Annotated in this window: 53 protein-coding genes and 1 rRNA gene (1 of these 54 running past the window's edge); 27 read left to right on the top strand and 27 right to left on the bottom strand. The window is 62.3% G+C overall.

Translation table 11 applies throughout. The annotated features are described in order from the left end of the window. From B0G75_RS09545 to B0G75_RS09535, 3 genes are all read right to left on the bottom strand, one after another. Positions 1-72, bottom strand: a 16S ribosomal RNA gene (locus tag B0G75_RS09545); the annotation flags it as partial. A gap of 483 nt (positions 73-555) precedes the next feature. Next, on the bottom strand, positions 556-1,824 hold the full coding sequence (locus B0G75_RS09540; protein ID WP_106303594.1) for an SGNH/GDSL hydrolase family protein: 1,269 nt from the start codon (positions 1,822-1,824) through the stop codon (positions 556-558). 88 nt (positions 1,825-1,912) lie between these two features. Further along, positions 1,913-3,535 carry an NAD(P)/FAD-dependent oxidoreductase gene (locus B0G75_RS09535; protein WP_106303590.1) on the bottom strand — a complete coding sequence of 541 codons (1,623 nt, stop codon included), beginning with the start codon at positions 3,533-3,535 and terminating at the stop codon, positions 1,913-1,915. 215 nt (positions 3,536-3,750) lie between these two features. On the opposite strand from B0G75_RS09535, the gene paaA reads away from it, so the two are divergent. From paaA to B0G75_RS09495, 8 genes are all read left to right on the top strand, one after another. Then, entirely contained in the window at positions 3,751-4,749 is a 999-nt protein-coding gene (gene paaA, locus B0G75_RS09530) for a 1,2-phenylacetyl-CoA epoxidase subunit PaaA (RefSeq protein ID WP_106303587.1), read from the top strand. A 39-nt stretch (positions 4,750-4,788) separates the two neighbouring features. After that, the gene (gene paaB / locus B0G75_RS09525; RefSeq protein ID WP_007179854.1) at positions 4,789-5,073 is read left to right on the top strand and encodes a 1,2-phenylacetyl-CoA epoxidase subunit PaaB; all 285 of its coding nucleotides are present in this window, start codon (positions 4,789-4,791) and stop codon (positions 5,071-5,073) included. An 8-nt stretch (positions 5,074-5,081) separates the two neighbouring features. After that, positions 5,082-5,885: a 1,2-phenylacetyl-CoA epoxidase subunit PaaC gene (gene paaC, locus B0G75_RS09520; RefSeq protein WP_106303584.1), complete on the top strand. Its 804-nt coding sequence runs from the start codon at positions 5,082-5,084 to the stop codon at positions 5,883-5,885. 7 nt (positions 5,886-5,892) lie between these two features. After that, positions 5,893-6,453 carry a 1,2-phenylacetyl-CoA epoxidase subunit PaaD gene (gene paaD / locus B0G75_RS09515; RefSeq protein WP_106303581.1) on the top strand — a complete coding sequence of 187 codons (561 nt, stop codon included), beginning with the start codon at positions 5,893-5,895 and terminating at the stop codon, positions 6,451-6,453. A gap of 1 nt (position 6,454) precedes the next feature. Next, positions 6,455-7,543: a 1,2-phenylacetyl-CoA epoxidase subunit PaaE gene (gene paaE, locus B0G75_RS09510; RefSeq protein WP_012434585.1), complete on the top strand. Its 1,089-nt coding sequence runs from the start codon at positions 6,455-6,457 to the stop codon at positions 7,541-7,543. 147 nt (positions 7,544-7,690) lie between these two features. Beyond that, a complete protein-coding gene (locus B0G75_RS09505) occupies positions 7,691-8,503 on the top strand; it encodes a DUF1835 domain-containing protein (RefSeq protein ID WP_106303578.1) in 813 nt (270 codons plus the stop codon). 14 nt (positions 8,504-8,517) lie between these two features. Further along, complete coding sequence (locus B0G75_RS09500; RefSeq protein WP_106303575.1) at positions 8,518-9,126, top strand: TetR/AcrR family transcriptional regulator; 609 nt, start codon at positions 8,518-8,520, stop codon at positions 9,124-9,126. A gap of 242 nt (positions 9,127-9,368) precedes the next feature. Then, complete coding sequence (locus B0G75_RS09495) at positions 9,369-10,037, top strand: GNAT family N-acetyltransferase (RefSeq protein WP_106303572.1); 669 nt, start codon at positions 9,369-9,371, stop codon at positions 10,035-10,037. 83 nt (positions 10,038-10,120) lie between these two features. On the opposite strand, the gene B0G75_RS09490 is transcribed toward B0G75_RS09495, so the two are convergent. After that, positions 10,121-10,618, bottom strand: a complete 498-nt coding sequence (locus tag B0G75_RS09490) for an Lrp/AsnC family transcriptional regulator (protein WP_106303570.1) — start codon at positions 10,616-10,618, stop codon at positions 10,121-10,123. 154 nt (positions 10,619-10,772) lie between these two features. On the opposite strand from B0G75_RS09490, the gene hppD reads away from it, so the two are divergent. Further along, positions 10,773-11,870: a 4-hydroxyphenylpyruvate dioxygenase gene (gene hppD, locus B0G75_RS09485; RefSeq protein ID WP_106303567.1), complete on the top strand. Its 1,098-nt coding sequence runs from the start codon at positions 10,773-10,775 to the stop codon at positions 11,868-11,870. Between the two features lie 156 nt (positions 11,871-12,026). On the opposite strand, the gene B0G75_RS09480 is transcribed toward hppD, so the two are convergent. Then, positions 12,027-12,227, bottom strand: coding sequence for a hypothetical protein (locus B0G75_RS09480; protein ID WP_106303564.1), 201 nt, complete (start codon positions 12,225-12,227; stop codon positions 12,027-12,029). A gap of 358 nt (positions 12,228-12,585) precedes the next feature. On the opposite strand from B0G75_RS09480, the gene B0G75_RS09475 reads away from it, so the two are divergent. Further along, positions 12,586-16,185, top strand: coding sequence for an indolepyruvate ferredoxin oxidoreductase family protein (locus B0G75_RS09475; protein WP_106303561.1), 3,600 nt, complete (start codon positions 12,586-12,588; stop codon positions 16,183-16,185). 220 nt (positions 16,186-16,405) lie between these two features. On the opposite strand, the gene B0G75_RS09470 is transcribed toward B0G75_RS09475, so the two are convergent. Then, the gene (locus B0G75_RS09470) at positions 16,406-18,688 is read right to left on the bottom strand and encodes an NADP-dependent malic enzyme (RefSeq protein WP_106303558.1); all 2,283 of its coding nucleotides are present in this window, start codon (positions 18,686-18,688) and stop codon (positions 16,406-16,408) included. Positions 18,689-19,000: 312 nt separating this feature from the next. Next, complete coding sequence (locus B0G75_RS09465; protein WP_106303555.1) at positions 19,001-20,233, bottom strand: MFS transporter; 1,233 nt, start codon at positions 20,231-20,233, stop codon at positions 19,001-19,003. A 362-nt stretch (positions 20,234-20,595) separates the two neighbouring features. Here B0G75_RS09465 and B0G75_RS09460 point away from each other — a divergent pair, with 362 nt between their 5' ends. Further along, positions 20,596-21,282: an orotate phosphoribosyltransferase gene (locus B0G75_RS09460; protein ID WP_007179868.1), complete on the top strand. Its 687-nt coding sequence runs from the start codon at positions 20,596-20,598 to the stop codon at positions 21,280-21,282. Positions 21,283-21,374: 92 nt separating this feature from the next. Here B0G75_RS09460 and B0G75_RS09455 read toward each other — a convergent pair whose 3' ends face one another. Beyond that, positions 21,375-22,064 (bottom strand): response regulator, encoded by a 690-nt coding sequence (locus tag B0G75_RS09455; protein ID WP_106303552.1) that lies wholly within the window; start codon positions 22,062-22,064, stop codon positions 21,375-21,377. Between the two features lie 265 nt (positions 22,065-22,329). Between B0G75_RS09455 and B0G75_RS09450 the strand changes: the two genes are divergently transcribed. The 6 genes from B0G75_RS09450 (at position 22,330) to B0G75_RS09425 (ending at position 29,145) form a co-directional block, all read left to right on the top strand. Then, a complete protein-coding gene (locus tag B0G75_RS09450; protein WP_106303549.1) occupies positions 22,330-22,932 on the top strand; it encodes a YbhB/YbcL family Raf kinase inhibitor-like protein in 603 nt (200 codons plus the stop codon). A gap of 216 nt (positions 22,933-23,148) precedes the next feature. Further along, complete coding sequence (locus B0G75_RS09445) at positions 23,149-23,721, top strand: flavodoxin family protein (protein ID WP_106303546.1); 573 nt, start codon at positions 23,149-23,151, stop codon at positions 23,719-23,721. A 184-nt stretch (positions 23,722-23,905) separates the two neighbouring features. Then, positions 23,906-24,853 (top strand): N-acetyl-gamma-glutamyl-phosphate reductase, encoded by a 948-nt coding sequence (gene argC, locus B0G75_RS09440; RefSeq protein ID WP_106303543.1) that lies wholly within the window; start codon positions 23,906-23,908, stop codon positions 24,851-24,853. Between the two features lie 493 nt (positions 24,854-25,346). After that, complete coding sequence (locus tag B0G75_RS09435; RefSeq protein ID WP_106303540.1) at positions 25,347-26,777, top strand: DUF2957 domain-containing protein; 1,431 nt, start codon at positions 25,347-25,349, stop codon at positions 26,775-26,777. 124 nt (positions 26,778-26,901) lie between these two features. After that, positions 26,902-28,146 (top strand): DUF2957 domain-containing protein, encoded by a 1,245-nt coding sequence (locus B0G75_RS09430; RefSeq protein WP_106303537.1) that lies wholly within the window; start codon positions 26,902-26,904, stop codon positions 28,144-28,146. A 174-nt stretch (positions 28,147-28,320) separates the two neighbouring features. After that, the gene (locus B0G75_RS09425; protein WP_106303534.1) at positions 28,321-29,145 is read left to right on the top strand and encodes an OmpW family protein; all 825 of its coding nucleotides are present in this window, start codon (positions 28,321-28,323) and stop codon (positions 29,143-29,145) included. Between the two features lie 272 nt (positions 29,146-29,417). Here the strand turns inward: B0G75_RS09425 and B0G75_RS09420 are convergent, their stop codons facing one another. Both B0G75_RS09420 and B0G75_RS09415 read right to left on the bottom strand, forming a co-directional pair. Further along, positions 29,418-30,053 carry a LysE family translocator gene (locus B0G75_RS09420; RefSeq protein ID WP_106303531.1) on the bottom strand — a complete coding sequence of 212 codons (636 nt, stop codon included), beginning with the start codon at positions 30,051-30,053 and terminating at the stop codon, positions 29,418-29,420. Positions 30,054-30,134: 81 nt separating this feature from the next. Continuing rightward, entirely contained in the window at positions 30,135-31,004 is an 870-nt protein-coding gene (locus tag B0G75_RS09415) for an NAD(P)-dependent oxidoreductase (protein ID WP_012434603.1), read from the bottom strand. Positions 31,005-31,098: 94 nt separating this feature from the next. Between B0G75_RS09415 and B0G75_RS09410 the strand changes: the two genes are divergently transcribed. Further along, complete coding sequence (locus B0G75_RS09410; RefSeq protein ID WP_106303528.1) at positions 31,099-31,860, top strand: Mut7-C RNAse domain-containing protein; 762 nt, start codon at positions 31,099-31,101, stop codon at positions 31,858-31,860. A gap of 129 nt (positions 31,861-31,989) precedes the next feature. Further along, a complete protein-coding gene (locus B0G75_RS09405; RefSeq protein WP_012434605.1) occupies positions 31,990-32,268 on the top strand; it encodes a hypothetical protein in 279 nt (92 codons plus the stop codon). 153 nt (positions 32,269-32,421) lie between these two features. On the opposite strand, the gene B0G75_RS09400 is transcribed toward B0G75_RS09405, so the two are convergent. Together B0G75_RS09400 and B0G75_RS09395 are read right to left on the bottom strand one after the other, a co-directional pair. Next, a complete protein-coding gene (locus B0G75_RS09400; RefSeq protein WP_106303524.1) occupies positions 32,422-32,631 on the bottom strand; it encodes a hypothetical protein in 210 nt (69 codons plus the stop codon). Positions 32,632-32,855: 224 nt separating this feature from the next. Then, entirely contained in the window at positions 32,856-33,608 is a 753-nt protein-coding gene (locus B0G75_RS09395) for an IclR family transcriptional regulator C-terminal domain-containing protein (protein ID WP_106303521.1), read from the bottom strand. Positions 33,609-33,816: 208 nt separating this feature from the next. Between B0G75_RS09395 and B0G75_RS09390 the strand changes: the two genes are divergently transcribed. Then, the gene (locus tag B0G75_RS09390; protein ID WP_106303518.1) at positions 33,817-34,749 is read left to right on the top strand and encodes a DMT family transporter; all 933 of its coding nucleotides are present in this window, start codon (positions 33,817-33,819) and stop codon (positions 34,747-34,749) included. A gap of 88 nt (positions 34,750-34,837) precedes the next feature. Here the strand turns inward: B0G75_RS09390 and B0G75_RS09385 are convergent, their stop codons facing one another. From B0G75_RS09385 to B0G75_RS09365, 5 genes are all read right to left on the bottom strand, one after another. Continuing rightward, positions 34,838-35,089, bottom strand: a complete 252-nt coding sequence (locus B0G75_RS09385; RefSeq protein ID WP_106303515.1) for a hypothetical protein — start codon at positions 35,087-35,089, stop codon at positions 34,838-34,840. Continuing rightward, the gene (locus tag B0G75_RS09380; RefSeq protein WP_106303512.1) at positions 35,086-35,292 is read right to left on the bottom strand and encodes a hypothetical protein; all 207 of its coding nucleotides are present in this window, start codon (positions 35,290-35,292) and stop codon (positions 35,086-35,088) included. The genes B0G75_RS09385 and B0G75_RS09380 overlap by 4 nt, the downstream gene beginning before the upstream one ends. 575 nt (positions 35,293-35,867) lie before the next feature. Continuing rightward, positions 35,868-36,554: a DUF2242 domain-containing protein gene (locus tag B0G75_RS09375; protein WP_106303509.1), complete on the bottom strand. Its 687-nt coding sequence runs from the start codon at positions 36,552-36,554 to the stop codon at positions 35,868-35,870. A gap of 156 nt (positions 36,555-36,710) precedes the next feature. Further along, on the bottom strand, positions 36,711-37,364 hold the full coding sequence (locus B0G75_RS09370) for a lytic transglycosylase domain-containing protein (RefSeq protein ID WP_106303506.1): 654 nt from the start codon (positions 37,362-37,364) through the stop codon (positions 36,711-36,713). A 658-nt stretch (positions 37,365-38,022) separates the two neighbouring features. Next, positions 38,023-39,006, bottom strand: coding sequence for a YafY family protein (locus B0G75_RS09365; RefSeq protein WP_258194280.1), 984 nt, complete (start codon positions 39,004-39,006; stop codon positions 38,023-38,025). 115 nt (positions 39,007-39,121) lie between these two features. Here B0G75_RS09365 and B0G75_RS09360 point away from each other — a divergent pair, with 115 nt between their 5' ends. The 3 genes from B0G75_RS09360 (at position 39,122) to B0G75_RS09350 (ending at position 40,886) form a co-directional block, all read left to right on the top strand. Continuing rightward, positions 39,122-39,769 carry a glutathione S-transferase family protein gene (locus tag B0G75_RS09360; RefSeq protein ID WP_106303500.1) on the top strand — a complete coding sequence of 216 codons (648 nt, stop codon included), beginning with the start codon at positions 39,122-39,124 and terminating at the stop codon, positions 39,767-39,769. Positions 39,770-39,948: 179 nt separating this feature from the next. Further along, the gene (locus B0G75_RS09355) at positions 39,949-40,209 is read left to right on the top strand and encodes a DUF6723 family protein (protein WP_106303755.1); all 261 of its coding nucleotides are present in this window, start codon (positions 39,949-39,951) and stop codon (positions 40,207-40,209) included. A gap of 224 nt (positions 40,210-40,433) precedes the next feature. After that, positions 40,434-40,886, top strand: a complete 453-nt coding sequence (locus tag B0G75_RS09350) for a hypothetical protein (protein ID WP_258194279.1) — start codon at positions 40,434-40,436, stop codon at positions 40,884-40,886. Positions 40,887-40,890: 4 nt separating this feature from the next. Here B0G75_RS09350 and B0G75_RS09345 read toward each other — a convergent pair whose 3' ends face one another. Next, positions 40,891-41,268 carry a two-component system response regulator gene (locus B0G75_RS09345; RefSeq protein ID WP_106303752.1) on the bottom strand — a complete coding sequence of 126 codons (378 nt, stop codon included), beginning with the start codon at positions 41,266-41,268 and terminating at the stop codon, positions 40,891-40,893. A gap of 194 nt (positions 41,269-41,462) precedes the next feature. Here B0G75_RS09345 and B0G75_RS09340 point away from each other — a divergent pair, with 194 nt between their 5' ends. After that, entirely contained in the window at positions 41,463-42,113 is a 651-nt protein-coding gene (locus B0G75_RS09340) for a DUF429 domain-containing protein (RefSeq protein ID WP_106303493.1), read from the top strand. 149 nt (positions 42,114-42,262) lie between these two features. Here B0G75_RS09340 and glmS read toward each other — a convergent pair whose 3' ends face one another. The 5 genes from glmS to B0G75_RS09315 all read right to left on the bottom strand — a co-directional run bounded on the left by glmS (position 42,263) and on the right by B0G75_RS09315 (position 47,956). Further along, positions 42,263-44,080, bottom strand: coding sequence for a glutamine--fructose-6-phosphate transaminase (isomerizing) (gene glmS / locus B0G75_RS09335; protein ID WP_106303490.1), 1,818 nt, complete (start codon positions 44,078-44,080; stop codon positions 42,263-42,265). 69 nt (positions 44,081-44,149) lie between these two features. Further along, positions 44,150-45,511, bottom strand: coding sequence for a bifunctional UDP-N-acetylglucosamine diphosphorylase/glucosamine-1-phosphate N-acetyltransferase GlmU (gene glmU, locus B0G75_RS09330; protein WP_106303487.1), 1,362 nt, complete (start codon positions 45,509-45,511; stop codon positions 44,150-44,152). Positions 45,512-45,637: 126 nt separating this feature from the next. Further along, the gene (gene ttcA / locus B0G75_RS09325; protein WP_106303484.1) at positions 45,638-46,648 is read right to left on the bottom strand and encodes a tRNA 2-thiocytidine(32) synthetase TtcA; all 1,011 of its coding nucleotides are present in this window, start codon (positions 46,646-46,648) and stop codon (positions 45,638-45,640) included. A gap of 3 nt (positions 46,649-46,651) precedes the next feature. Next, a complete protein-coding gene (locus B0G75_RS09320) occupies positions 46,652-47,047 on the bottom strand; it encodes a dihydroneopterin aldolase (RefSeq protein ID WP_106303481.1) in 396 nt (131 codons plus the stop codon). A 90-nt stretch (positions 47,048-47,137) separates the two neighbouring features. After that, entirely contained in the window at positions 47,138-47,956 is an 819-nt protein-coding gene (locus B0G75_RS09315; RefSeq protein ID WP_106303478.1) for an SDR family oxidoreductase, read from the bottom strand. Between the two features lie 13 nt (positions 47,957-47,969). On the opposite strand from B0G75_RS09315, the gene B0G75_RS09310 reads away from it, so the two are divergent. Continuing rightward, a complete protein-coding gene (locus B0G75_RS09310) occupies positions 47,970-49,160 on the top strand; it encodes a class I SAM-dependent methyltransferase (protein WP_106303475.1) in 1,191 nt (396 codons plus the stop codon). 22 nt (positions 49,161-49,182) lie between these two features. Further along, a complete protein-coding gene (locus B0G75_RS09305) occupies positions 49,183-49,377 on the top strand; it encodes a DUF2905 domain-containing protein (RefSeq protein ID WP_012434650.1) in 195 nt (64 codons plus the stop codon). A 690-nt stretch (positions 49,378-50,067) separates the two neighbouring features. On the opposite strand, the gene B0G75_RS09300 is transcribed toward B0G75_RS09305, so the two are convergent. From B0G75_RS09300 to B0G75_RS09285, 4 genes are all read right to left on the bottom strand, one after another. Beyond that, positions 50,068-51,300 carry a multifunctional CCA addition/repair protein gene (locus B0G75_RS09300; protein WP_106303472.1) on the bottom strand — a complete coding sequence of 411 codons (1,233 nt, stop codon included), beginning with the start codon at positions 51,298-51,300 and terminating at the stop codon, positions 50,068-50,070. Further along, positions 51,297-51,950 carry a glutathione S-transferase family protein gene (locus B0G75_RS09295; RefSeq protein WP_106303469.1) on the bottom strand — a complete coding sequence of 218 codons (654 nt, stop codon included), beginning with the start codon at positions 51,948-51,950 and terminating at the stop codon, positions 51,297-51,299. Before B0G75_RS09295 ends, B0G75_RS09300 begins: the two co-directional genes overlap by 4 nt. A 26-nt stretch (positions 51,951-51,976) precedes the next feature. Continuing rightward, entirely contained in the window at positions 51,977-52,930 is a 954-nt protein-coding gene (locus B0G75_RS09290) for a complex I NDUFA9 subunit family protein (protein ID WP_106303466.1), read from the bottom strand. Between the two features lie 82 nt (positions 52,931-53,012). Further along, positions 53,013-54,980: a lytic transglycosylase domain-containing protein gene (locus B0G75_RS09285; RefSeq protein ID WP_106303463.1), complete on the bottom strand. Its 1,968-nt coding sequence runs from the start codon at positions 54,978-54,980 to the stop codon at positions 53,013-53,015. A 77-nt stretch (positions 54,981-55,057) separates the two neighbouring features. Between B0G75_RS09285 and B0G75_RS09280 the strand changes: the two genes are divergently transcribed. Beyond that, positions 55,058-55,285 carry the beginning of a 5-formyltetrahydrofolate cyclo-ligase gene (locus tag B0G75_RS09280; protein WP_258194277.1) on the top strand. It continues 315 nt past the right edge of the window, so the window shows 228 of its 543 coding nt (coding positions 1-228); its start codon is at positions 55,058-55,060; its stop codon lies beyond the right edge, outside the window.

Genomic DNA, 55,285 nt, shown 5'->3' with positions numbered 1-55,285 from the left:
CTGCCGTTCGACTTGCATGTGTAAGGCATGCCGCCAGCGTTCAATCTGAGCCAGGATCAAACTCTTCAGTTCAAACCTGTTACTGTTTTTCGGTTGTCGCAGTTACCTGCTCGCAACCGGTCGCTCACTCAACGTACTGACGAATGATCTTTCCATCTTTCAATGAAAAAACCTTCCTTTCATTACTGTGTGAGACTTGATACTTTCGCTTCTCCGGCAGACCCCGAAGGACCCCACCGGCGCGTCGCGCATCAAGCGCCCACACTTATCGGCTGTTAATTTTTAAAGATCGATTCCGCATTCACCACCAAACCGGCACCGCACTTCAGCTACCCCGGCACCGCTTCGTTCTGCGTCGCCGCATCAGCAGCAGAGAAACGAGATTATGAAGGCTCTTTTTCGTTTCGTCAACAACATTTTTTCGCATTCGCTTAAAACCTTGTTGACGCTACGGCCGCTGGTTTCTGCCGCGGCCCTCGTTCTGCAACGAGGAGGCGAATCTTAGGTGAACATCAGCCATATGACAAGGGTTTGACCGAAATCTTTTTTGGCGGCTCACTTGCGGGTCGATTTCACTACCGCGTCCAAGGGGACTGCGTCGGCCATTGCTGCATAACCGGCGTCGCTTGGATGGATGTGATCGCCACTGTCGAAGTTGCGTTGCAGGCGCTCCACCTGCGCCGGGTCACGCAGCGCAGCGTCGAAGTCCACGACACCGTCGAAGGCATGACTAGTCCGAATCCACTGGTTGACGGCGAGCCGAATGCTTTCTCGCTGCGGCGGAAGCGACGCCGGCGTCAGCGTCGCACCGAACACCTTCACACCGGCGTGCCGGGCCATAACGATCAGTCGCTGGTAGCCGGCAATCAGATCGGCGGCCGTCACCGAGGTGTGCGGAAAGTCGCAATCGAGACCATTGCGCGGCGGCATTGCCGCGAAGTTGATGTCGTTGATTCCGATCAGCAGAATCGCCGTCTTGACGCCCGGGCGCCCGAGCACGTCATGCTCGAAGCGCGTCGCGAGCGCGTCGCCGTAGCAAGGAGAGTCGCTCAGCAAGCGGTTACCGCTGATCCCCAGATTGACGATCGCGGTCGACCGGTCGCCGCTAGCGGCAAACCGGCGCACCAACGCGTCAGGCCAGCGGCGATTCTGATTCAGGCTGGAGCGCATGCCGTCGGTGATCGAGTCACCGATCGCGGCAACGGCGGTGGATGCAGGCGCCGCGTCCACCGACAATCCGGTCATCCACACGTATTGTGTAAACCGGCCGCGAAACGCTTCCGCGGAAGCGTCCGCCGTGTGATTACCCGATGCCGAAACGTAGTTCACCTGGTTCGAAACGCGATGCCAGGCAGCGACGCGCTGCTCCGGCCCCATAAACGTGCTGACGGCGTAAGGCGCACCTTCGGCGATATCGATAGCGACTGGATCGCTGTCCAACTCACCACCCGGCGGAATCGAGACCGTGCCGTTGCCGCCGAACGTCACGCGCGTCCCGCCACCAGCTGCCGCCGCGCCGCCCGCCGAGCGCGCGATGCGCAGATCTTCAATAACGAGCGCAGTTTTGCCGTACCGGTTGCTAAGGTGGACCCGCGCCGATTTTCCGGACAACGTCGGATAGACGATCTGGCGCACGGTGCGCCCGGCAACTTCCGGTACGCGATAGAGCGGGGGCAAGTCCGCCCGTTGCGGGATGGGCTGCAGCGCAGTCGCCCATGCGGTGACCCAATGCGCCGGAGTGTCAGCTGCGAAAACGGTCGGGGAAGCGACAAATTGGACAAGCAGCGCCGCGCCGCATGCGGCAGCCAGGTTGCGAATGGTCATTCGGGTGGTCGGTTGGAGGCGAAACGTGCATTGTGCCCGATCGGTCCAGCCGTCGCGGCTCTCCGCAACGGCATTTACACGCGGCGACTCAGGCCGTCTGCGCCCCGGCCATCTTCAACGCGAGCGCTTCGGCGACTTCAATCCCGTCGATGGCCGCAGAGTAGATCCCGCCAGCGTAGCCAGCGCCTTCGCCGGCCGGATACAGGCCTTCGACATTCATGCTCTGATAGTCATCCCGCCGACGCACGCGAATCGGCGACGACGTTCTCGTCTCGACGCCCGTCAGCACGGCATCGTGCATCGCGAACCCGGCGATCTTCTTGTCCATCTGCGGCAAGGCTTCGCGAATGGCCTCGATCACGTAGTCGGGGAGCGCCGTGCTGAGATCGGTCGGATGCACGCCGGGTTTGTACGACGGCACCACCGAACCCAGCGACGTGGACGGCCGCCCGGCGATAAAGTCGCCGACCAGCTGGCCCGGCGCCATATAGTTACCGCCGCCGAGCTCGAAAGCCCGCTCTTCCCATTTGCGCTGGAAAGCAATGCCGGCGAGCGGCCCACCCGGATAGTCGTCCGGCGTGATGCCAACCACGATCCCGGCATTGGCATTTCGCTCGGCCCGCGAATACTGGCTCATGCCGTTGGTCACGACGCGGCCCGGCTCGGAGGTCGCCGCCACCACGGTGCCGCCCGGGCACATGCAAAAACTGTAGACGGCGCGGCCGTTGCTGCAGTGATGCACCACCTTATAGTCGGCGGCGCCAAGCTGTTTGTGACCGGCAAACTTGCCGAACCGGCTGCGGTCGATCAAACCCTGCGGATGCTCGATCCGGAAACCGAGTGAAAACGGCTTCGCTTCAATATAGACGCCGCGGTCGTTCAACATCTGGAAGGTATCGCGCGCGCTATGGCCGACCGCCAGCACTACATGGTCACAGCGCAGCGTTTCGCCGGTCGAAAGCTTCAGCCCGCGCACCTTGCCCTGATCGATCTCGATGTCGTCGACGCGGGTTTCGAAACGCACCTCGCCGCCCAGTTCGTGAATGCTCGCGCGCATTTTCTCGACCATGCTCACCAGCCGGAACGTGCCGATATGGGGACGGCTCAGAAACAGGATGTCCTCCGGGGCGCCGGCTCGCACGAATTCGTCGAGCACCTTGCGGCCGTAATGCTTAGGATCCTTGATCTGGCTGTACAGCTTGCCGTCCGAGAAGGTGCCCGCGCCGCCTTCGCCGAACTGCACATTCGACTCGGGATTGAGCACCGACTTGCGCCACAGGCCGAAGGTGTCCTTGGTGCGTTCGCGCACGGCCTTGCCGCGCTCGAGGATGATCGGCCGGAAGCCCATTTGCGCGAGGATCAGCCCGGCAAACAGGCCGCACGGCCCCATGCCGATTACGACGGGGCGCAGCGCGGTCATCTGCGCCGGCGCCCTGGCGACGAACCGGTAAGTCATGTCGGGCGTCACGCCGCAATGCGGCACGTCGGCGAGCCGCTTGAGCGCCGCCGCTTCATCCTTAACCTCGACATCGACGATGTACGTGAGCTTGATGTCGGCGCGCTTGCGCGCATCGTGCGCGCGGCGAAACACGGTGTATCGGATGAGCCCATCCGCAGCCACGCCGAGTTCCGCGAGGCGCGCGCGCACGGCGGCTTCGAGGGCGCTCTCGGGATGATCGAGCGGGAGTTTGATTTCGCTTAGACGTAACATGAGTACCGGGGGATGCAGGAAGGCCGCAAATCGCGGCCAATTCGCAATTTTATAGGTTTAGTGTAGTGACGGGGCGGCGGCTAGACGAAACGATTGCCGAGGAGACCGCCCAGGCCCCTATCGGCTCCACCGACTCATCTCAAAAAATTTATTAACCGACCGGTCGGTTGGTTTATACTGTGCGCACACAGACAACTTCCGCAGAGAGCGTCCCCATGTACACGCAATCCCTGGATATTCCGGGCAATGTCGCTCCGCTGGACGCGGGCGCAGACTCGTCCGAGCAGATGCACTTCGACGCGGTCATGGCCGCCGACGGCAAGATCGAAGCTCAAGACTGGATGCCGGAGGCCTATCGCAAGACGCTGGTCCGGCAAATCTCGCAGCACGCGCATTCGGAAATCGTCGGCATGCTGCCGGAAGGTAACTGGATCACGCGCGCGCCCAGCCTGAAGCGCAAGGCGATTCTGCTCGCCAAAGTGCAGGACGAGGCCGGCCACGGCCTCTATCTATATAGTGCAGCGGAAACGCTCGGCGTGTCGCGCGATCAGCTGATCGCCGCGCTGCACTCGGGCAAAGCCAAATATTCGAGCATCTTCAATTACCCCACGCCCACCTGGGCGGACGTCGGCGTGATCGGCTGGCTGGTGGACGGCGCGGCAATCATGAACCAGATTCCGCTGTGCCGCTGCACGTACGGCCCGTACGCACGCGCCATGATCCGCATCTGCAAGGAAGAGTCGTTCCATCAGCGCCAGGGTTTCGACGCGCTCATGTCGATGATGTCCGGCACCGAAGCACAACGCGAGCTGGTCCAGCAGGCCGTGAACCGCTGGTGGTGGCCCGTGCTGATGATGTTCGGCCCGAGCGACAAGGATTCGATCCACAGCAACCAGTCTTCGAAATGGGGCATCAAGCGCATCTCGAACGACGACCTGCGGCAAAAATTCGTCGACGCCACCGTCGACCAGGCCAAGGTGCTCGGCGTCACGTTACCCGACCCGGACTTGAAATGGAACGAAGCGCGCGGCCATCACGACTACGGCGACATCGACTGGGAAGAGTTCTGGCGCGTGGTGAATGGCGACGGCCCGTGCAACCGCGAGCGTCTCGCCACCCGCGTCAAAGCGCACGACGACGGCGCCTGGGTCCGCGAAGCCGCACTCGCCCACGCCGAAAAACAGCGCCAGCGCGCACAACAGCACGCCGCCTAACCCGCGCGGTATGCCGGACAAAGAATCAGGAGATCTGCAATGAACAAGGAATGGCCGATTTGGGAAGTCTTCGTGCGTAGCAAGCAGGGACTCGACCACAAACACTGCGGCAGCCTGCACGCCGCCGACGCGCCGATGGCGCTGCGCATGGCGCGCGACGTCTACACGCGCCGCCAGGAAGGCGTGAGCATCTGGGTGGTGCCGTCATCGGCGATTACGGCGTCCGCGCCGGAAGACAAGGCGGAGCTGTTCGAACCGGCTGGCGACAAGATCTACCGCCACCCGACGTTCTACACGCTCCCCGACGAAGTCAACCACATGTAAGCGCGGCTATGACCATCACGCCCCAACATCTCCAGTACGTGCTGCGCCTCGCGGATACCGCGCTGATTCTCGGTCAGTGCAATACCGAATGGTGCGGCCACGGCCCGATCCTCGAAGAGGATATCGCGCTGTCGAACATGAGCCTCGACCTGATCGGCCAGGCGCGTCTGCTGTACACGCACGCCGCGTCGCTCGAACAGCAACTCACCGGCAAAAACCGCACGGAGGACGACTACGCGTACTTTCGCGCCGAGCGCGAGTTCGCCAACTACACGCTCGCCGAGTTGCCGCATGTCGGCCCGCTGTCGGCCACGGCGAAAGCCGAGAAGGATTACGCGGTCACTATCGTCCGCAATTTCCTCTACTCGACGTTGATGGCGCATCTGTGGACTGCCCTCACGGCATCCACCGACGAGCAACTGGCGGCGATCGCGTCCAAGTCGATCAAGGAAACCAGTTACCACGTGCATCACGCACGCGAGTGGCTGATCCGTTTCGGCGACGGCACCGAGGAATCGCACCGCCGCGCGCAAGCCGCACTGGACTATCTGGTGCCGTATACGCGGGAGTTCTTCAGCACGGACGCCGTCGAGGAAAGCATCGCGGCAGCCGGCATCGGCCCGCTGACGTCGGACCTCGAAACAGCATGGCTCGACGACGTGCGCAACACGCTCGACGACGCCACCTTGACGCTGCCCGAACCGGTCAAGCACGTCACGACCGGCAAGCACGGCGAACATTCCGAGCACATGGGCTTCGTGCTGGCTGAAATGCAAAGCCTTGCACGCCAGCATCCCGGCGCCACCTGGTGATCTGACGATGACGACTTCGACAGCCCTCCGCACGACCGAAACGACCGAAACGACCGACGCCACCCTGGCACGCGCATGGACCGTGCTCGAAACGGTGCCCGATCCAGAGATTCCGGTGGTGTCGATTCGCGAGCTCGGCATTTTGCGCGACGTGCGGCGCGACGCCGACGGCACGCTCGAAGTCGTGATCACGCCGACCTACTCCGGTTGCCCGGCCATGTCGCAGATTGCCGAGGACGTCTCGCATGCGCTCGACGCGGCGGAACTGAAGCCCTATCGGATCTCCACGGTGCTCGCGCCGGCTTGGACGACTGACTGGATGACCGCCGACGCACGCGAAAAGCTGCGCGCCTACGGCATCGCGCCGCCCACGGGCAATTGCGGTTCGCCCGCGCCCGTGCAGGAAAAAGTGATGCGCTTCGTGCCCCGCGCGCTGCCCGCGCCGTCGTGTCCGCGTTGCGGCTCGGCGCACACCGAGCGTCTCGCGCAATTCGGCTCGACTGCCTGCAAAGCCTTGTACCGCTGCCTCGACTGCCGCGAGCCCTTCGACTACTTCAAACCATACTGATATGGCCACTCCGCAATTTCACCCGCTGCGTATCCGCGAAGTGCGGCCTGAAACCGCCGATTCGGTTTCGGTCGCCTTCGAAGTCCCCGCTGAACTGCGCGACCACTATCGTTTCACGCAAGGCCAGTTCGTCACGCTGAAGACGCATATCGACGGTGAGGAAACGCGCCGTTCGTATTCGATCTGCGTCGGCGTCACCGATTACGACCGCGACGGCGAACTGCGCATCGGCATCAAGCGCGTACGCGGCGGACGTTTCTCGAACTTTGCCTTCGACACGCTGCAGCCCGGCCACACGATCGACGTGATGACGCCGGACGGGCGCTTCTTCACCCATCTGAACGCCGATCAGGGTCAGCAATATCTGGCGTTCTCGGGCGGTTCGGGCATCACGCCGGTGCTGGCCATCATCAAGACGACGCTCGAAGTCGAACCGCGCAGCACCTTCACGCTCGTGTACGGCAACCGTAGCGTCGATCAGATCATGTTCGCGGAAGAACTCGAGGATCTGAAGAACCGCTTCATGAACCGCTTCGTGCTCTATCACGTGCTGTCCGACGATCTGCAGGACGTCGAGTTGTTCAACGGCGTGCTCGATCAGGATAAGTGCGCTGCCTTCATCGAGAATCTGTTGCCGGCCGACGCGATCGACGAAGCCTTCATCTGCGGCCCCGCTCCGATGATGGACGCCGCCGAAGCCGCGCTGAAAGCCGCCGGCGTGCCATCGGAAAAGGTGCACGTGGAGCGCTTCGGTTCGCCGCTGCCGCAAGCGGGCGTGCCGCCGGTCGAAATCACCGAAGATACGCCGGCTGCCGACCTCGAAATCGTCCTCGACGGGAAACGCCGCAAGCTGCGCCTGCCGTATCAGGGCGTGAGCGTGCTCGACGTCGGCCTGCGCGCCGGTCTCGCGCTGCCTTACGCGTGCAAGGGCGGCGTCTGCTGCACCTGTCGCGCGAAGGTGCTGGAAGGCGAAGTGAAGATGGAAAAGAACTACACGCTCGAAGAACACGAAATCCGCGACGGTTTTGTGTTGACGTGCCAATGCCATCCGATCAGCGACCGCGTGGTGGTGAGCTACGACGAACGTTGAGCCGTGTGCGACAGGCGGGCCCGCAAGACGCCCGTCGCGCTTTCAGCAGGTGCGCGATCCGCTTACACTAGGGGCCGCTCGCGACCGGACACCTGTTCCGGTCGGTGAGCGGCCCCTAATGTTGTCAACCGCCCTACGCCACTGCCGATGAGCACGATCCATCTCACCAACGGCGATGTCGCCGCCGAGTCACTGCGCACCGCATTGCGCGATGCGGGCCGCGACGAGCGCGTGCACGCACTGCGCGACGATCTCGCGGTCGGCCCGCTGCGCGGCATCGACGACGCGCCCGACGTGCGCGCGGACTTCTGGGATCGCATGAGCGCCGACACGAAGCGCGATTTCCTGCGGGAATTCCGCGAGCAGGCCGCGGCGCTGGAGAATGTCGCGCGCGGCGAAGCGAACCTGGTGGTCTGGCACGGCGAAAGCGCATCGGATCAATTGATGCTGCGCCGCGTCTGCTATCACCTGCGCAACAACCCGCAGCGTCTGAACGAAGTGCGTCTGTCGATTCGCGATCTCACCGATCCGGGCGCGTGGGCGCATAGCCGGAAAGACCGCGCGACGTCGGTCGGCATGTTCGCGCCGGCCGTTCTGCAATCCCGTCTGCCGGACGCCGCGCCGATTTCCGTGCTGCGCATCAGCCGCCTCGCGCTCGAATGGCAGGAAGTCAAACACGCGAACGGCGAAACGCGGCGCTGGCGCGACAATACTTTTACGAGCGGTAGCTTCGCGGAACTCGACGCGCTGATTCTCGAGCAAGTGACTGAACACTGGCAGCCCGCCGCGCGCGTTGCCGCCGAATTAATGGTCGCTGAGCTCGGCTTCCTGGTCAGCGACACCGTTGTGCTGTGGCGCTTCCGTGAACTAGCCGCAACCCGGCGTATCAAGCTGCGCGGCGACGCGAGCGCCTGGCGCGCGCTCGAATTGTGCGCAGCGTTCGCCCCCTGTCCACATTAATAGAACAGACGACTATGGCCCGCACCCGAGCGCCCGACCACGAAACCCAGCGCGAACAGATTCTCGAACTCGCCGCGGCGAAGTTCGCCCAGACCAGCTATCCCAGCACCTCGATGGCCGACCTCGCCGCCGCGAGCGGCACCTCGAAAGCGCGCCTCTACCACTACTACGCGAGCAAGGAAGCGATCCTGTTCGATCTGCTGGACCGTTACACCAAGCGGCTGATGCTGATCATCGCGGAGGTGGAGGGCGCGAGTCAGCGGCGCGGGTTATCGGAGCGGGAAACCTTCGCCGAGCTGATCCGGGCGTTTCTGTCGGAGTATGAGACGTCGCACAGCCGGCACGTCGCGCTGTTGAACGACGTGAAGTATCTGGTCGATACCCAGCGCGAAGTGATCCTGAACCGCCAGCGCGACGTGGTGGCCGCTTTTGCGCGGCAGTTGGCTCGCGCCTATCCGGAGCGCGCCACGCGCGACAACCAGACCGCGCTCACCATGATGGTGTTCGGCATGATCAACTGGACCTTCACCTGGCTGAAGCCGGACGGCCGGATGGGTTACGGTGAATTTGCCGAACAAGTGGTCGGCATGGTGGACCACGGATTGGGCTCAAACCCGGCTTGATTCCGCACCGCAACAATATTCATACGAAATAATGGCTGAAAGTGACCGATGTGCGACATCGTGTTACGAACGCTCGTCTCATTTATTTATGATTTAAAATCAATGAGATAGAAATAGGGCGCAAACTTTTAAGGCAACCTCTTCAAATATTGATACGGGTTTTCCCTAGTGCACAGCGTCGATCTCCGCTAAAATTGCTTTTGCGGTGCACCACGCCGCTCGACCAAAAGGAGAACCCGACCATGAACTTGACTACACCCCGCGCCGCTGAGCCGATCGTCGCGCACGATCGTTTGATGCAGCCAGCCGGTCGTGCGCCTGCTCTGGTCCGCGAGCTCACTATAGTCGACCGCGAACGCCTGCTCACCCACTTTCTGGCGCTCGACGAAGACGACCGACTCCTGCGCTTCGGCCAGATCGTGCCGGACCACGTGATCGAAAACTATGTTCGCGCGATCGACTTCAAGCGCGACACCGTCTTCGGCGTCTTCAACGATCAATTGCAGTTGACCGGCGTTGGCCACCTGGCTTACCTGCCCGCCGAAGGCGACAAGCGTACGGCCGAGTTCGGCGTGTCCGTGCTGGAAAGCGTCCGCGGCCAGGGCATCGGCTCGAAGCTCTTCGAGCGTGCCGCCATTCGCAGCCGCAATACGCACGTCACCATGCTGTATATGCACTGTCTGTCGCGCAATTCGACCATGATGCATATCGCGAAGAAGGCAGGCATGAAGATCGAATACGCGTACGGCGAGGCAGACGCTTACCTCACGCTGGCGCCGGCGGATCAGTCGAGCATCATCACGGAAATGCTGCAGGAACAGGCCGCCGTGTTCGACTATGCGCTCAAGCGGCAAGCGCGTCAGGCGTCGAAGCTGTTCGAATCGTTCATGCCGACGGCTGTCGCAGCCTGAGAGCACTGAGCTTCGGCAAACAAAAAGGGCAGCCCAATGGCTGCCCTTTTTGTTTGCCTTTCGCCTCGCCCCCGACGCTCGCCTCACAAGATCGGCAGCGCGGTCGTCTCCTTAAACTTTTCCAGCGAGAAGCTCGATTTCACGTCGATCACCGACGGATGATGTAGCAACTGGTCCTGCACGAAGCGTGAAAAGTGCGCCATGTCTTTGACCTGGACGCGCAGCAAATAATCCATTTCGCCGGTCATTGCGTGGCATGCCACCACTTCCGGCCACGTTTGCACCGCCGCGCGAAACAGATCCGCATGCGTGGCGTCGCCACGCGAACTGAGCGCCGGACCGCCGCGCTTTTCGAGCCGCACATTCACATAGGCAAGCAAATCGAGCCCAAGCTGTTGCGCATCGAGCAGCGCCACATAGCCGCGGATCACGCCGCTCTCTTCCAGCCGACGGATACGCCGAAGACACGGACTCGGCGAAAGATTGATGCGCTCGGCGATCTCCTGATTCGACAGCCGGCCGTTCTCCTGAAGAATCGCCAGAATTCGCCTGTCGATGGCGTCTATCTCTATATTGGCCATTTTCTGCCGTCCATTCGAAATGTTGAGCTAGAAACTAGCGTCAGCGTAGCGACGCGCGATTAAGTTCGCAAGTTTACGCCGCAGACAGGCCTTTACACTGGCTTCATTCAGTCGCGCAATCGCCCACCGGCTCGCGCCTATCAGGAGACAGACAATGCAGGTTTCAACTTGGGACAATCCGCTCGGCACCGACGGCTTCGAGTTCATCGAATACACCGCGCCGGATCCGAAGGCGCTCGGCAAGCTGTTCGAACAGATGGGCTTTACCGCCGTGGCCCGGCATCGTCATAAGGACGTGACGCTGTACCGCCAGGGGGAAATCAACTTCATCGTCAATGGCGAACCGGATTCGTTCGCGCAACGCTTCACGCGTTTGCACGGCCCTTCGATCTGCGCGATTGCTTTCCGCGTTCAGGACGCCGCCAAGGCGTACGAGGAAGCGCTGGAAAAAGGCGCTTGGGGCTTCGACAACAAAACCGGCCCGATGGAATTGAACATTCCGGCGATCAAGGGTATTGGCGACTCGCTGATCTATTTCGTCGATCGGTGGCGCGGCAAGAACGGTGCAGAGCCGAACAGCATCGGCAACATCGACATTTACGATGTCGACTTTGAACCCATTCCCGGCGCGAATCCGAACCCGGTCGGCCACGGCCTAACCTACATCGACCACCTGACGCACAACGTGCATCGCGGCCGGATGCAGGAATGGGCGGAATTCTACGAGCGTCTGTTCAACTTCCGCGAAGTGCGTTATTTCGACATCGAAGGCAAGGTGACGGGCGTGAAGTCGAAGGCGATGACCTCGCCGTGCGGCAAGATCCGCATCCCGATCAATGAAGAAGGTTCGGAAACCGCTGGCCAGATTCAGGAATATCTCGACGCGTATCACGGCGAAGGCATTCAGCACATTGCCCTGGGCAGCAACGACATCTACCGCACGGTGGACGGCTTGCGCGCATCGAATATCTCGCTGCTCGACACGATCGACACGTATTACGAGCTGGTCGATCGCCGCGTGCCGAATCACGGCGAGCCGCTCGACGAACTGCGCAAACGCAAAATTCTGATCGACGGCGCGCCCGAAGATCTGCTGCTGCAGATTTTCACCGAAAACCAGATCGGCCCGATCTTCTTCGAGATCATTCAGCGCAAGGGCAATCAGGGCTTCGGCGAGGGCAACTTCAAGGCACTGTTCGAATCGATCGAACTGGATCAGATTCGCCGTGGTGTGGTGCAAGACAAAGTCTGACGGCTTGCGCCGCTTCACGAGAGCGGCTGTATAGATCCAAATGGAAAGGGCGAAGATCTCACGATCCTCGCCCTTTTTCATGGCGCCGTTGTCTCAAGCGAAACCTTGGTCGGACAACGGCAGGTTATTCAACCGACACGCCGCATGCGCGGCGCATCACGAATTCTGGTCTTCCTCGTCGGACTTAACGGGTCGCGTGACGCGGTTCATGGCAATGCGTGCCGGCGCGACCTGCGCCGTGCGGATTACCGCGTTCGACAGCGCCCCTGCACTGCCCGAGTTCGAGCGCACCGGTGCGCTCATGGCGAAAAATGCTGCCGAGACCATCAGGAAGGTCTGGATGTTTCTAGTGTTCATGCGTACTCCTTTTCTAACTGCCCTGTTGTCGTGAAGCTCCGCCGAATGCGGAGCGTTGCGCGGACATTGCTCACAGGTGGGGGTTAGACAGACATTTCGAGCGCGGTTCCGCAGATTTGTAGTTTTTACAGCTTGTTACAGGCTGTAGCCCGAGCGGTGTGCGGCGAGAAGCGCCGCATGCCTGCCGACATTCGCGACAAAAGCGGAAGCCTCGTTCCTCCTAGGCTGCGGCGGGTTTTCACCAGTGCTACCATCACTTAAAACACGTCAATATGACGGCCCCGGCCCTACGCATTCACAAGATGCCGCGGCCCAAAAAAGTTTTGGTGATCCCAAACTGGTTGGAGGAGTACACATAATGAACGCCCCGCTAGACGCAGGTCAGCGAGCCTCGCTCGAAGCCGCGCTATCTTCCGTCACGCTCGACGACAAATACACCCTCGAACGCGGCCGCGCGTACATGAGCGGTATCCAGGCGCTAGTGCGTCTGCCGATGCTGCAGCAGGAACGCGACCGGGCCGCCGGGCTCAACACCGCCGGCTTCATCTCCGGCTACCGTGGATCGCCACTCGGCGGACTCGACCAATCCCTGTGGAAGGCGAAACAGCATCTCGCCGCGCATCAGGTCGTGTTCCAGCCAGGCGTCAACGAAGATCTCGCGGCTACCGCCGTTTGGGGTTCGCAGCAAGTCAATCTGTACCCGAGCGCCAAATACGACGGCGTGTTCTCGATGTGGTACGGCAAAGGCCCAGGTGTCGACCGTTCCGGCGACGTCTTCAAGCATGGCAACTCGGCCGGTTCGGCGCGCAACGGCGGCGTTCTCGTCCTTGCCGGCGACGACCACGCCGCGAAATCGTCCACACTCGCGCACCAGTCCGAACACATTTTCAAGGCTTGCGGCCTGCCGGTTCTGTTCCCGTCGAACGTCCAGGAGTATCTCGACTTCGGTCTGCACGGCTGGGCGATGAGCCGCTATTCCGGTCTGTGGGTTGCCATGAAATGCGTGACCGATGTGGTCGAGTCGTCGGCCTCGGTCGACATCGACCCGCATCGCACGAAGATCATCCTGCCGGAAGACTTCGCGATGCCCGAGGGCGGCCTGAATATCCGCTGGCCGGATCCGCCGCTGGTGCAGGAAGCGCGTCTGCTCGACTACAAATGGTATGCGGCGCTCGCCTACGTGCGGGCCAACAAACTCGACCGCGTCGAAATCGATTCGCCGCATGCGCGCTTCGGCATCATGACCGGCGGCAAGGCGTATCTCGACGTGCGTCAGGCGCTGACCGACCTCGGTCTCGATGACGAAACCTGTTCCCGCATCGGCATCCGTCTGTATAAGGTCGGCTGCGTGTGGCCGCTCGAAGCGCAAGGCGCGCAGGCGTTCGCGCGCGGCCTCGACGAAATTCTGGTGGTCGAGGAAAAGCGCCAGATTCTCGAATACGCGATCAAGGAAGAACTGTACAACTGGCCCGACGCGCAACGTCCGCGTGTGTTCGGCAAGTTCGACGAGAAAGACGGTGCGGGCGGCGAATGGTCTGTGCCGATGGGCAACTGGCTGCTGCCTGCGCACTACGAACTTTCGCCGGCGATCATCGCAAAGGCGATCGCCACGCGGCTCGACAAGTTCGACTTGCCGTCCGATGTGCGCGCCCGCATCGCCACGCGCATCGCGGTGATCGAAGCGAAGGAAAAAGCGCTAGCGCGGTCGCGCGTCGAAGCCGAACGCAAGCCGTGGTTCTGCTCGGGCTGTCCGCACAACACGTCGACCAACGTGCCGGAAGGCTCGCGTGCGATGGCCGGCATCGGCTGCCATTACATGACGGTGTGGATGGACCGCAGCACCAGCACGTTCAGCCAGATGGGCGGCGAAGGCGTCGCGTGGATCGGGCAGGCGCCGTTCAGCAACGACAAGCACGTGTTCGCCAATCTCGGCGACGGCACCTACTTCCACTCCGGGCTGCTGGCGATTCGCGCGGCGATCGCGTCGAAGGCCAACATCACCTACAAGATTCTCTATAACGACGCGGTCGCCATGACCGGCGGCCAGCCGGTCGACGGCGTGCTGACCGTGCCGCAGATCACACATCAACTCGCCGCCGAAGGCGCGACAAAAATCGTGATCGTCACCGACGAGCCGGAGAAGTACTCGGCGAATGTCGGCCTCGCACCGGCCATCGACATTCATCATCGCGACAAGCTCGACGAGGTACAGCGCGCGCTGCGCGAAGTGTCCGGCACGACGATCCTGATTTACGACCAGACCTGCGCGACGGAGAAACGCCGCCGCAGGAAACGCGGCACGTATCCGGACCCGGCACGCCGCGTCGTGATCAACGAGGCCGTGTGCGAAGGCTGCGGCGATTGCTCGGTGAAGTCGAACTGCCTGTCGGTCGAGCCGCTCGATACCGAGTACGGCACGAAGCGCCAGATCAATCAGTCCACCTGCAACAAGGACTTCTCGTGCGTGAACGGCTTCTGCCCGAGCTTCGTCTCGGTTGAAGGCGGTCAGTTGCGCAAGCCGAAGGCCGCTTCCGGTCTCGCCGGCGATGCGATGCCGCCGGTGCCGGAACCCGACCTGCCGTCCATGGAGAGGCCGTACGGCGTGCTGGTCACGGGCGTCGGTGGCACGGGTGTCGTGACGATTGGCGCGCTGCTCGGCATGGCCGCGCATCTGGAGAACAAGGGCGTTACCGTGCTCGACGTCACCGGCCTCGCGCAGAAAGGCGGCGCCGTGATGAGCCACGTGCAGATCGCGAAGAATCCGGCCGACATTCACGCGACCCGTATCGCCATGGGCGAAGCGAGTCTCGTGATCGGCTGCGATGCGATCGTCACGGCCAGCGATGAATGCGTGTCGCGTATGCAGGCGGGCCGCACGCGCGTCGTGTTGAACAGCGCGCATACACCGACCGCTGAACTCATCAAGAACCCGAACTGGCGCTTCCCGGGCAGCAGCACGGAAGCCGACGTGCGCGCCGCCGCCGGCGACGACGGTGTCGATACGGTCGACGCGAATCACTTCGCGGTCGCGCTGCTCGGCGACGCGATCTATACGAACCCGTTCGTGCTCGGCTATGCATGGCAACGCGGCTGGGTGCCGCTCATGTATCAGTCGCTGATGCGCGCCATCGAGTTGAACAACGTGCAGGTCGAGAAGAACCGTGCGGCGTTCGAGTGGGGCCGCCGTGCCGCGCACGATCTGGCCGGCCTGCGCAAGCTCGCGCAATCGCAAGGGCGCGGAGCCGCGGCGGAAACGACGAGCAGCAAGATCATCTCGCTGCATACGCCGAAGGCGCTCGACACGCTGATCGACAAACGTGCCGAGTACCTGACCGCGTGGCAGAACAGCGCGTATGCCGACCGTTATCGCGCGCTGGTGTCGCAAGTGCGTGCGGCGGAATCGGCGCTCGATTCGATCGACGGCCAGTTGCCGTTGACCGAAGCGGTCGCGAAGAACCTGCACAAGCTGATGGCCTACAAGGACGAGTACGAAGTCGCGCGTCTCTACAGCGATCCGGCGTTCATCGAAAAGCTGAAGGCGAATTTCGAAGGCGACTGGAAGCTGCACATTCACCTCGCGCCGCCGACGTTCTCGAAGAAAGACGCCAAGGGTCATCTGGTGAAGAAGAAGTACGGTCCTTGGGTTTTCAGCGCGATGCACGTGCTGGCACGCTTGAAGTTCCTCCGCGGCACCGCGCTCGATGTGTTCGGCAAGACGGAAGAGCGCCGCACTGAACGTGCGTTGATCGGCGAGTATGAAGCGCTGGTGCGCGAACTGATCGCCGGCCTCACTGCGCAGAAGCGCGAGTTAGCCGTCGAACTGGCGAATCTGCCGGACGGCATTCGCGGCTATGGTCACGTGAAGGAAAATAACCTGAAGGGCGTGCGCGTCAAATGGAACGAGTTGTTCGCGCGGTGGCGTTCGCCCGACGCCGGCAAGACGCAACACGCGGCGTGATCGTAGTGGCTTGACCGGCTCGCCGGTCTGAGACAAAAAGGCGGCTGTCCTCCCGGACAGTCGCCTTTTTTACGTGCTGCGCTGTGAAACGCGGCGCGTGACGCTGTTGGAACGACAGCGCGCCAATAAAAAAGCCACGGAAACGACATCCGTGGCTTTTTTCGCGGACTCGTCGCGCGCGCCTCAACGAGGCGCCGCTCCGATTCTCAAAGCATCCGCATTACTTCGCGTTCACTGCCTTGCGTGCGTTGGCCGAAGCCACTGCCGTCATGTTGATGATCCGACGCACGGTCGCAGCCGGCGTCAGGATGTGCACCGGCTTTTCCGCGCCCAGCAGGAACGGACCGACCGTCACGCCTTCGCCGCCGATCATCTTCAGCAGGTTGTACGTGATGTTCGCCGCTTCGACATTCGGCATGATCAGCAGGTTGGCTTCGCCGGTCAGCGTCGTGCCCGGGAACGCAGCCTTGCGCACCACTTCCGACAGCGCGGCATCGCCATGCATCTCACCATCGATCTCGAGCGAGGGCGCACGTTCGACAATCAGCTTGCGAGCCGCTGCCATGCGTTGCGACGACGACGACGGCGCGCTGCCGAAGTTCGAGTTCGACAGCAACGCCACCTTCGGCGTGATACCGAACTTCTCCATCTCGCCCGCAGCCAGCATCGTCATATCGGCGAGTTGCTCGGCGGTCGGCGTTTCGTTCACGTACGTATCGCAGATGAACAGATTGCGGCCCGGCAGCATCAGCAGGTTCATGGCAGCGAAGTTCTGCACGTTGTCCGCCTTGCCCAGCACCTGCTCGATGAACTTCAGATGCGCGTGATACTGGCCAATCATGCCGCAGATCATGCCGTCAGCTTCGCCAAGGCGCACGAGAATCGCGCCGATCAACGTGTTGAACTTGCGCATTGCGGCCTTCGCCACGTCCGGCGTCACGCCTTCGCGCGCGCCAAGTTCGTGGTAAGCCTGCCAGGATTTCTGATAGCGCGGATCGTCTTCCGGATCGACGATTTCGAAGTCCTCGCCGCACTTGAGTTTCGAGCCCATCTTTTTCAGACGCATCTCGATCACCGACGGACGGCCGACGAGAATCGGCTTGGCGATCTTTTCCAGCAGCACGAATTGCGCGGCGCGCAACACGCGCTCGTCTTCACCTTCCGCGAACACGATACGCGCCGGTTCCGACTTCGCGGCCGCGAACACCGGACGCATCACCATGCCCGTGCGATACACCGTCGTACCGAGTTCTTCGCGGTACGCGTCCATGTCTTTGATCGGACGGGTCGCCACGCCCGAATCCATCGCGGCTTGCGCGACAGCCGGCGCGATCTTGATGATCAGACGCGGATCGAACGGCTTCGGAATCAGATAGTCGGGACCGAATTCCAGCGAGTGGCCTTCGTACGCCTTCGCGACTTCATCGCCCTGATCGGTTTCTTCAGCCAGTTCGGCAATCGCGCGCACGCAGGCGAGCTTCATTTCTTCCGTGATCGTGGTCGCGCCGACATCCAGCGCGCCGCGGAAGATGAACGGGAAGCACAGCACGTTGTTGACCTGGTTCGGATAATCCGAACGGCCAGTCGCGATGATGCAGTCCGGGCGAACCTTCTTGGCGTCTTCCGGGCGGATTTCCGGTTCCGGATTGGCCAGCGCGAGGATCAGCGGCTGCGTGCCCATTTCGGCGACCATCTCCGGCTTCAGCACGCCGGCGCTCGAGCAGCCGAGGAACACATCCGCGCCGCGGATCGCGTCAGCGAGCGTACGTGCCTCGGTGTTCGCCGCGTAGCGTTCCTTCGACGGATCCAGGTTGCCGCGGCCTTCGTAGATCACGCCCTTGGAGTCGGTGACGAGAACGTTCTTCTTCGACAGGCCCAGATTCACCAGCAGGTCCAGACAGGCGATTGCCGCAGCGCCCGCGCCCGAACACACCAGCTTGACTTCGTCGAGCTTCTTGCCGACCACTTTCAGGCCGTTCAGGATGGCCGCGGAAGCGATAATCGCGGTGCCGTGCTGATCGTCGTGGAAGACCGGAATCTTCATGCGTTCGCGCAGCTTCTTCTCGATGTAGAAGCACTCGGGCGCCTTGATGTCTTCGAGGTTGATGCCGCCGAGCGTCGGCTCGAGCATTGCGATCGCTTCGACCAGCTTGTCGGGATCGGACTCGGCGAGTTCGATGTCGAACACGTCGATGCCCGCGAACTTCTTGAAGAGACAACCCTTGCCTTCCATCACCGGCTTCGCGGCGAGCGGTCCGATGTTGCCGAGACCAAGCACGGCCGTGCCATTCGTGATCACGCCGACGAGGTTGCCGCGCGAGGTGTACTTCTGCGCGTCGAGCGGCTCATCATAGATCGCCATACAGGCCGCGGCGACGCCCGGCGAGTACGCCAGCGACAGATCGAGCTGGTTCGATAGCGGCTTGGTGGGCGTGACCGAAATCTTGCCGGGTTTCGGATTCTGGTGGTATGCGAGAGCGCTTTGCTTAAGTTGTTCGTCCATTTTTTGGCCTGCGAGACGTAAGTAATTGGGCCCGGCACACCGCACCGTCGGCGTCGCGTGCATCTATCGAATGGATAATCGATTGAGGCGGTTTTCGCTTGCGCCGGTTGGGCGCCGCGTCGAACCTCGCCGGAGGACAGGACGATGCGGAGTGCTTCGCGGGTCGGTTAGTGTACACCCCGAATGAGACGATGCACTGACTGGTTAACCATGCTCACCATCGGCGAAACAGGCGTGTGCATTGCTGCGGCGCCGCATTCGACGGGCTTCTTGCGGCTTGTCATCCGCAGGTCACGGACAGGCGGTTCGCACTCACTCGAGCTCGGCGCCGCGTCGTTCGGGAATCAGGAAAAGTGTCGCGAAGATGTCGAGCAGGTAGATCGACGCGAGCAAAGCGAGCGCTGCACCGAACGAATAGCGCGCGGCCAAAGCGCCCACCACCACCGGTCCGAAACCGCCCACCGCGCGGCCGGCGTTGAACAGCACGTTCTGCGCAGTGGCGCGCGCATCGGTCGGGTAAAGCTCGGAGATCAGCGCGCCGTAACCGCCAATCATGCCGTTGACGAACACGCCCATCGCCGCGCCGCCAATCAGCAATGCCATCGGTGTACTCAAGTGAGCGTAGACGAACACCATCACCACCGCGCCCGCCTGATAGAACAGAAAAGTCGGCTTGCGGCCGAAGCGGTCGGCGGCGATGCCGAACAGCCAGATGCCGCACGCCATGCCCAGAATCGTCGCGGCGGTCCACAGTCCGGATTTGGTCAGCGAATAGCCGAAAGTTTTCGACAGATAGCTCGGCAGCCAGATCATCAAACCGTAGTAGCCGAAGTTCTGGACCGAACAGAGAATCGCCACGCCGATGCTTGCCCGCGTGGTGCGGCCGTCCGCCACCAATAATTTAAGCGGCGGCTTGCGCATGCCGCGCGCCACGCGCTCGGTAAAGAGCGCCGGTTCTTCGACGCGGCGCCGCACGAAGAACGACACCACCGCCGGCAACAGCCCGAGCGCGAACATGCCGCGCCAGCCGATCACCGGCAACAGCAGCGGCGTCAGCAATGCCGCCGCCAACACGCCGAGCTGCCATCCCAAGCCGACATACGACGACACGCGCGCCCGCTGCGCTGCCGGCCACGCTTCGGCCACCAGCGTCATGCCGATGCCGAACTCGCCACCGAGCCCGATTCCGGCAATGGTCCGGTAGGCCAGCAGATCGGCATAGCCTTGCGCGAGCGCGCACAATCCGGTGAATACGGCGAAGATCAGGATCGTCCACGTCAGCATGCGCACGCGGCCGAAATAGTCGCTCAGCACGCCGAAGATCAACCCGCCCGCTACCGCGCCGATGAGCGTCCAGGTGACGAGCGAACCGGCCTGCGTGGAGCTCAGATGCAAATCGGCGGCAATCACCGGCAGCATGAAGCCGAGGATCAGCAGATCAAAGCCGTCCATCGCGTAGCCGAGCACCGAGGCGATCAACGCGCGGCCGGCATAGCCATTTCTCACGGATGCGCGGGAGTCGGTGGCGGAGGGAGCGACGTTCATTGAAAGCATTCCGTAGTCGAATGGGCGGCAACGGCGGCAAGCGCCCGAGAAATTCGCGTGAGTGTAAAGGCGCCCCCCACGGCCCACAAGCGAACCAAAAAGCACTCGTCCGGCGCCGTCCTTCAATGTTCGGCAAGCTCGCCCGGTGCGTCCGTTATGACCGTCATTCGCCGCGGCAACGCACGACGGCCTCCTCGGAAGAGCCCGTTTCGGGTAAAATGTCGGCCTACGCGCGCAGCAAAAACCGGCCTGCACTCCACTGACCGGCCGCGTATTCCGCCCAACATGGCGCGGAATACCACGCTTGCTGCGCCACCGGGCCCCGCGCCCGCTTCTCCCCGCTCACACCCAAGGATCCGCCCATGACAGGCTTCGATCGCCAGACGATCTCCGACACGACCGCCAAAATGCTGCTCGAAGTGCAAGCCGTGCACTTCAACGCGGAGAAACCGTACATTTTCACGTCCGGCTGGGCGAGCCCGGTTTATATCGACTGCCGCAAGCTGATCTCGTATCCGCGCGTGCGCCGCGGCCTGATGGAAATGGCCGAGACCACGATTCTGCGCGACGTCGGCTATGAGCAGATCGACGCCGTCGCCGGTGGCGAAACCGCCGGCATCCCATTCGCGGCATGGCTCTCCGATCGCCTGATGGTGCCGATGCAATACGTGCGCAAGAAGCCGAAGGGTTTCGGCCGTAACGCGCAGATCGAAGGCCTGCTGACCGAAGGTCAACGCGTGCTGCTGGTCGAAGACCTGACCACGGACAGCCGCAGCAAGATCAACTTCATCAACGCGCTGCGCACCGCCGGCGCCACGGTGAACCACTGCTTCGTGCTGTTCCACTACAACATCTTCAAGGAAAGCGTGTCGGTGCTGAAAGACATCGACGTCGATCTGCACGCGCTTGCCACGTGGTGGGACGTGTTGCGCGTCGCGAAGGAAAACAAGTACTTCGACACCAAGACGCTCGACGAAGTGGAAAAATTCCTGCACGCGCCGGCTGAATGGTCGGCGGCGCACGGCGGCGCAACCTCGACGCCGCAATAAGGCTCGCCGCCTCGCGCGGTTCGAATAAAAAGGGCGACTGTCTTATCGACAGTCGCCCTTTTCTATTTTTGCCCTAAGCCTTGCGTGCGACCTTAAGACGCTCCGCTACCGTCTTCGGTTGAATGCGACGACAGGTTCAGCAAGCCATTGCTCTGCGCGTACTGGAACAACTCGGAATCCCGTTCGATGCCGAGCTTGCGCATGGCGGTGTTCTTCTGCGTGCTGATGGTCTTGATGCTGCGGTTGAGGTGCTCCGAGATCTCCTTGATCGTCATGCCCGACACGAACAGGCGCACCACTTCCAGCTCGCGCTTCGACAGCATTACTTCGTCGTTCTTACCGCCGGCATTCATGCGCAACGCATCTAGCGACGCCTTCACCGACGGGCTCATATATTCGAGGTTGCGACTGACGTGCTGCACCGCGAGCCCAATATGGCTGAGATCGTCCGACTTGTTGACGACGGATGTCACGCCAAGTTCGCTCAGCCGCTTGAGCAACGCTGCGTTCTCGAGCATCGTCAGGACGACGATGGGAAGCTTGGGGAAATTGCGGCGCAGGTAGCCGATCAGCGGCAAACCGTCGCCGTATTGACCGCCTGGCATTGCCAGATCCGTGACGAGCACGTCGCAGGCAATGGTTTGCAGCACTTTGATCAATTCGGTGGACTGTCGCGCACGCGCCACGACCTGCAAACCGGGAAACTTGAGCAAAGCCTGCTCGGCGCCGAACAGAATAACCGGATGGTCGTCAGCCACCACGACCCTGACTGGATCTTGCATTGCCCTCCCCTCGACAGATACACCACTCTGCAAAACTTCCGACATGTCTTATGTATTCTTACTTCTGAAACGGATGAAGGCGCGGGCTGTCTCCGCGCGGAAAATTCCTCCGACTATAGCCGATTGTGGTCTGCAAATTCCAGCGTACCGCAACAATGATGCGTCGTAGAGCTAATGTTAGACTTGGATCGACCTTGAGGCACAAAATAGGGACAATAACCATCGCGAGGACAACCGCCTCGCGCCCTCACAGGAGAACCGGCACATGCGCTCGCGTTGCCTGGTTGTTTCGATTGCTTCGCCGTTCCGCCGTCTACCGTCGTTCCCCTGCGCCATGCTGGGCCTCGCGCTACTGGCCGCGCACGGGCCTCATGCTCTTGCCGAAGGCGCGTTTGCGCTGACGAGCGCCAGCTTCGGCGCGGGCGGCACCGTGGCGGAGGCTCAGGTTTTCAATCGGGACGACTGCAAAGGCGGCAACCGCTCACCGCAACTTTCCTGGCACGACGCGCCGCCCGGCACGCGCGGCTTCGCCGTCACCATGTTCGATCAGGATGCGCCGGGCCGCGGCTGGTGGCACTGGTCGGTGGCCGGCATTCCGGCGACTGTCACCAGCTTGCCGGAGAATGCGAGTTCTTCTGGCTTCCTCAGCAAACTCGGTGCGGTCGAAGCGCGCAACGACTTCGATACCGACGGCTATGGCGGTCCCTGTCCGCCGCCCGGCAAACCGCATCGCTACATCATCACCGTTTATGCGCTCAGCACCGTCGACCTGCGCCTTGCGCAAGGCCGTCCCGCGCTGATGTTCGATCATGAGATCGGCACCGCCACGCTCGGCTTTGCGAGGATGGTGGTCAATTACGGGCGCTAATTTCGCGCGTCGTGGCACAGCGGGTCGCGTGCAAACCGCGCCGCTGCAGCTGGCGTACGGATTGCGTCGGATTGCCGCCCGTGCGGAAATTCTGTCATCCGCGCACGCTAATGTGCGGCGTGGCCGCGTGCGACTTGCTCAACCCCGGCGCGCCGCTGCAGTTGCGCACCACTGCCGTGCCCGACCCACCGTCTTTTCACTTTGCTGGAGCGTCTCATGTCGAAGATCGTCATCGTTTATCACAGCGGCTACGGCCACACGAAGAAAGCCGCCGAGTCCGTGCTGGCGGGCGCCCTCGAAGCCGGCGCTGACGCGAAACTGATGCCGGTCGGCGAGATCGACGATGCAGCGTGGGCCGAACTGGCCGCGGCCGACGCCATCATCTTCGGTGCGCCGACCTACATGGGCGGCCCCTCCGCCGACTTCAAGAAATTCGCCGATGCAAGCTCGAAGCCGTGGCTCGAGCAGGCGTGGAAAGACAAGATCGCGGCCGGCTTCACCAACTCCGCGACCATGAACGGCGACAAGTTCTCGACGATCCAGTATTTCGTCACGCTGGCCATGCAGCACGGCATGATCTGGGCGGGCACCGGCATGATGCCGTCCAACACCAAGGCGGCGACCCGCAACGACCTGAACTATGTGGGCGGCTCGACCGGCCTGCTCACGCAATCACCGGCCGACGCGTCACCGGAAGAAGCACCGCCCTCCGGCGATCTGGAAACAGCGCGGATGTTCGGCGCACGCGTAGCCGCGGTCACGGCGCGCTGGATCGCCGGGGCCCGCTGACGCGCGGACTGCCGCGATCCGGCCGGCATCGGCTTGCATCTGCCTCACAACGGGTCACGCCGATGTCATGTTCGGCGCGCATCGTCGTTTTTTCACCCCTTTTGCACGCCCGGCGCCGTCACGTCTTAAAATGACGTTCCGGCGCGGTGTCGCGCCCCGTTTCCAGCAAGCCAGTGAGAGCGAGATGAGCACGAAAGTTTTTGTCGACGGACAGGAAGGCACGACCGGCCTGAAGATTTTTGAATACCTGTCGCAACGCGCCGACGTAGAGATCCTGCGTATCGAAGAAGCGAAGCGCAAAGACCTCGAAGAGCGCCGTCGTCTCATCAACGCGTCGGACGTCACGTTCCTGTGCCTGCCGGATGTCGCCTCGCGCGAATCCGCTTCGCTGGTCGAGAACGATCGCACCGTGCTGATCGATGCCAGCACCGCGTTCCGCACGTCCGCGGACTGGGCTTACGGCCTGCCCGAACTGGCCCGCTCGCAACGCGAGCGTCTGCGTACGGCGAAACGCATTGCCGTGCCGGGCTGCCATGCGTCGGCCTTCGTGCTCGCCATGCGTCCGCTGGTCGAAGCCGGCGTGGTGGCGCCCGAGTTCGCCGCGCATGCTTACTCGATCACCGGCTACAGCGGCGGCGGCAAGAAAATGATTGCCGACTACGAAGCCGGCGGCAACGACAAGCTCAAGAGCCCGCGTCCGTACGCGCTCGGTCTCACGCATAAGCATCTGCCGGAAATGGCTGCGCATACCGGCCTGAAGTCGGCGCCGATCTTTACGCCGATCGTCGGCGACTTCTATAAGGGGCTGGCGGTCACCACCTTCTTCTCGCCGAACCAGCTGGCGAAGAAAGCCTCGCCGCAAGACGTGCAGGCGCTGTTCGCCGAGTACTACGCGGGCGAGGCGTTCGTGAACGTCGCACCGTTCGACGCCGAAGCGAACCTGGACAGCGGCTTCTTCGACGTGCAGGCGAACAACGACACGAACCGGGTCGACCTGTTCGTATTCGGCAACGAAGAACGCTTCGTGACCGTCGCGCGTCTGGACAACCTGGGCAAGGGCGCGTCGGGCGCGGCGATCCAGTGCATGAACCTCGCGATCGGCGCCGCTGAGGAAAGCGGTTTGAAACGCTAATCCAGCTCGCAATTGCGGACGGTAATTCGCCGTCAATCAATTGAAAGGCCGGTCTGCAAAAGACCGGCCTTTTTGTTTTAAATGCGCGCCACTCAAAATTCCCTTTCCGCGATTAATCAGTAGTAGCCCGTATTTCTTAAAAAATCAAAATCGGACTAGCCGACAAATCGCCGGTAATTCATTCCTGATATCGACGCATAGCGCACAGTTTTCCGCCTAGGGAAACTCCGGATTTTTTCGCGAACGGTCGTTCGCAGATGATAGAGCCATTTTGCTCGAAGGCTTACCTGGCAAGGGAGTGCGACGAAGCAACGTTGCTGGCCTCCAGGCGAAAAATCCTTTTTTGTTTAAAAGGCCCACAGATGTCCATGCAGTGCGCGTGCGGCAAAAAATGCGCTGTTTGAATCGGTCTTTTTAGACGGCTCATTCAATTGACAGCCATTATCCGCGCAGCGAAATTAGCTCGCACAATTACATGAAGGGAGACAGCTGCATGTCGCACGCCATTACTCGAGGCCTCGCGCTGGCCATTGCCACGGCCCCATTCCTGATCGCTTGCGGCGGCGGCAAGGCCGACAATCCAGGCGCGATCAACGCACCGCAATGTTCGGGCGCGAGCTGCGGCGTGCAAGGTCCGCCCGCTTCGGGCGCCGGCGCAGCGGCGTTGTGCCCGGCAACGGCCGACATCGTCAAGAGCACCTTCCTGGGTGGCGCAGGTAGCGGCGAAGTGGTGCAACTGAACATCGACGCAACGGCGATGACGTACACGCTGAAGTGGCTCAAGTCGCCGATCCCGCTGACCAGCGCCGACGTCACGATCACGCGCGAAGGCACTCAGATCACCGGCGCGGTAATTCATCCGCCGACCGGCACGCTGCCGACCGCGGAGCAAACGCGTTGCGCATTCATTCTCGGCAAAGGAACTGGCACCGCGCCCGCCAACGGCACGACCTACACGACGCCCGACTTCGTCAACAACCCGAACCCGCCGATGATCCTCGTCGGCCAGGGCGTGGCCGGCGGCGGCATTCCGGGCGCGACCGTCGAGTACGACGGACTGACCATCATTCCTGGCATCATCGATCATGTCGGCGCAGTCCCTAACCGGCACTTCGACTTCTACCCGTTCCTCGGCTTCGCCAGCACGACGAACGACGTCACCAAGCTGGCCGGCACCTACAACGGTCTGCTGTATCACCTGGTGCCGTCGGGCTCGTACGCGGCGACCGCCACCAACACGGTCGAAACCTTCGACGCGGCCGGCAACTGCACGGGCTCCAATCCGGCGAACGCGGCCTTTACGCCGAGTTCGAGCGGTTGCCTGACGACAGGCACGGCATGGACCGCCAATAGCAGCGGCTACTTCGACAGCCATAACGCGCCGCAGATCGGCACCCAGCTCAAGCTGCCGCCGCTGAATCAGCCGAGCGGCGTGTCCGCGTCGGCGCACATGATTCTCGGCCAGATCAACGGCGCCACGGTGCCGCTCGTGATCCGCACGGGCTCCGTGAACCTGGGCACCGCCCCGCTGCACCTCGACGCCAAGGTCGACGACGAATCCGGTATCGCCATGCTTGCCGCCGCCACACCGCTTGCTTCCGGCGGCTTCGACGGCGGCTACGTCGGTGCCGACTCCAACTTCAAGTACACCGCGGCGTTGATCCAGGGCGGCGTCGGCACCTTCATCAATCCGTCGACTTCCGCAGGCGAAGACGGCTTCGGCCTCGGCTACGGTTTGCCGAGCCCGGGACTGGTCGGTGTCCGGCAGGCCAACGGTCAACAAGGACTCGCGATCGCCTCGGGCGGCCTGTACGCGATCGAGATTCAAGGGACCGTCAACGGCGGCGTAGCACCGACGTCGCAACTGAGCAGCACGGCTTCGAGCGCGCCTTACTTCGGCATCGGAGCGCAGATCAGCAAGTAAATCGCGAAGTAAGCGACGCAAGCAAGCCACAGCGGACCGGCAGTGGGCAGTACGAGAGACAAATAGCAAATAGGTGGCGGGACTGGGAGCCGGCCACACACAACGAGAAAATTCTGGAGGCGGTATGAATTGGAGAATCCTTTCGGTGCTCGCTCTTGCTGCACCGTTGCTGGGGGCGTGCGGTGGTGGCGGCGGAGGCGACGGACCGGTGACGGAAGTCCGGCTGTGTCCGGCGTCGCTGGACTACAGCACGGTGTTCACGGGCGGCGGCGGTGACGGCGAACTGGTCAAGCTGCAACTCGATACGACCAAGATGACCTGGCAGGTCAACTACATCGAGTCGCCGATCCCGGCGACCACCGGCACCGTCGTTCCGACACGCGCGGGCCAGTCCGCCAGCGGCACGCTGACTCAGGAAACTCTCCTGCCGACCAACAAGCTGAACCAGTGCGCGTTCCGCCTGAACGGCGCGAGTCTCGATCCGAATCGTCCGGCGCGGATTTTCGTCGGCGAAGGCGTGGCGGGCGGCACGATCCCGGGCGCCGAGATTTCGTTCGGCGGCATTCTCGGCGTGGGCGCCGTGCCGGATACCAAGTTCCCGTACTACCCGTTCATCGGCTTCTCGTCGATTGAAACGAATCTCGTGAACGTGGCCGGCACATACAACCAGCTTGGCTATCACCAAGTGCCGTCGCAAAACTTCGCGCCGGTCGCGGTCGATTCGAAGATCACGATCAACGCGGACGGCACGTGGACCGAGTGCGACAACTCCGGCGTCAACGCCGGCAAATGTCAGCAGCCAGGCGGCAACTTCGCGCCGGCGGCGGACGGCAGCGGCGCGTTCCAGACCAACAACTTCCGGGGCCAGGCTAAACCGACGCTCGCGGCGACTCCGGAAGCGCGCGGCTACATGATCGTCGGCAAGCTGCGCAACCAGCTCGTGCCGATCCTGGTGCGAACGGGCGCGGCGAACTCGTCGGTGACGGTGCCGCAAAACGGCGCGCTCGGCCCGTACGCCGACGACGAATCGGGCATCTCGATTCTGGCGCCGCAAAGCGCGATCACGGTGAACTCGCAGAACGGGGAGTACATCGGCGTGGATAGCCAGTTCGACTACCGCACCACCGCGCTCGAAGGCACCGAGGCCACGCTGCTCGATCCGTTCAACGCCTCGCAGGCATCGCTCGCGACGGCGCTGAATCTCGACTTCACGCAAGCCGTGCCGGGCGTGGTGACGACGACGAAAGTGGGCGCTTCCACCGGCACCACGCCGACCGGAAAGATGATCTTCACGGGTGGTGTGTTCGGCTACCTCGATCTGACCAACGCGGCCTCGCCGTACTTCACGATCGGCGCCTTCGTCCAGTAACGGACGCAGCACGCGCCCGCCAATCCGTAACGTGGCGTTCGCGTCCCGGCTGTTGCGCAGCGTCATCGCTGCGGCAGCCGGTGCCCAACGAATATGCAGCGCGCCGGCGTGGTCGCGAACCCGCCGCCGCTTGCCGCGCGCGATGAGCTTTAGCCGCGCCCCAGGAGGAACAAGATGAAAAAAATCTATTTCGCGTTGCTGGCCGCCTGCCTGTCCGCCAGCGCGCACGCCCAGCATGCGGGCGACAACGTCGCCGTGCTCGGCTGGTTTCACGTGATGCCGCAGGATTCGAGCTCGCCGCTCACCACCAACGTCGCGCCGACGCCGATCAACACGCCGCTGCGTCTGCCGAGTTCCTTCACGTCGCCCGGCACGAGTTTGTCGACCAATAGCGCCAACACCGTCGGCCTGGTGTTCAGCCACTACCTCACCGATCACATCGCCGTGACGACGGTGGCGGGCGTGCCGCCGGTCTTCAAGATTTATGGGCACGGCACCATCAAGCCGCCGGGACCGGCCGGCGCGCTGGGCCAGCAGGATCTCGGCGATCCGCAGGCCAACCCTATCGTCAAAAGCGTGCGCCAATGGAGCCCGGCGCTGCTGTTCCAGTACTACTTCAACGCTCCGACGGCGCATTTTCGGCCGTTTGTCGGCGTCGGCGTGTCGTATAACTGGTTCTCCGACGTTCAGCTGAGCCAGAACTTCGTCCAGTCGACGCAAAACAACCTCGGCGCGGTGCTGGCCGCCGGCGCAGGCAAGCCGGGGCAGACGCAGGTGTCGGCGAAAGCGTCGTCGTCTTGGGCGCCGGTGTTCAACGCGGGCCTGGCGTACAACATCACCGATCACTGGGGCCTCGTGGCGTCGGTCACCTACATTCCGCTGAAGACGACCTCGTCGGTCATCATCAAGGCCGCGGACGGCACAGAACTGGGGGTGTCGAAGGCAGAACTGAAGGCCGACCCGATCATTTCGTTCCTCGCCGTCTCGTACAGGTTCTGAGTTCGGTCCTGACGCAACAAAGCCGGCGGCCCCGCGCAAGGGTCAGCCGGCTTGGTCTTTTCTGGGAACTGGAAATTCGAGGCAAAAAAAAGCCCGCCTAATTTGGCGGGCTGAATCCATATCAGAGGAGACATGGAGGAGACAAGACAAACTATAGCAAACGGCTTGGTGCGGCGCAACATGAAAATCAGGGTAGACCCTCGATGTTGCAAATACACAACACCCCGCCAAATGTCTTGCCGTCTCCGTTGACGTGGCGCTGCGGCCCGCGCTCAGTGGCGCACCAGCGCCATCATCGCGCCGAAGCCGACGAACACGCCGCCCGTCAGCCGATTGAACATCCGGGCGACGCTGCGGCTCTTTAATTTCGCGCCGATGCGCGTGCCGAATCCCGCGTACACCAGATACCAGCTCACCTCGATCACGGCGAACGTGGCGACGAGCACGCCGAACTGCGGCAGCTTGGGCTGCGCGGCGTCGATGAATTGCGGCAGCAGTGCAGCCGCGAACAGAATCGCCTTGGGGTTGCTGCCCGCCACCAGAAACCCGTTGCGAAACAGCGCGAAGCGCGAGCGCGCGGGTTTCGCGGCGAGTTTGTCGGCATTGCCGGCGGCGGCTTCGTCGGCCGGCGCGCGCCATGCCTTGATGCCGAGATACACGAGGTAAGCCGCGCCGATCATCCGCAACGCGTTGAACATGGCCGGCCACGCCTCGAGGAAAACACCGAGACCCGCAGCCGACACCGCCAGCATCAGCACCAGCGCCGACAGGCAACCCGCCATGGTTGCGCTGGAGCGGCGCAAGCCGTGCTGGGCGCCGTGCGTCATCACGAGCAGCATGTTCGGACCGGGAATCGCGGAAACGACGAAGACAGTGGCGACGAATAGCCACCAGGTATGCAGACTCATGGGAATCACGGCGGATAAGGGATCGGGCGGCTATTATGCCCGCCCGCGTCCTTCGGTGCCGCCTGTCAGTTGCTTTTGCTTTTAGCGCCCGGCTCGCCGCGCGGCGACCTGGCCCAGCACCGCGAAATCCTTCTCGCCGTCGCCGTGGGCCACGGCTTCGATCAGGCTGTCGCGCACCACGCTGGCGATCGGCAGCGGCGTCGTCACGGCGTCGGCAGCGGCCAGCGCGAGACGAATGTCTTTCAGACCGAGGCGCGCCTTGAACAGTGCCGGTTCGTAGCGCTGCTCCGCGATCAACTTGCCGTAGCCGGAATAGACCGGCCCCGGAAACAGTCCGCTCGTGATGACATCGAGGAAATCCTGCATGGCGACGCCGTGCCCGGTGACCAACGTGCCCGCTTCGCCGAGCGTTTCGACGGCCGCGCCGAGCATGAAGTTGGCGGCAAGCTTCATAACGTTCGCCTGTTGCGGCAGCGAACCGATGCGCCAGGTCTTCTGGCCGATCACGTCGAAAATCGGCTGCACGCGGTCGATCGACTCGGCCGGGCCGCCCGCCACGATGGTCAGCTTGCCCGCCGCCGCGACGTCGGGCCGGCCCAACACTGGCGCGGCAACGTAGTTGACGCCGCGCGACGCGTGCGCCGTCGCCAGTTCCTCGGCCAGCGCCACCGAGATCGTCGCCATGTTCACGTGGATCAGCCCGCGCGGAGCGTGTTCCAGCAACGAAGCGGTGATGACCTCGCGCAAGGCGCTATCGTCGGCGAGCATTGAGAACACGGCGTCGCCCGCAAACGCTTCGGCCGGCGTCGCGACGACCCGCGCGCCTGCGTCGGCGAGCGGCTGCGCGCGTTCCGGTGAGCGGTTCCACACGCGCACCTGATGCCCGGCTTTCAATATGTTTGCAACCATCGCGGCGCCCATCTCGCCGAGACCGATAAAACCGATGTCCATCTGTCGCTCCGTCTTCTAAAGAACTGGAAGTAAAACACACCCATGCGACACGTGCAGGACAGCGCACAAAGAAACACGGTGCGATACTGCGGTGATGGTGACCGCGACATTCCGCTTCTACGAGGAGCTGAACGATTTTCTCGCCCGGCCGCTGCGCCGGCGCGCGTTCAGTTACGCCTGCGCGCCGGGCGCCACCGCGAAGCACATGATCGAAGCCCTCGGCGTGCCGCACACCGAGGTCGAGCTGATTCTGGTCAACGGTGAGTCGGTCGGTTTCAATCATGTTCTTGCGGACGGCGATCGGGTAGCCGTCTATCCGAAGTTTGAAGCGCTCGATATTCAGCCGCTCCTGCGCGTGCGCGAACGTCCGCTGCGCGTGGTGCGTTTCATCGCCGACGCGCATCTGGGCGGTCTCGCGCCGCTTCTGCGGCTCGCGGGCTTCGACACGCTGTACGACAACCACTACCCCGACGCCGACATCGAAGCGCTGGCCGCCGCCCAGCAGCGCATTGTCCTGACACGCGACCGCGAATTATTGAAACGCCGCAGCATCACGCATGGCTGCTACATTCGCACGCTCAGGCCGCGCGAACAATTGCGCGAGGTGTTTGAACGGCTCGATCTGGCCGGCAGCGCGCAACCGTTCCGCTTATGCCTGATGTGCAATGTGCCGCTGCGGCGCATTGCCAAAGAAGAAGTCGGCACGCGTGCGCCCGACGGTGTGCTGGAACGGCATGCGCAATTCGTTACCTGCGATGTGTGCCGTCGCGTGTTCTGGGAAGGCACGCATTGGCAAAGAATGCGCGCGCTGATGGACAGCGTGGCTGCCGCGCCGGGCCAGTCCGTGCGAACCTAGATCGAGGTTCACCCCGGTTCCGGACACGCGTGCCAATCCGTGCGCGCGGAACCCGGACGTCGCGCGCTCGCGCGACGTCCGGCGCGGTGCGTACAATGCGGGATTACTTATCTGGCAGAGGCCTTCCGAATGGCGATGAAAAAAACCGACCTTGAAAAGAACAAGGCACTCAAGCTGAACAACGCAATGAAGCTGTCGACCGCCGACCGTTTCGGCAAAGCCGCCGCGGCCGAGCCGAAGCTCGATCGCCGCGAACAGCGCAAGCTCGATCAGGCGCAGGGCCTCGTCGCGTTTGCCTGCAAGCTGAACGGCGATCTGGTGACCGAACTGAAAGAGCGCGCCGCGACTCATCCCGAAGGCATGACCGGTCTGCTGAACGAAGTCATCAAACGCGGCCTTGCCGGCTGATCACCGCAACAAAGCTGTCCCGAATGCAAAAAGGCCAGAGCTCATGCTCTGGCCTTTTTGCTTGCAACGTCTTCATCCGGATCGTGCTGCACTCGCCGACTAGCGGCGCCGTGCAATCGACCGTGAAGCTGGCCCGAAGAATCGGGCGGCAGCTTAGTTTTGCGTGCCCTTGTCGTTCGTGCCAGCTGCCGAAGCGGCTGCCGAAACCGGAGCGCGCTTGCCGTGCGTCTTCAGCTTCTTGATGTGATGCTTCTTCGGCGCGCTTGCTGCAGCAGCCGGTGCTGCGTCCGACGCTTGTGCGAAAGCTTGAACAGAAACCAGCGCGATCGAAGCGGCTGCGAGCGAGACGATAACTTTTTTCATGTGTTGTTCCCCAAACCTGGACGACTGAGTCAATGTGAATGAATAAGCTGCACGGTGAAGCAGACAGGGCTTGAGGCGCCTTCCCGCTCCCCGCGGGAGAGTATTACCCAGTGTAGGCGGTTTGTCATGCCCAAAACTCGATATGTATTTTCCGGGAGACAGCTTGCTTTCGACCCGCTTTCACTCATTAAACACCCCATACCAGGGGATTCACCTAGACCGCCTCAAACGAGGTTGCGCAGCAGGCTGGCGTTTTCCAAAAGGGTCGGCAGCACGCGGTGTAGCGCGGCATTGGCCGACTCCTGTCCGATCGGCATGCTGACACTGATTGCCGCCACGACCGAACCATGCCGGTCGCGCAGCGGCACCGCGACGCCGCGCACGCCCAACTCTAGCTGCTGGTCGGTGACCACGTAGCCGTTGCGGCGAATTTCGCCGAGCACATCGCGCAACTGGTCGATCGTCGAATAGGTGTGAGGCGTGAACACCTTGATCGGATACGACGCCAGCCACTGCTCGATGCCTTCCGGCGCCTGGAACGCCAGCAGAACCAGTCCCGCCGACGACAACGGCGCCGGCGCGCGCGAGCCGAGCACGAAACCCACCGCCATCGCCCGGTTCACGCCGTTGCGCGCGACGTACACCACGTCGTGTTCGTCGAGGATCGCGACCAGCGCGGTTTCCTGCACCGTCGCGGTAATGCGTTGGAGGAACGGCTGCACGGTGCGCGGCAAGCGCGCCGAATCCAGATACGACTGCCCGAGCCGCAAGACACGCGGCGCGAGCCAGAACAGCTTGCCGTCGGTATCCACGTAGCCGAGTTCACGCAGCGTCAGCAAATAACGGCGCGCCGCCGTGCGGGATAGACCCGCGCGGCCGGCCACCATGGTCGGCGTCATGCGCGCGTGCTCTTCGTCGAATGCTTCGATGATCGCCAGCGCTTTCGCGGCGCCGGCGATCCAGTCTTTTTCGTCCATTGCGTTCACCTGAAAATCGGCCGGTCGTTGAGGCTGTCGTGTCTTGAGGTTTCAGGGCCGACCCGCGCGATTATCGCGCGGGTCGGCCGGGAAATGAGAGGGCCTTCGGTCGCGTTTGCGTTCAGGTGTTCGCTCCGTGTCGGGTTTTTCCGCGCACGCAGATAAAATCGACGCCTGCCCGTCACAACAACCGAATAAAAGACCACCGTTGAAAGCCGAAACCCGCCAACACCTGCGCGCCAATGTTCTGATGCTGATCGCCGCGATAATCTGGGGTTCCGCGTTCGTCGCGCAACGCCTGAGTCTCGATGCGATCGGCCCGTTTCTCTTCACTGGCCTGCGCTTCCTGCTCGGCGCGCTCGTCGTGCTGGCGCTGATTGTTTGCGTGCGGCGCTCCGCACTGGCTGAACTGTCGAAGCGCGAACCCGGTGGCGCACGCGAGCTGCTCGGCGCGGGCGCGCTGCTCGGCGTAGTGCTGGCCGCCTCGATTTCATTGCAGCAGATCGGCCTGCAATACACGAAGGTGGCCAACGCGGGTTTCATCAGTTCGCTGTACGTAGTGATCGTGCCGCTGCTGGGTGTGCTGTTCAGACATCGGACGGGAATCGGCACGTGGCTCGGTGCGGTGCTCGCGGCCGTGGGCATGTATTTCCTGAGCGTCAACGAACATTTTTCAATGCTGTACGGCGACTGGTATCAGCTCGCCGGCGCGCTCGTGATCTCCGTTCAGATGATGCTAGTCGGACGTTTCGCGCTGCGCCACGACACGCTGATGCTCGCGCTCGTGCAGTTCGTGACTTGCGGGCTCGCATGTCTCGTCGTCGGTCTCGCTATCGAGCCAATCAGTTTCGCGGTGATCCTGCGCGCCGCGCCGACTATCCTGTACGGCGGGGCGCTGTCGGTCGGCGTCGCCTATACGATTCAGGTGGTCGCGCAAAAGCACGCGGCGCCGTCGCACGCGGCGGTGATTTTCAGCATGGAAGGCGTGTTTGCCGCGCTTGCGGCGTGGCTCGTGCTCGGCGAAACACTGTCGGCGCGCGCACTGTTCGGATGCGCGCTGATGCTCGCGGGTTTGATCGTGTGTCAGGTGATGCCGGCGTGGCAACGCGGGCGTGAACGTGTGCCTCACGCGTCGTCTTGAGGACGGAGCCAGTCGCCGCATTCGGCACTGGCGCGTGCAGGGTGTTTGTTTGCGCTGGCGGTCGGTGTCGTGGGCTTACTTGCTGCGCTCAGGCCGCTCGCGGATAAGCAAGCAAAGACGGTGTATCGGCGGTCGGCGGAAACACACACCAGCAGCCGTCGTCGTGACGAAAGAAAAACAGGCCGCGTGAGCCCGCCTGAAGCGAAGTCTCGACGCGCACATAACGCCGGCCTCCCAGGCGAGTGCGGCTGAATTCGGTGACATGAACCGCCGCCGAAGGCTCCGGTGCAAGCCATTTATCGACTAGAAACCGCAGGGACTGTTCGCTCGACGTTCTCATGATCTGCTCCGGGCCGGCTTGTCCTGATGCGCGTCGCGCGCGGCCTCGGCGTTGTCATCGCTGTCGGCGACATCCGCTTCGTGTTCAGTGGAGGCGAGCGCGATGGCCCGGTTGGTGGCTGCCGCCCGCAGCGTACTGCAATGGGTGGCATGTCGAATATCCGAAAGAAGACGGACAAGCTGTCGTGCTGTTCTGCGTTTCATTACACACCCCCGCACCGCACCAATAACTTCAGAAAACACTTTAACTCTATGCCTGGATCAGCCGTTGCCGAAATGGTTTTGACTAAATAGCAACAGTTGCGCTTGCAAAAAGAGAGACGCAATCTTTGTACCGTCCGACTTTAATGTGCGCGTATGGCGAGGGGCGGTCTGTACGTTGCCGAGCGCTTGGCCAAGTTGAAAAACTTGCCCGGCATCGGTTGGAAAAAAGACTTCGAACGCGAGTTATCCACATTTCCCTATGAATAACTTCGGGATAGCGCATGGAACAGCCTGTGCGCGAAATCTTGATAAGACGGCTCGCGAGACAAGCCCAGCAAAGTTATCCCGAGTTGGCAGTTTTTCTACAGACGTGATCCGAACGGTTATGGAGTTTGCATGACGTTGATGTGACGGAACATTTGGCAGTTATCCACAGACGGGGTTAACCCTTGTTAACTATTACTACATATGTATACGTATGAAGTAAAAGATATAGGATAAGTGATGCATCGCGATGCGATTGAAGGCTGATCGCATCTTGACCAGCCTCGACACCGCGAAATCCCATGGATGGATCAGGGCACTACGCCCGCCCCGCTCGCCGGCTGCACGGACGCCGCGTTACCGATCGCATCGGGCATCCCGGGAACGGGGACCGGCGCCGTCGCTTCGATAGGCACCGGCAAGAGGCGCGTTTCGATGCGGCTATTGGCGACCGGCTGCGTGCGCACCACCGTTTGGAGATAGTGGTCCACGAGCCCGAAGAACCGATCGTAGAACTTGCCTGACGGAATGGTCTCGCTCGAAATCTTGACCATCGCATCGCTGTTCGAGCGGATCGGCAGCGACAACGAACCCAGCACGCTCAGTCCGACACTCGCCGACGTATCGCTTTTCTTCAGCGCAAAACCGTTCTGCACGGCGTTGACGTATACGATGCTGGTGTCGCTCGCCTCTTCTCCCGGCGTGCAGACCACATGAAATTCGACGACCACGTGGGTGTCGCCCGTCGGCTGGAAGTTCTTGGTGCCGTCGACGATGTCGTTGCGCGTCATCGTCGTCAGATAGCCTTGGCTCAGGAGCGCCCGGCGCGCGGCCTCGCAGCTATCCGTCGTGCTCGAATTGAAATTGCGCGCATAGGGGCTCGCGCCCGTTTCGAACAATTCCTGCTGGAATTTCGGCTGAGGCGTGCTGCTACAGGCGGCAAGTGTCAGCAGGCCGACACACGCGGCGGCTGTGAGTCTGAAAAGCGAGATCAACATGGTCGGTCGGAAGAGGCGCTGCGTCAGCGCGAATGGGAATGCATTGTAGAGCGGTTGCGAACTGTGCGTAAAAAGCGCGCAACGGGTGTCGTGCAGGAGGTGACAAAGCGTTGCCGCGGCTGCAACGCCGCGGCAGGAAAAGCGCTGGAATGTCGCTTAGTGCGACGTCGCGTGAGGTCCGGTCGCCGGCGTGGCGGCGCCGTTTAACCCGGCACCATTGACAGCCGGAAGGGTGAACGCGTTGGCCCAGTTGCCCGGTTCCGCACAACGGTCGGACGTGGGTCGTGCCGCGCACATGCCGGCCTGCGCGTCCGATTGCGGGGCAGCGTCCTGCGACGGTGCGACCGCCGCAAAGTCTTCGACGCGCAAACTCACCTTGTGCGCGTAGGCCTGCGATCCGCCGTAGCTCTTGAGCGCGGCGTTCATGTCGCCGTTGGCCGAGCGCATATAGCCGTACAGAATCGCCGAGCCCACTTCGATGTTCGCAGTCGGTTCGGTGAGATCCTTAACGTTCCTCAGCAGCCCGCGATGCGCGCCCGGTACGACCTGCATCAGCCCGGTTGCGCCGTTGGCGCCCTTGGCCTTTTCCTTGAAGCGGGATTCGATCGAGATGATCGCCAGCAGGAGCGCCGGCGGGAGGGAATATTTCGAGGCAGCGGATTGCACCGCGTCGGAAATCTTTTGAGCCTTTTCTCTTGCCAGACCGAACTTTTGCGTCAGATACGCGGACATTCGGTCGGTGTTTTCGTCGGCCGTCGCGGCCTGCATCAGGCCGAGCGAAAGCACGATCAGGCAAAGTAACCGGCTCATAACGGAGGACGGGAAAAAGGGGATCCGGCCATTATAGCTCTGCCCCCAAATCAGACCCGGAAACAGTCGAAATTCGTCTTAGGAATCGCGCCGGCTAGGTTTGTTGCGAGTTTTAGCGATGGCTTCGCGCTCCAGCACGTAGTCGTCGTTGAGCGTCGCCGGGACTGCGGCGACGTGGTCGATATCGCGTTCGGACCGGACCCGGCGCTCTCCCCGCCTTGCATATAAGCGGTTCGTCGCTCATATCGACGTTGACGTGCAGCGCGACTGGTGAATCACTGAACTTGTCGATCTTGCCGTGCGCGTCTTTCGGATACCACCATCGCCGGATGGGAGTCGCGCTGTCAGCGCTTGGAAATTGAAGTCGCGAGTAACGGATGAACGCCATCGATGCCCACCTGATCAATATGGCGGAAGCGCCATCGCCGGCCGCCGGATTGTCGACCAGTTTCCTTACGTTTCAACCGTTGTGCCGTTAGTTGCAATTCACTCGTCCACCTATACTCGCCCTTGCTGCTGTTGTCCGTCCCACTCGGCCGCGCGGACACACTCGCCACCTGCGCGCAGCTCCATGTCGGCGTGCGGTTCAGCCGTATGCCGGCCATCTTACGCGCCGTCTGAGCGCGCCCGCGACGGATGCCGTCATGCCGGCATGCCGTCATTGCGCATAACGGCGATGCAGCGCCGCCGCAACCTCCGACATCTGCGCGCGCAACTCGGGTGGCGCCAGCACTTCGGCCTCGGTGCCGAAGCGCAGCAGTTCCGCGCACGCCTGTCTGACGGAACCGACGGGCAGCGTCACGGTGCGCCAACCATCGGTGGGATCCGGCTCGCCGATGATCGCCGCCGAACGCGCGAACGGCGACGTGAAGACATCGAGCATCTGCATGCCCCAAGGCGACAGACGCAGCGTCGCTTCGCTCGCATGCATTTCTTCCGAGAGACGCTGCGTGCTGTCCTGCCAGTAAGTGGCGAGATCGAAGGCGCAAGGCCGCTCGAACGTCTCGTCCAGCAGGCTCAATTCGAGAATGCGCGAAATGCGGTAGATGCGCACATCCTGCCCCACGCGCCCGACCACATACCACGCGCCGCTTTTCAGCACGATGCCGAGCGGTTCGATCCGGCGAAACTTCTCGGCTTTCCAGCTCTGATAGCGAATCTCCAGCGGATGCTGCTCCCACACCGCACGCGCGATCATCGGCAGATGGGCGGGCTCGTCCGCGTCCGAAAACCACGCGGGGGCGTCGAGATGAAAACGCGAGCGCATGCGCTCCGCGGTCGAGCGTAATTCGACCGGCAGCGCGGCCAGCAACTTGGTCTGCGCACCGGCCATCACCGCGCCCAGGCCGAGCGCCTGCATCGGGCCGGGCAAGCCGGCGAGGAACAGCGACTCCGCTTCCTGCGAGGACAAGCCGTTCAGCCGTGTGCGATAGCCGTCGAGCAGGCGGTAGCCGCCTTCCGCCCCACGCTCGCTATGAACGGGGACGCCAGCGGCGCTCAGGGCGTCGATATCGCGATAGATGGTGCGCAACGACACCGCGCATTCATCGGCGAGGAACTGTGCGGTGACGCGGCCACGCGCCTGCAGCGTCATCAGGATGGAAAGAAGGCGGCTCGCTCTCATGCGGACAAGTGTAGTCATACCTGCCACAAACTGACAGGTATGGACGCTTAGGATGAAGACATCTCCGGCGCCTCGTCGTTGCCTCCGAGCCCGGTTTTCTCGTCCACCATGCTCATTCGGGAAGGCTCAAGCCATGACCACAGATCGCACGATCACGCTGTTCCACTCGCCGCAGTGCCGCTCCGTCAGCGCACTCACACTGCTCGAGGAACTTGGCGCGCCATACCAGTTGAAGGTGCTGAATATGAAAGCCGGCGAACAGCGTAAAGCGCCCTATCTCGCCATCAATCCGCTCGGTAAAGTGCCGGCGATTCTCCACGGCGACGCGCTGGTTACCGAACAGGTCGCGATCTTCATCTATCTGGCAGACCTGTTTCCTGAAGCGCGTCTCGCGCCGGCGCTCGATGATCCGTCACGCGGACCGTACCTGCGCTGGCTGGTGTACTACGCGGCGTGCTACGAGCCGGCGCTGGTCGACAAAGCGATGAAGCGCGACCCCGCCCCGGCCGCCACGTCACCCTACGGCGATTTCGATTCGATGATCGGAACGGTGACGAGCCAGTTGCAAGCCGCGCCCTATCTGCTCGGGGACACGATGTCGGCGGCGGATATCTTGTGGGGCATCGCCTTGCATTGGGGCATGATGTTCAAGCTGGTGCCCGAAACGCCGGTCCTGCTCGAGTATGTCGACCGCATCTGCTCGCGGCCGAGTTTCGTGCGCGTGAGCGAGCGGGACGTGGCGCTGGCGGCTGAACACGCGGAGGCCGTCAAAGACGCCTGAGCAGACTTGCGGGCGGCCTTGTCACGGACCACCGCCCAGCTCGCGTGCGGACTCGCCGGTTGAATCCGCCCGCATTTGAGACAATGAAGCCCGCCGGCGAATATCTTCCCCGGACATCCGGGTGTAGGCTTGGCGTTTCATGCCGCTGCCGGCCCATCGAACAAGAGATGTTTTCAGGTATGAGCAAGACCGCATTTATTCCCAGCATCCCCGCGACGTCGGAAGACGACTTTGAAATTTCAGCCACGTCGAAGCTGGCCGGCTATCGACGTTTCTTCGGCGTGTTGAAAGTGGTTCGAACCACCGACGGACGCGTACTGTTTCCGTTCGACGGCGCGCCTGAACTCGGGCCGTACGCGACCAAGCTGGAAGCCGTCGCGGCGGCGCAGGTGTACGGCGAACATATTGTCATCAGCGACCTGGCGCGGCCGGAGTTGTAGACGCGAGTGCGTGGCCGGTGTTGCGTAGATCGCTTGAGTTTCATCGTCGGTGGTGATCACTTCGGGAGCAGCAAATCATCTGCGCGCGCAAAGTCGGTTCATCGGCCGCAGTCGTGCTACGTGCGGCCTCCCTCTTGAGCGTGCTCGCCGCCAGGCCCTGTCAATCCAGCTTCGCACAGGACGCCGGTGCACCCACCGGACGACAGGCACTCGGACGCGCCGGGGTGATTCATGCACAGCTTCGCGTCGTCGCCATCAATACCGCCACGAATAGTGGCACGCTGCGCGGTCCACGCGGCAATCTCGCCGATGTCGACGTCAATCCTTCCTTGGCCGACGTCAGCCGGCTCAAGGTAGGCGACAAGCTCAGCGTTGCTTATCAGCAGGCGCTACTGTCGAACATCGACAAGCTCGCGACAAAAGGTGTGCGCGAGCGCGTGGAGACGACTGCGGCAGTACCGGCGTCGGCGGCCTACGCGTCGTCGGCGCATAGCGTGAAGGTGGTCGCGACGGTGATGAAGATCGAGCGCAAGAGCCGCATGGTGACGCTGCGTGGCCCGAAACATCAGCAGGTGCTCGGGGCCTCAGAGGGAATTCCACTCGATGGGTTGAAAGTCGGCGGTAGCGTGCGCGCGGAATTCGTTTCGGCGGTGGCGGTGGAACTGGTGAGGGAGTAGCGACCTATCGCTGCCGTTGCCGATGCGTAACGTGGTCGGCCAGCAGCCGATGCATCGTAGCCAATAAAATTGGTCCATCTACCGGCTTACGAAGAAACCCGTCGTAGCTAACGAAAGCGGGCGGACTTGGCTCTCCGGAAACCAGAATGAAAGCGAAGTCCGCTAATCCAGGAAGTGTTCGCAACCGATGGCAGAACTCGCTGCCTGACATGACTGGCATCCGCCAATCCGCGACCACTATGTCGACGGGGGCTTCAATGAACATGGCCAAGGCCGACCGGCCGTCGCTCGCGCTCCTTACTTCAAATCCATCAGCGGCACAAATGGCGCCCCATGCGGCCAACGCTTCCTCGTCATCGTCTACCAGTAGTACGCTTGCCATACCCATTTATCCGAGTCGCCATATTCGGTTTGGCAGCCTGGTGTTGGCCAAAGTTCACACGGCCAGTCAGGCTCAGATCAATCACCGCCAATGCAGTAAAAGATACTGAGTGAAACAGCATCGCACCTGTAACGATAGCCGCAGGGAGAACATCGCGCGCCGACGCTGGAATTCAATTCAGGAGCAATTGCACGATGAAGTCGGAACGAGTTGTAGCTGGAATCGATATCGGCGGAGACCGGAAAGGGAATCACCTCGTTATTCTTTGTGGCACTGAGATTGTGTGCAACATCAGCAAGGAGCCGCCCGCTTACATGCTCGAAAAGTGCCTCCAATTCGAGGTGGCAGCGGTAGGTATTGATGCGCCCTGTTTGTGGCGAACTGGCGAAGCTGGCAGGCAAGCTGAGAAAGAACTCGCCCGGCAACGAATCTTTTCATTTGCCACGCCGACTCGTGAATTGGCCATGGCCAGTCAGAGCGGATTTTACGAGTGGATGTTCAACGGCGAGCGTGTTTATCAGGCATTCGCACCGCATTTCCCTCTTTTCACCAATCGAGGTGAAGCCAGCGGCCGAGTCTGCTTCGAGACGTTTCCCCACGCGATCACCAGCGCGCTTCTTAGGACTGAGGCCGCTTCCGCGAAGAAAAAACGAACGCAACGCCGAGAGGTTCTGAAAGATGCGGGAATTGAAGCAGCTTCGCTAAAGTCTATCGACGAAGTGGATGCGGCGCTGTGCGCGTTGACCGCTCATTTCCTGCAGGAAGGGAAGGTCGTGACGTATGGCGATGAGCTCGGCGGGTTCATCGTTGTGCCGGCTCAAATTGACGGCAGCAGAACGAACTGAGTCGGGCTCCTTGAGCGATTGAATTGATATCCGTGTGCCCAAGCGCCACCGGCAACGAATAAGACGCCGTATAGCGCGAAGCGCTTCTGCCTGCGAGGCAGAAGCGCTTCGATTACACACCAACGACCGTCAACGACCCAGCCGGCAACTCACTCCACCGTCACCGACTTCGCCAGATTCCGCGGCTTGTCCACATCCGTGCCCCGCGCACACGCCGTGTGATACGCCAGCAACTGCAGCGGCACCACATGCAGAATCGGCGACAACAAACCGTAGTGCTCCGGCATCCGGATCACATGCAGACCTTCGTCATTGACGATCTTCGTATCCGCATCCGCGAACACATACAGCTCACCGCCGCGCGCGCGCACTTCCTGGATATTCGACTTCAGCTTTTCCAGCAGCGTGTCGTTCGGCGCCACCGTCACCACGGGCATCGCTTCCGTCACGAGCGCGAGCGGTCCATGCTTCAACTCGCCGGCCGGATAAGCCTCGGCGTGAATATACGAAATCTCCTTGAGCTTCAGCGCGCCTTCAAGTGCGATCGGATAGTGCAGGCCACGCCCGAGGAACAGCGCGTGTTCCTTACGCGAAAACTCTTCCGACCACGCGATGATCTGTGGCTCCAGCGCCAGCACGCTATTCAATGCCGCCGGCAAGTGGCGCAGTTGTTTCAGGTATTCCGCTTCCTGCTCTTCACTCACACGACCGCGCATCTTGCCCAGCGTCGCCGCCAGCACGAATAGCGCAACCAGTTGCGTGGTGAACGCCTTGGTCGACGCCACGCCGATCTCGCGACCCGCGTGCGTCAGGAACGAGAATTCCGTCTGACGCACCATCGCACTCGTACCGACGTTGCAGACCGCCAGCGTATGTTTGTGACCGAGATCCTGCGCATGCTTGAGCGCCGCGAGCGTGTCCGCCGTTTCGCCGGACTGAGAGATCACGACTACCAGCGACTTCGGATTCGCCACCGACTCACGGTAGCGATACTCGCTGGCAATTTCCACCTGAGTCGGAATCTTCGCGATCGATTCGAGCCAGTACTTCGCGGTCAGCCCCGAGTAGTAGCTCGTGCCGCACGCGAGGATCAGCAGGCTGTCGATCTCCGCGAACACCTTGCCCGCGCCCTCGCCGAACAGCGACGCGTCGAACGAATCCGCTTGCGGAATCGTGTCGGTGATCGCGCGCGGCTGCTCGAAAATTTCCTTCTGCATGAAGTGGCGGTACGGGCCGAGTTCGACCGCGCCGCCATACGCTGCAACCTGACGCACTTCGCGCTGCGCTTCATTGCCCTCGCGATCGGCGATGCGCACGCCATCGAGCGACAGTTCGCAGACGTCGCCTTCTTCGAGGAAGATGAATCGTTCGGTGCTGCCCGCGAGCGCCAACGCGTCCGAGGCGAGGAAGTTCTCGCCCTGGCCGAGCCCGACCACCAGCGGCGAACCCTGCCGCGCGCCGACCACCGTATGCGGCTGGTCCTTATGCAACACGGCGATCGCATACGCGCCGTGCAATTGCCCGACCGTTTCACGCACCGCCGCGAACAGATCGCCGCGATACAGGCTGTGAATCAGATGCGCGATAACCTCTGTGTCGGTTTGCGAGACAAACATGTAGCCCTTGCCACGCAGCATTTCACGCAGCGATTCGTAGTTCTCGATGATGCCGTTGTGTACCAACGCCAAAGTATCTTTCGAGAAAATCGGATGGGCGTTGTCCGTGACCGGCGCGCCGTGCGTCGCCCAACGCGTATGGGCGATGCCCGTGATGCCTTCGAGGTGGCTCTCGCGCACCTGCTCGTCGAGGTCGGCCACGCGCGCCACGCTGCGCGCGCGGCGCGGCCCGTCTTTGCCAAGCACGGCCACGCCGCACGAATCGTAGCCGCGATATTCGAGGCGACGCAGTCCTTCGATCAGGACCGGAACGATGTTACGTTGCGCTACCGCGCCGACAATGCCACACATGGCTCATTCCTTTTCAGTGCTCTAAGTGCTGGATTTTCAATGAACGCGTTTTTGCGCGCCTCACGCCTATCAGCTCTTCTTTTTGGTCGGACGCACGTAGCCCGTTTTGCTCGTTTGCGTCTTGTCGTTCAGAACCAGCGCCTCGGCTTCGACGTCTTTCCAAACCGTGGTGCCCGCCGCGATCGTCGCGCCGCGCTTCACGCGCACTGGGGCAACCAGTTGCGTATCCGAACCGACGAACACGTCGTCTTCAATGATCGTGCGGAATTTGTTCGCGCCGTCGTAGTTGCAGGTGATGGTGCCCGCGCCGATGTTCACGCGCGCGCCGATATCCGCGTCGCCGATATACGTGAGGTGGTTCGCTTTCGAACCGCGGCCGAGCACCGCGTTCTTCACCTCGACGAAGTTGCCGACGTGCGATTCGTCTTGCAGCGACGCGCCAGGGCGCAGGCGCGCATACGGTCCCAGCACGGCATTCGCGCCGACTTCGGCGCCTTCGATATGCGTGAATGCGTCGACGCGCGTACCGGCGCCGATGTTCGCATCGCGGATCACGCAGTTCGGTCCGATGGTGACGTTGTCAGCCAGCGTCACGCGGCCTTCGAACACGCAGTTCACGTCGATCGAAACATCGCGGCCGCATTCGAGCGTGCCGCGCACATCCAGACGCGCCGGATCGGCGAGCGTCACGCCCGCGACCAGCAGCGCATCCGCCACGTTGTGCTGATGAATCCGTTCGAGTTCGGCAAGCTGCTGCTTGCTGTTCACGCCGAGCGTTTCCCACTCGTCTTCCGGCTGCGTGGTCACGACTTCGAGTCCGGCTTCGATCGCCATCTCGACCGCGTCGGTCAGATAGAACTCGCCTTGCGCATTGTCGTTCTTCAAGGCGGCAAGCCAGCCGCCCAGACGCTCGGTCGGCGCGACGATGATGCCGGTGTTGATCTCGGCGATCTTGAGCTGCTCGGGCGTCGCGTCTTTCTGCTCGACGATGCGCGCCACTTTGCCTTGCGCATCACGCACAATGCGGCCGTAGCCGCTCGGGTCCGCGAGCGTGACGGTGAGCACGCCGTAGCCGCCCTGCCCCGCGCGCTCGGTCAGCGCCTGCAGCGTGCCGGCGCGCGTGAGCGGCACGTCGCCGTAAAGCACCAGCGTGGGCGCGGACGGATCGAGCAGCGGCAACGCCTGCTGAACCGCGTGCCCCGTGCCGAGCTGCTGTTCCTGCACGGCGAACTGTACGTCCGGCGCGGCAACCGCTTTGCGCACGGCTTCCGCGCCATGGCCGATCACCACCACGAGATGCGTGGGCTTGAGCATGCGAGCCGTGTCGATGACGTGAGCGAGGAGCGGCCGGCCAGCCAGGGGATGAAGCACCTTGGGAAGCGCGGACCGCATGCGCTTGCCGGTGCCTGCCGCCAAAATCACAATGTTCATGGCACGGCAAATAGACGAGTTTGGAGGCGTTGATTCTAACACGCACCCTCTCGCGAAAAAGGCCGCTGTGGCGGCCTCGATGCGTACTGCAATGTGCGGAAACGCCCATACCACAGGCGTTTTTCGTCAAAGATCGTCGAACTGGACGATGGAAATCGACTTGGTTGCGCCGGGCATTGCGCCTTCTCCGGCATCGGTCGAACACGGCTCCTCGTCGAACGCGATATCGCCTTGCGGATCGGCCTCGCCGCTCGCACGCAGACCCGCGAACGGGAACAGCTGGTGATCCATCAAATGCGAGGGCACGACGTTCGACAGTGCGTTGAACATATTCTCGATGCGGCCCGGGAAGCGCTTCTCCCAATCGCGGATCAGCGCTTTCATTTCCGCGCGCTTCAGATTCGGCTGGCTGCCGCACAGGTTGCACGGAATGATCGGGAATTCACGCAGTTCGGCGTACTTCTCCAGATCCGTTTCCTTCACGTAGGCGAGCGGACGGATCACGATATTCTTGCCGTCGTCCGATTGCAGCTTGGGCGGCATGCCCTTTAGCTTGCCGCCGTAGAACATGTTCAGCAGCAGCGTTTGCAGAATGTCGTCGCGATGATGGCCGAGTGCGATCTTGGTCGCGCCGAGTTCGCCGGCCACGCGGTAAAGAATGCCGCGCCGCAGCCGCGAGCACAGCGAGCAGGTGGTCTTGCCTTCAGGCACCAGCCGCTTGACGATGCTGTACGTATCCTGATTCTCGATGTGAAACGGAATGTCGAGCTGCTTCAGGTACTCGGGCAGCACGTGCTCCGGAAAGCCGGGCTGCTTCTGGTCGAGATTCACCGCGACGATGTCGAAGTTGATCGGCGCGCGCTCACGCAGCCGCATCAGGATTTCGAGCATCGCGTAGCTGTCCTTGCCGCCCGACAGGCACACCATGACCTTGTCGCCGTTCTCGATCATGTTGAAGTCGACGATTGCCTCGCCCACCTGGCGCGCAAGCCGCTTGAACAGCTTGTTGTTCTCGTACGCTTCCTTCTGCTCACGACGCGTGAGCGGCGTCTTGGCGCGCGCGGCGGCTTGTGTGGCCTCGGTTGCATCGACAGCCGAGGCGGTCGCGGCGCCATTCAGGATTTCCGGAGCATTCATGGCTCAATCCTCCTTGATACGGAAGACTTCGACGCCCACCGCGTCGCAATCAGGATAAACGTCCGGCTTTTCCGTCGACACGCGCGCGGCCCGCACTTGCGGATGCTCCAGCATGGTCTTGACGAGATCGTCGCAAAGCGTTTCCTGCAAGTGGATGTGGCCTTGCTCGACGCGGCGCGAGATGGTGGAGCGCATGAAGTCGTAGTCGACGACTTCGGTCAGCTTGTCCTGAACCGGCGTGGACAGCGCGAGCGGCACGAACAGTTCGACGTTGATCACGACGCGCTGTTCGCCGCGCTTTTCGAAGTCGTGCACGCCGATGTTGATGTGCACTTCGTAATTGCGCAGAAAGAGCCGGCGGCAATCGGCGAGCCGGGGATGCGAAAGAGCGGCAAACATGTTCGTTCCAGTCGAAAAAGGCGTGCGGAGCACGCAAAGGGGCGTTTCACAGCGCGGCGGCCGCCGCTATCACGGCCGGCCGCGCGCGCGTCAGGCGCCCGTCAAAAACATAACGTCGCGCGGCAGGGGCACGAGGTGCTGCCCGCCGTCGACCACCAGCGTCGTTCCGGTGACGCCCGCTGCATCCGCGAGATACAGCGCGGCGGCGACAATATCCTCGGCCCGCGACGCGCGGCCCAAAGGCGTAGTACGGTGAGCGGTTTCAAAACCTTGCGGCGTTTGATCGCCGGATTGCATCGTCAGACCGGGCGCGAGCCCGACCACGCGCACTTTCGGCGCCAACGCCTGCGCCAGCGCGACCGTGGCTGTCTGCAACGCCGCCTTGGTCAGCGTGTAAGACAGATAGTCCGGGTTCATGTTGTACAGCTTCTGATCCAATACGTTGATGACGACGCTGCGCAGACTTTCGTCGGTGCGCGCAGCTTCCGGCGTCGCCTCGAACAGCCTGCGCGCCAGCACCAGCGGCGCGCCGACGTTCATCGCGGTCAGCTTCAGCAGCAACTCGTAACCGACGGTTTGCGCCGTATCTTCCTCGAAGCGCGACGCATTGTTGACGATACACGACGGCCGACCCAAAGCGTCGATACAAGCCGGCAAAAGCCGCTCGACTTGCGCTTCATCGCCTAATTCGGCCTGCAAGGCGACGGCCCGGCGGCCCAGGGCGGTGATTTCAGCGACCAGTTCGTCGGCTTCCTCGCGCGAAGCGCCGTAGTGGACGGCCACGTCCCAGCCACGCGCGGCAAAGCCGAGCGCGAGCGCCCGCCCGATACGGCGGGCGGCGCCGGTAATCAGCACGACGCGCGGCGTTTCGGGCGCGCGGGGGGCGGCGGTGTCCAGAGAGGCGGTCATTTACAATGCGGGGATGAATCCGAAAGCTCACCAACCCGATAGTTTACCTGCTCCCGGCCCGAGCGCGCTTGCGCAGTCCGAAGCGCTGGCCGCGCAGATCCGTGCGGAGATCGACACCGCCGGCGGCTGGTTGCCGTTCGACCGCTACATGGAACGTGCGCTGTATGCGCCAGGACTTGGCTATTACAGCGGCGGCGCCCGCAAATTCGGGCTGCGCGGCGACGACGGCAGCGACTTCGTTACCGCACCGGAACTGTCGCCGCTGTTTGCCGCCACATTGGCGCGCCCGGTTGCCGAGGCCTTGCAAGCGAGCGGCACGCGCGACGTGATGGAATTCGGCGCCGGCACGGGCAAACTCGCCGCCGGCGTGCTGAACGCGCTCGACGGCTTGGGCGCGGAATTCGACAGCTACTCGATCGTGGATCTGTCGGGCGAGCTTCGCGAACGCCAGCGGGAGACGATCGAAGCCGCCGCGCCCACGCTCGCTGCCAAAGTGCGCTGGCTGGATGCTTTGCCGGAGCGGTTCGAGGGCGTGGTGATCGGCAACGAGGTGTTGGACGCGATGCCGGTGCGGCTGTTCGCGTTCAACGGCGGGGTGTGGCTCGAGCGCGGCGTGGTGTGGCGCAACGAGGCGTTCGCATTCGACGACCGGCCCGTGTCCGCCGCTGCGGACCTCGCGCTACTGTCGGAAATCGAAACCGCCGGCGGAGACTACGTGACCGAAACGCACGAAGCCGCGAGCGCATTTACGCGGACCATCTGCACGATGCTTGCGCGCGGCGCGGCCTTCTTCATCGACTATGGTTTTCCGCGTCACGAGTATTACCATGCGCAGCGTGCACAGGGCACGTTGATGTGTCACTACCGGCACCGGGCGCATGGCGATCCGTTCCTCTACCCGGGTTTGCAGGACATCACGGCGCATGTGGAATTTACCGGCATCGCCGAAGCGGGCGTCGAGGCGGGGGCGGATTTGCTGGGCTTTACGTCGCAAGCGCGGTTTCTGCTGAACGCCGGGATTACCGACGTGTTGTCTGAAATCGATCCCGCGGATACGGCGAGATATTTGCCTGCGGCGAATGCGGTGCAGAAGTTGTTGTCGGAGGCGGAGATGGGTGAGTTGTTCAAGGTGATTGCGTTTTCGCGCGGACTGGATGACACGCTGCAAGCGTTTTCCAGTGGCGACCGATCGCATACGTTGTGATTTTTTGCTTCAGGAGCTGGCCATGATTCGCTGGCTGTTGACTACGTTTATTGCCGTGGCGGTGTTGTCGTCTTGCTGGCCGTGGCTCAGGAAGATTGGTATTGGGCGGTTGCCTGGCGATGTGACTTTGCGGATTTTCGGGCGGGAGTACCCGTTTCCGTTTATGTCGACGTTGGTGCTTTCTATGGTGTTGTCGATTGTTGCCAGGGTTTTGTAGGTTAGGTTTTTTTTTGCCTTTGGCGGTGGGGGGTTACTTCTTTGTCTGGTTGGCTGAGGGTGTTGGCCTTTCCTTGATTTGTTGGTGGTCTATTAGCGTTGCCCCTGTGCGGGGCGGCACCTACTTCTCTTTGCCGCCGCAAAGAGAAGTAGGCAAGAGAAAGCGGCTCACACCGCTAATTCTTAAGCGGGTCCCCCGCGCAGTTGCGGTAGTGGTGCATCTGGAATCCGTGCTTTCGCACAATCGGCGTGAGTGACAAAGCAGTCATACATCCGGCGGCGCTGCGCGCGCCGAAGCGTCATTCTTAATGCCACCCGCTACGTTCGAATTCGTCAGTGTCCACAATGCTTTTGCCGCCGCAGTTTGATTCGCTGCGCTCATCAAACCTTAGGTTTCCCAAGCAGACCCGTCCGCGACGCACGCAGTGCGGAGTGGGAGCTAATGAGTCCTTGGTCACTAACGCGGAGTGTGCGAGAACACGGATTCCAGATGCGCCACTACTGTGGCTGTGCGAGGGACCCGCTTAAGAATTAGCGGTGTGAGCCGCTTTCTCTTGCCTACTTCTCTTTGCGGCGGCAAAGAGAAGTAGGTGCCGCCCCGCACAGGGGCAACACTAATAGACCACCAACAAATCAAGGAAAGGCCAACCCCCCAGGCATAACGAAACACAACAACCCGAGCACCAAACCCTCAAGAAATAGCCAACTCCACAGCCCGCACCCGCTCCTGATGCACAGCATCCTTAATCCCACCAGGCGCGTCGACAAGCCGCTTAGCCACAGCACCGGCATCAACACCTCGCGCAGCGACCAACGCCACCCTCAACCGCTCAGCCTGCGGATACTCCCGCATCTCAAACCCAAGCCGCCCGCGAGCATCCGCCTCACAAGCCTGCAAGGCTTCAGCAAACCGCGCAGGTTTCCGAATCGCATCGCTGCGCTCAAGCAGCCTCACCAGCGCGGCAGCGCCCATCTCCATCACGCGATGAATATTGCCATGCTCACGCGCAACCAGCACCGCAAGATCGCGGCAATCGTTCGGCACCCGCAACCGCTCGCATAACGGCTTCAACAGATCCACGCTGCGCCCCTCGTGGCCAATATGCCGCGGCAACACATCTTCGGGCGTGGTCGCCTTGCCGAGATCATGCGCCAGCGCGGCAAATCGAACCGGCAATGCATAACCCTGCTGCGCGGCATGATCGACCACCATCATCACATGCACACCCGTGTCCACCTCAGGGTGATAATCGGCACGCTGCGGCACGCCAAACAGCGCGTCGATCTCCGGCAGAATCCGCGCCAACGCCCCACACTCGCGCAGCACCTCGAACATGCGCGACGGCTTCTTCTCCATCAAGCCGCGCGACACTTCCTGCCACACGCGTTCGGCCACCAGCGCATCCACTTCGCCGTCGGCCACCATCTTGCGCATGAGCGCCAGCGTCTCCGGCGCGACCGTGAAATCCACAAAGCGCGCCGCGAACCGCGCGATCCGCAATATCCGCACAGGGTCTTCGAGAAACGCATCGCTGACGTGACGAAACACGCGCGCCTGCAAGTCACCCTGGCCGTTGAACGGATCGATCACCGGGCCGGTCAACTCGCCGTCCGGGCGCACCTCGCGCGCCATGGCGTTGATGGTCAGGTCGCGGCGCGCCAGGTCTTCTTCGAGCGTGACGTCCGGCGCATAGAAGAACTGGAACCCATGGTAGCCGGCCGCCGTCTTGCGCTCCGTGCGGGCGAGCGCGTACTCCTCATGCGTCTGCGGATGCAGGAAAACCGGAAAATCCTTGCCCACCGGACGGTAGCCCTGCGCCACCATTTGCTCCGGCGTCGCACCCACCACCACGTAATCACGGTCCTGCACTGGTACGCCCAGCAACTCGTCGCGGATCGCGCCGCCTACTGCGTAGATGTTCATGGGCACACGTCCAGGTACGGAACCGCGTGCGTTTCGCTCAGCGCGTCGTCGATCCACGCTTTCACCGCTGGCAGTTCCGTCACGCGCCGCACATAAGCTTTGGAGACCTCCGACAGCGCCGGCTGCCACGTGTTAAAACGCATCACGACCGGCGCGTACATTGCATCGGCAATGCTGAACTCGCCGAATAAAAACGGGCCGCCGTAAGTGTCGAGACAGTCGCGCCAGATCGCCTGGATCCGCGCGATATCGGCGAGCGCGCCCGGCGTCGCGTTCTTGCCTGGAAACGACGCGCGAATGTTCATCCACATGTTCGAGCGCAAATCCCCGAAGCCCGAATGCATTTCCGCGCTGACGCTACGCGCGTGGTTGCGTGCCGCTGCGTCGCGTGGCCACAGCGCGTGTTGAGGAAAGCGCTCAGCCAGCGTTTCGGCGATCGCCAGCGAGTCCCACGTGGCCGAACCATCGTCGTTGACTACGCATGGGATCTTGCCCGGACCCGACGGAGCAAGCGCGAGCACTTTCGCGTTGGTGTCCGGCTGATTCAGATGAATCAACACTTCCTCGACCGGAATGCCGAAGTGTTTGAATAGCAGCCACGGCCGCATCGACCACGACGAGTAGTTCTTATCACCAATAAGCAGCTTCATGCTTTGTATAAGGAATGGCAGAAAATTTAACGACCCGCGCTGGCGCGGAATGTGTCGAAGCGTGAACGCGTCGACGCACCGGTCAGATAGATCGGCGCGATCGCTTCGATGCTGGCCGGCTCAATGCCGAGTTCAGGCGCAAGCGGTCCGCTCAACACGTTGTCGACTTTCATCGAATCGAGATTGTCGCGCGAGATCACCGGTTCGCCGGGCGCCATTTCGAAGGTCAGCGCCTGCAGGCGCGCGAACGCCTCCGGCAAGCGGATGATGCGTGCATGCTTGCCGATCACATCGCCGCAATATTTGACGAGATCTTCGAGCGAGTAAACGGTCGGGCCGCCGAGTTCATAGGTGCGGCCGCCGGCGGCATCGAGGTCGAGCACGTTGACGATCGCCTTCGCCACATCGCCGACATAGACCGGCTGGAATTTCGCATCCGGCATGGCAAGCGGAATCACCGGAAACATCCGCTGCAGGAAGGCGAACTTGTTGAGGAATTGATCCTCCGGGCCGAACACCACGGAAGGCCGGAAAATTGTCCACGCCAGATTCGCCGCGTGCACGGCCTTCTCGCCGTCGCCCTTCGAGCGTGTGTACATGCTCGGGCCGTTCGGATCGGCGCCTAGCGCGCTGATATGCAGCAGCCGGTGCACGCCCTTGCCTTCGCACGCGGCCACGATTTTGGTCGGCAATTCCACATGCATTCGCGCGAACTCTGGCCCGTACGGCGTGCCGCGTTTGCCGTGCAGCGTGGCCACGAGGTTGATCACGCAATCAGCGCCTTCGACGAAGCGCGCAAGCTGAACCGGATCGAACACGTCCGCTTCGATCACGTCGATGGGCAAGAGGGTGAGATGGCGGGCGTTGTAACGCCGCCGGGTGGCGATGCGCACGTCTTTGCCCATTTCGACAAGGGCGTTGACGAGATGGCTGCCGATAAAACCTGAGCCGCCGATAATCGCAATGGCTTTATGTCGCATTTTCGACTCCCTGGTGGAAGCCGCGGCAACGGCTGGCGTGGCGCGCCGCCGCCTCTGAATGAAGCGGCGGCGGCACGGCGCTTTACGGCGCGATGTAACCCAGACGCGCCTTCAGCGATTGCGGACGGCCTTCGAACAATGCCGCGTAGTAGACCGTGTTGGACAACACATTCTTAACGTAGTCGCGCGTTTCCTGGAACGGAATCGCCTCGGCGAATATCGCGCCTTCCACCGGATGCTGCAAGGACTGCCGCCAGTTGCGCGGACGGCCGGGGCCGGCGTTATAGCCCGCGGTGGCCAGCACGGCCGACCCGTCGAACTGATTGTAGATCATCGACAGATAGTTCGTGCCAAGCAGGATGTTGGTGTTGATGTCGTTCATCTGTTCGCGCGAGATCGGACCGAGGCCGATCTTCTTCGCCACCAGTTGCGCGGTGCCCGGCATCAACTGCATCAAACCGCTCGCGCCGACTTCCGAGCGCGCGTTCATGATGAAGCGCGACTCCTGGCGAATCAGGCCATAGGCCCATTCCACGTCCAGCCCATTCGACTGCGAATCACGCTCGACGATATCCTTGAACGGCGACAGATAGCGCAGCGAGAAATCATGCTCGCTCTTCGTGCGGTCCGCAGTATTGACGGTGCGGTCGTACAGTTCGATTCGGCGCGCGTATTCGGCGGCCGCGATCAGTTGCCGGTCGCTCATGGTGCGCAGCGGCCAGTTCCATTCGCGATTACCTTCGAGCCGCAGATTGAGCGCGTAGAAACGCTGCGCCAGATCGAAACCTGGCGTGTTGCCGGCCTGTTGCACTTCGGCGTCGCTTACCGTGGTTTTGGGCGGAACCGTGATCTTCTGGCCCAACTCTTCCGCCGCCAGTTGACCGTAGAAGTTGTAGCCCTGCGAGATCGACTCGAATTCCTGGTTGGCGGCGGTCGTGTCGCCGGCCTGCTTGAGCGCGCGGGCATGCCAGTAGACCCATGACGGCTGATTGCGCAGCGCAGCGGGCATCTGTTCAATCGACCAGCGCACCATCGTCCAATCGCCCGCGAGCAAGGCGGTGCGGGTACGCCATTCATACGCGGGATTCGATAGCGGCGCATTCACCGACAGGCGATACCAGTCCACCGCGCTCGGCATCTGCTTGGCGGCGGCCTGATAGGCAATCGTGCCCCAGCCGATGGCGCGTTCGGGCGAACTCAGCGATGGCGCCACCGACGCGAACGTGGCCGCGGCCATGGCCGGATCGTTGCGCGCCATGCGCGTGATGGCCAGCAGCGCGAGTTGATGCGACTGCGTATCCGGGCCAACGCCGCGCGCCAGCAACAGCGGCGGCGTGGTGGTGGCCTGATTGAACAGCACCGGATCGGGCGGCTGGTTGCTGAGCGCGTCGACGAGCTTGGCGCCCGTGTTGGTGTAGTTCTGTTCGTAGGCGAGGCGGATCTGTTGCCACACGTCGGCGGAACTGAACTGCTGGTTGATGGACAGCGAGGTGATCAGATCGACGCAGCCGTCGCCGTACCACTTCGGATCGACCAGCAGCGCGCGCGCCGCGTCGGCGACGTTTTCGCCGCGCGAGGCACGCGATTCGAGCGCGTAGCATTTCACCTGCGTGTCGTCGTTCAGCACGAAGCGGGCGTATTGCTGATCGAAGTTGCGCCAGTCGTGCCGCGCCCCGAGCACCGTGAGGTAGTCGTTGCGCATGCGGTCGGCGATCGCCTGACCGTCGTACTTCTGCAGGAAGGCCAGCACCGGTGCGTCCGGCGCGTCGATCCGCGCGTGGCCGCTCGAATCGAACAACTGCGGCTTGATCTGGAAGTACTCCAGATACGCAGGCGCCGGGTAGCTGGGGATCATGGCGGCCAGTTGCGCGGCGCGCCCTGCGTCATTATTGCGGGCGGCTTCGCGCAATTGGACGAAGATCTGGTCGTCGTTCGTGAGTTGCGAAAGGGGAAGGGGCTTGACGGCGGAGGCCGTGCTGCACGCGACGAGTGCTGCAGCGGCAAGCGCCAGACCGGCCGCGCGATATACTCGGTAAAGGCGTTTTGACATCGTTGTTTCTGGAGCGCGAATTGAACCCAAGCATAGCATGCAACCCTGCCGCGGAATCGAAAAAGGCGCTGCGGAAAATGCTATTGGAAGCAAGGCTGCAAGCCGCTTCCGAGCCGGCGCACAATACCGCGCTCGCCCGGCACCTGCTCGATGCATTGAAGCAGTACGGCGTGCACAGCGTGGGATTCTACTGGCCGCTCGCCGGCGAGTTCGACGCGCGCGCCGCGATCTCAGTCTGGCTTGCGGCAGATGCGCAACGCGAGGCGAGTCTGCCGGTGGTCAAGGAACGTAGCGCCCCGCTTGAA

The organism is Paraburkholderia sp. BL18I3N2, from assembly GCF_003001875.1.
Lineage (GTDB): Bacteria > Pseudomonadota > Gammaproteobacteria > Burkholderiales > Burkholderiaceae > Paraburkholderia > Paraburkholderia phytofirmans.
This window is presented reverse-complemented; position numbering and strand designations above follow the sequence as displayed.

Coding starts and splice junctions, on each gene's coding strand:
- B0G75_RS09540 (WP_106303594.1), bottom strand. CDS start 1,824: ATGACCATTCGCAACCTGGCTGCCGCATGCGGCGCGGCGCTGCTTGTC.
- B0G75_RS09535 (WP_106303590.1), bottom strand. CDS start 3,535: ATGTTACGTCTAAGCGAAATCAAACTCCCGCTCGATCATCCCGAGAGC.
- paaA (WP_106303587.1), top strand. CDS start 3,751: ATGTACACGCAATCCCTGGATATTCCGGGCAATGTCGCTCCGCTGGAC.
- paaB (WP_007179854.1), top strand. CDS start 4,789: ATGAACAAGGAATGGCCGATTTGGGAAGTCTTCGTGCGTAGCAAGCAG.
- paaC (WP_106303584.1), top strand. CDS start 5,082: ATGACCATCACGCCCCAACATCTCCAGTACGTGCTGCGCCTCGCGGAT.
- paaD (WP_106303581.1), top strand. CDS start 5,893: ATGACGACTTCGACAGCCCTCCGCACGACCGAAACGACCGAAACGACC.
- paaE (WP_012434585.1), top strand. CDS start 6,455: ATGGCCACTCCGCAATTTCACCCGCTGCGTATCCGCGAAGTGCGGCCT.
- B0G75_RS09505 (WP_106303578.1), top strand. CDS start 7,691: ATGAGCACGATCCATCTCACCAACGGCGATGTCGCCGCCGAGTCACTG.
- B0G75_RS09500 (WP_106303575.1), top strand. CDS start 8,518: ATGGCCCGCACCCGAGCGCCCGACCACGAAACCCAGCGCGAACAGATT.
- B0G75_RS09495 (WP_106303572.1), top strand. CDS start 9,369: ATGAACTTGACTACACCCCGCGCCGCTGAGCCGATCGTCGCGCACGAT.
- B0G75_RS09490 (WP_106303570.1), bottom strand. CDS start 10,618: ATGGCCAATATAGAGATAGACGCCATCGACAGGCGAATTCTGGCGATT.
- hppD (WP_106303567.1), top strand. CDS start 10,773: ATGCAGGTTTCAACTTGGGACAATCCGCTCGGCACCGACGGCTTCGAG.
- B0G75_RS09480 (WP_106303564.1), bottom strand. CDS start 12,227: ATGAACACTAGAAACATCCAGACCTTCCTGATGGTCTCGGCAGCATTT.
- B0G75_RS09475 (WP_106303561.1), top strand. CDS start 12,586: ATGAACGCCCCGCTAGACGCAGGTCAGCGAGCCTCGCTCGAAGCCGCG.
- B0G75_RS09470 (WP_106303558.1), bottom strand. CDS start 18,688: ATGGACGAACAACTTAAGCAAAGCGCTCTCGCATACCACCAGAATCCG.
- B0G75_RS09465 (WP_106303555.1), bottom strand. CDS start 20,233: ATGAACGTCGCTCCCTCCGCCACCGACTCCCGCGCATCCGTGAGAAAT.
- B0G75_RS09460 (WP_007179868.1), top strand. CDS start 20,596: ATGACAGGCTTCGATCGCCAGACGATCTCCGACACGACCGCCAAAATG.
- B0G75_RS09455 (WP_106303552.1), bottom strand. CDS start 22,064: ATGCAAGATCCAGTCAGGGTCGTGGTGGCTGACGACCATCCGGTTATT.
- B0G75_RS09450 (WP_106303549.1), top strand. CDS start 22,330: ATGCGCTCGCGTTGCCTGGTTGTTTCGATTGCTTCGCCGTTCCGCCGT.
- B0G75_RS09445 (WP_106303546.1), top strand. CDS start 23,149: ATGTCGAAGATCGTCATCGTTTATCACAGCGGCTACGGCCACACGAAG.
- argC (WP_106303543.1), top strand. CDS start 23,906: ATGAGCACGAAAGTTTTTGTCGACGGACAGGAAGGCACGACCGGCCTG.
- B0G75_RS09435 (WP_106303540.1), top strand. CDS start 25,347: ATGTCGCACGCCATTACTCGAGGCCTCGCGCTGGCCATTGCCACGGCC.
- B0G75_RS09430 (WP_106303537.1), top strand. CDS start 26,902: ATGAATTGGAGAATCCTTTCGGTGCTCGCTCTTGCTGCACCGTTGCTG.
- B0G75_RS09425 (WP_106303534.1), top strand. CDS start 28,321: ATGAAAAAAATCTATTTCGCGTTGCTGGCCGCCTGCCTGTCCGCCAGC.
- B0G75_RS09420 (WP_106303531.1), bottom strand. CDS start 30,053: ATGAGTCTGCATACCTGGTGGCTATTCGTCGCCACTGTCTTCGTCGTT.
- B0G75_RS09415 (WP_012434603.1), bottom strand. CDS start 31,004: ATGGACATCGGTTTTATCGGTCTCGGCGAGATGGGCGCCGCGATGGTT.
- B0G75_RS09410 (WP_106303528.1), top strand. CDS start 31,099: ATGGTGACCGCGACATTCCGCTTCTACGAGGAGCTGAACGATTTTCTC.
- B0G75_RS09405 (WP_012434605.1), top strand. CDS start 31,990: ATGGCGATGAAAAAAACCGACCTTGAAAAGAACAAGGCACTCAAGCTG.
- B0G75_RS09400 (WP_106303524.1), bottom strand. CDS start 32,631: ATGAAAAAAGTTATCGTCTCGCTCGCAGCCGCTTCGATCGCGCTGGTT.
- B0G75_RS09395 (WP_106303521.1), bottom strand. CDS start 33,608: ATGGACGAAAAAGACTGGATCGCCGGCGCCGCGAAAGCGCTGGCGATC.
- B0G75_RS09385 (WP_106303515.1), bottom strand. CDS start 35,089: ATGAGAACGTCGAGCGAACAGTCCCTGCGGTTTCTAGTCGATAAATGG.
- B0G75_RS09380 (WP_106303512.1), bottom strand. CDS start 35,292: ATGAAACGCAGAACAGCACGACAGCTTGTCCGTCTTCTTTCGGATATT.
- B0G75_RS09375 (WP_106303509.1), bottom strand. CDS start 36,554: ATGTTGATCTCGCTTTTCAGACTCACAGCCGCCGCGTGTGTCGGCCTG.
- B0G75_RS09370 (WP_106303506.1), bottom strand. CDS start 37,364: ATGAGCCGGTTACTTTGCCTGATCGTGCTTTCGCTCGGCCTGATGCAG.
- B0G75_RS09365 (WP_258194280.1), bottom strand. CDS start 39,006: ATGACTACACTTGTCCGCATGAGAGCGAGCCGCCTTCTTTCCATCCTG.
- B0G75_RS09360 (WP_106303500.1), top strand. CDS start 39,122: ATGACCACAGATCGCACGATCACGCTGTTCCACTCGCCGCAGTGCCGC.
- B0G75_RS09355 (WP_106303755.1), top strand. CDS start 39,949: ATGAGCAAGACCGCATTTATTCCCAGCATCCCCGCGACGTCGGAAGAC.
- B0G75_RS09345 (WP_106303752.1), bottom strand. CDS start 41,268: ATGGCAAGCGTACTACTGGTAGACGATGACGAGGAAGCGTTGGCCGCA.
- B0G75_RS09340 (WP_106303493.1), top strand. CDS start 41,463: ATGAAGTCGGAACGAGTTGTAGCTGGAATCGATATCGGCGGAGACCGG.
- glmS (WP_106303490.1), bottom strand. CDS start 44,080: ATGTGTGGCATTGTCGGCGCGGTAGCGCAACGTAACATCGTTCCGGTC.
- glmU (WP_106303487.1), bottom strand. CDS start 45,511: ATGAACATTGTGATTTTGGCGGCAGGCACCGGCAAGCGCATGCGGTCC.
- ttcA (WP_106303484.1), bottom strand. CDS start 46,648: ATGAATGCTCCGGAAATCCTGAATGGCGCCGCGACCGCCTCGGCTGTC.
- B0G75_RS09320 (WP_106303481.1), bottom strand. CDS start 47,047: ATGTTTGCCGCTCTTTCGCATCCCCGGCTCGCCGATTGCCGCCGGCTC.
- B0G75_RS09315 (WP_106303478.1), bottom strand. CDS start 47,956: ATGACCGCCTCTCTGGACACCGCCGCCCCCCGCGCGCCCGAAACGCCG.
- B0G75_RS09310 (WP_106303475.1), top strand. CDS start 47,970: ATGAATCCGAAAGCTCACCAACCCGATAGTTTACCTGCTCCCGGCCCG.
- B0G75_RS09305 (WP_012434650.1), top strand. CDS start 49,183: ATGATTCGCTGGCTGTTGACTACGTTTATTGCCGTGGCGGTGTTGTCG.
- B0G75_RS09300 (WP_106303472.1), bottom strand. CDS start 51,300: ATGAACATCTACGCAGTAGGCGGCGCGATCCGCGACGAGTTGCTGGGC.
- B0G75_RS09295 (WP_106303469.1), bottom strand. CDS start 51,950: ATGAAGCTGCTTATTGGTGATAAGAACTACTCGTCGTGGTCGATGCGG.
- B0G75_RS09290 (WP_106303466.1), bottom strand. CDS start 52,930: ATGCGACATAAAGCCATTGCGATTATCGGCGGCTCAGGTTTTATCGGC.
- B0G75_RS09285 (WP_106303463.1), bottom strand. CDS start 54,980: ATGTCAAAACGCCTTTACCGAGTATATCGCGCGGCCGGTCTGGCGCTT.